The sequence below is a fragment of the Streptomyces sp. NPDC002888 genome, assembly GCF_042888465.1.
Taxonomy (GTDB): domain Bacteria; phylum Actinomycetota; class Actinomycetes; order Streptomycetales; family Streptomycetaceae; genus Streptomyces.
In genome coordinates this window covers 1-44,268 of sequence record NZ_JBIAPU010000051.1, presented here as the reverse complement: position 1 = coordinate 44,268, position 44,268 = coordinate 1, and the positions used below count along the sequence as shown (strand labels likewise).

General features: G+C 71.6%; 41 protein-coding genes. 22 read left to right on the top strand and 19 right to left on the bottom strand.

Going from position 1 to position 44,268, the window contains the following annotated elements:
• Positions 1–331: 331 nt before the first annotated feature.
• The 7 genes from ACFYWX_RS46445 to ACFYWX_RS46415 all read left to right on the top strand — a co-directional run bounded on the left by ACFYWX_RS46445 (position 332) and on the right by ACFYWX_RS46415 (position 5,621).
• Positions 332–1,477 (top strand): SchA/CurD-like domain-containing protein, encoded by a 1,146-nt coding sequence (locus ACFYWX_RS46445; RefSeq protein ID WP_389431581.1) that lies wholly within the window; start codon positions 332–334, stop codon positions 1,475–1,477.
• Positions 1,478–1,545: 68 nt separating this feature from the next.
• On the top strand, positions 1,546–1,983 hold the full coding sequence (locus tag ACFYWX_RS46440) for a cupin domain-containing protein (protein ID WP_389431580.1): 438 nt from the start codon (positions 1,546–1,548) through the stop codon (positions 1,981–1,983).
• Entirely contained in the window at positions 1,980–3,248 is a 1,269-nt protein-coding gene (locus tag ACFYWX_RS46435) for a beta-ketoacyl-[acyl-carrier-protein] synthase family protein (RefSeq protein WP_389431579.1), read from the top strand. Before ACFYWX_RS46440 ends, ACFYWX_RS46435 begins: the two co-directional genes overlap by 4 nt.
• Positions 3,245–4,495, top strand: coding sequence for a ketosynthase chain-length factor (locus ACFYWX_RS46430; RefSeq protein WP_389431578.1), 1,251 nt, complete (start codon positions 3,245–3,247; stop codon positions 4,493–4,495). The genes ACFYWX_RS46435 and ACFYWX_RS46430 overlap by 4 nt, the downstream gene beginning before the upstream one ends.
• 33 nt (positions 4,496–4,528) lie before the next feature.
• Positions 4,529–4,786, top strand: coding sequence for an acyl carrier protein (locus ACFYWX_RS46425; RefSeq protein WP_389431577.1), 258 nt, complete (start codon positions 4,529–4,531; stop codon positions 4,784–4,786).
• A 1-nt stretch (position 4,787) separates the two neighbouring features.
• Complete coding sequence (locus ACFYWX_RS46420) at positions 4,788–5,267, top strand: SRPBCC family protein (protein WP_389431576.1); 480 nt, start codon at positions 4,788–4,790, stop codon at positions 5,265–5,267.
• Positions 5,268–5,288: 21 nt separating this feature from the next.
• The gene (locus tag ACFYWX_RS46415) at positions 5,289–5,621 is read left to right on the top strand and encodes a TcmI family type II polyketide cyclase (protein WP_389431575.1); all 333 of its coding nucleotides are present in this window, start codon (positions 5,289–5,291) and stop codon (positions 5,619–5,621) included.
• Positions 5,622–5,696: 75 nt separating this feature from the next.
• Here ACFYWX_RS46415 and ACFYWX_RS46410 read toward each other — a convergent pair whose 3' ends face one another.
• Together ACFYWX_RS46410 and ACFYWX_RS46405 are read right to left on the bottom strand one after the other, a co-directional pair.
• A complete protein-coding gene (locus tag ACFYWX_RS46410; protein ID WP_389431574.1) occupies positions 5,697–6,746 on the bottom strand; it encodes a methyltransferase in 1,050 nt (349 codons plus the stop codon).
• A gap of 46 nt (positions 6,747–6,792) precedes the next feature.
• Complete coding sequence (locus ACFYWX_RS46405) at positions 6,793–7,908, bottom strand: nitrous oxide reductase family maturation protein NosD (RefSeq protein WP_389431573.1); 1,116 nt, start codon at positions 7,906–7,908, stop codon at positions 6,793–6,795.
• Positions 7,909–8,003: 95 nt separating this feature from the next.
• Here ACFYWX_RS46405 and ACFYWX_RS46400 point away from each other — a divergent pair, with 95 nt between their 5' ends.
• Complete coding sequence (locus ACFYWX_RS46400) at positions 8,004–8,483, top strand: DUF4279 domain-containing protein (protein WP_389431572.1); 480 nt, start codon at positions 8,004–8,006, stop codon at positions 8,481–8,483.
• Positions 8,484–8,489: 6 nt separating this feature from the next.
• Here ACFYWX_RS46400 and ACFYWX_RS46395 read toward each other — a convergent pair whose 3' ends face one another.
• A complete protein-coding gene (locus tag ACFYWX_RS46395) occupies positions 8,490–9,164 on the bottom strand; it encodes a response regulator (RefSeq protein ID WP_389431571.1) in 675 nt (224 codons plus the stop codon).
• Positions 9,161–10,270, bottom strand: coding sequence for a sensor histidine kinase (locus tag ACFYWX_RS46390; protein WP_389431570.1), 1,110 nt, complete (start codon positions 10,268–10,270; stop codon positions 9,161–9,163). The genes ACFYWX_RS46395 and ACFYWX_RS46390 overlap by 4 nt, the downstream gene beginning before the upstream one ends.
• 131 nt (positions 10,271–10,401) lie before the next feature.
• Between ACFYWX_RS46390 and ACFYWX_RS46385 the strand changes: the two genes are divergently transcribed.
• Positions 10,402–11,658 (top strand): alpha/beta fold hydrolase, encoded by a 1,257-nt coding sequence (locus ACFYWX_RS46385; RefSeq protein WP_389431569.1) that lies wholly within the window; start codon positions 10,402–10,404, stop codon positions 11,656–11,658.
• A 59-nt stretch (positions 11,659–11,717) separates the two neighbouring features.
• On the opposite strand, the gene ACFYWX_RS46380 is transcribed toward ACFYWX_RS46385, so the two are convergent.
• On the bottom strand, positions 11,718–12,635 hold the full coding sequence (locus tag ACFYWX_RS46380; RefSeq protein WP_389431568.1) for an SMP-30/gluconolactonase/LRE family protein: 918 nt from the start codon (positions 12,633–12,635) through the stop codon (positions 11,718–11,720).
• A gap of 86 nt (positions 12,636–12,721) precedes the next feature.
• Between ACFYWX_RS46380 and ACFYWX_RS46375 the strand changes: the two genes are divergently transcribed.
• Positions 12,722–13,168: an Lrp/AsnC family transcriptional regulator gene (locus ACFYWX_RS46375; protein WP_389431585.1), complete on the top strand. Its 447-nt coding sequence runs from the start codon at positions 12,722–12,724 to the stop codon at positions 13,166–13,168.
• 64 nt (positions 13,169–13,232) lie between these two features.
• On the opposite strand, the gene ACFYWX_RS46370 is transcribed toward ACFYWX_RS46375, so the two are convergent.
• Both ACFYWX_RS46370 and ACFYWX_RS46365 read right to left on the bottom strand, forming a co-directional pair.
• Positions 13,233–13,742: a GNAT family N-acetyltransferase gene (locus ACFYWX_RS46370; protein ID WP_389431584.1), complete on the bottom strand. Its 510-nt coding sequence runs from the start codon at positions 13,740–13,742 to the stop codon at positions 13,233–13,235.
• Positions 13,743–13,959: 217 nt separating this feature from the next.
• On the bottom strand, positions 13,960–14,946 hold the full coding sequence (locus tag ACFYWX_RS46365) for a helix-turn-helix transcriptional regulator (RefSeq protein WP_389431567.1): 987 nt from the start codon (positions 14,944–14,946) through the stop codon (positions 13,960–13,962).
• Positions 14,947–15,060: 114 nt separating this feature from the next.
• On the opposite strand from ACFYWX_RS46365, the gene ACFYWX_RS46360 reads away from it, so the two are divergent.
• On the top strand, positions 15,061–15,468 hold the full coding sequence (locus ACFYWX_RS46360) for a DUF3224 domain-containing protein (protein ID WP_389431566.1): 408 nt from the start codon (positions 15,061–15,063) through the stop codon (positions 15,466–15,468).
• Between the two features lie 7 nt (positions 15,469–15,475).
• Here ACFYWX_RS46360 and ACFYWX_RS46355 read toward each other — a convergent pair whose 3' ends face one another.
• Positions 15,476–15,982, bottom strand: a complete 507-nt coding sequence (locus ACFYWX_RS46355) for a hypothetical protein (protein ID WP_389431565.1) — start codon at positions 15,980–15,982, stop codon at positions 15,476–15,478.
• Positions 15,979–16,341 (bottom strand): signal peptidase I, encoded by a 363-nt coding sequence (locus ACFYWX_RS46350; protein WP_389431564.1) that lies wholly within the window; start codon positions 16,339–16,341, stop codon positions 15,979–15,981. Before ACFYWX_RS46350 ends, ACFYWX_RS46355 begins: the two co-directional genes overlap by 4 nt.
• A gap of 100 nt (positions 16,342–16,441) precedes the next feature.
• Here ACFYWX_RS46350 and ACFYWX_RS46345 point away from each other — a divergent pair, with 100 nt between their 5' ends.
• Both ACFYWX_RS46345 and ACFYWX_RS46340 read left to right on the top strand, forming a co-directional pair.
• Positions 16,442–17,347, top strand: coding sequence for a hypothetical protein (locus tag ACFYWX_RS46345; protein ID WP_389431563.1), 906 nt, complete (start codon positions 16,442–16,444; stop codon positions 17,345–17,347).
• A 48-nt stretch (positions 17,348–17,395) separates the two neighbouring features.
• Positions 17,396–17,881, top strand: a complete 486-nt coding sequence (locus tag ACFYWX_RS46340) for a carboxymuconolactone decarboxylase family protein (protein ID WP_389431562.1) — start codon at positions 17,396–17,398, stop codon at positions 17,879–17,881.
• Between the two features lie 82 nt (positions 17,882–17,963).
• On the opposite strand, the gene ACFYWX_RS46335 is transcribed toward ACFYWX_RS46340, so the two are convergent.
• Genes ACFYWX_RS46335 through ACFYWX_RS46310 form a run of 6 tightly spaced genes read right to left on the bottom strand, consistent with a single transcriptional unit; the run spans position 17,964 to position 25,812 of the window.
• Positions 17,964–18,764, bottom strand: a complete 801-nt coding sequence (locus tag ACFYWX_RS46335) for an aminotransferase class IV (RefSeq protein ID WP_389431561.1) — start codon at positions 18,762–18,764, stop codon at positions 17,964–17,966.
• A gap of 12 nt (positions 18,765–18,776) precedes the next feature.
• Positions 18,777–19,955, bottom strand: coding sequence for an FAD-dependent monooxygenase (locus ACFYWX_RS46330; protein ID WP_389431560.1), 1,179 nt, complete (start codon positions 19,953–19,955; stop codon positions 18,777–18,779).
• Complete coding sequence (locus tag ACFYWX_RS46325) at positions 19,952–21,520, bottom strand: class I adenylate-forming enzyme family protein (RefSeq protein ID WP_389431559.1); 1,569 nt, start codon at positions 21,518–21,520, stop codon at positions 19,952–19,954. The genes ACFYWX_RS46330 and ACFYWX_RS46325 overlap by 4 nt, the downstream gene beginning before the upstream one ends.
• A gap of 30 nt (positions 21,521–21,550) precedes the next feature.
• Complete coding sequence (locus ACFYWX_RS46320; RefSeq protein WP_389431558.1) at positions 21,551–23,077, bottom strand: AMP-binding protein; 1,527 nt, start codon at positions 23,075–23,077, stop codon at positions 21,551–21,553.
• Positions 23,074–25,194 carry an aminodeoxychorismate synthase component I gene (gene pabB / locus ACFYWX_RS46315; protein ID WP_389431557.1) on the bottom strand — a complete coding sequence of 707 codons (2,121 nt, stop codon included), beginning with the start codon at positions 25,192–25,194 and terminating at the stop codon, positions 23,074–23,076. Before pabB ends, ACFYWX_RS46320 begins: the two co-directional genes overlap by 4 nt.
• 30 nt (positions 25,195–25,224) lie before the next feature.
• Entirely contained in the window at positions 25,225–25,812 is a 588-nt protein-coding gene (locus ACFYWX_RS46310; RefSeq protein ID WP_389431556.1) for an antibiotic biosynthesis monooxygenase, read from the bottom strand.
• Between the two features lie 274 nt (positions 25,813–26,086).
• Here ACFYWX_RS46310 and ACFYWX_RS46305 point away from each other — a divergent pair, with 274 nt between their 5' ends.
• Positions 26,087–26,671, top strand: coding sequence for a 1,4-alpha-glucan branching protein (locus ACFYWX_RS46305; RefSeq protein ID WP_389431555.1), 585 nt, complete (start codon positions 26,087–26,089; stop codon positions 26,669–26,671).
• 129 nt (positions 26,672–26,800) lie between these two features.
• Positions 26,801–28,897, top strand: a complete 2,097-nt coding sequence (locus ACFYWX_RS46300) for an NACHT domain-containing protein (protein ID WP_389431554.1) — start codon at positions 26,801–26,803, stop codon at positions 28,895–28,897.
• 184 nt (positions 28,898–29,081) lie between these two features.
• Here the strand turns inward: ACFYWX_RS46300 and ACFYWX_RS46295 are convergent, their stop codons facing one another.
• Positions 29,082–29,507: a hypothetical protein gene (locus ACFYWX_RS46295; protein WP_389431553.1), complete on the bottom strand. Its 426-nt coding sequence runs from the start codon at positions 29,505–29,507 to the stop codon at positions 29,082–29,084.
• A gap of 175 nt (positions 29,508–29,682) precedes the next feature.
• Between ACFYWX_RS46295 and ACFYWX_RS46290 the strand changes: the two genes are divergently transcribed.
• Positions 29,683–30,903 (top strand): MFS transporter, encoded by a 1,221-nt coding sequence (locus ACFYWX_RS46290; RefSeq protein WP_389431552.1) that lies wholly within the window; start codon positions 29,683–29,685, stop codon positions 30,901–30,903.
• A 225-nt stretch (positions 30,904–31,128) separates the two neighbouring features.
• Positions 31,129–34,047, top strand: a complete 2,919-nt coding sequence (locus ACFYWX_RS46285; RefSeq protein WP_389431583.1) for a glycosyl hydrolase 115 family protein — start codon at positions 31,129–31,131, stop codon at positions 34,045–34,047.
• A 382-nt stretch (positions 34,048–34,429) separates the two neighbouring features.
• Here the strand turns inward: ACFYWX_RS46285 and ACFYWX_RS46280 are convergent, their stop codons facing one another.
• Positions 34,430–35,401, bottom strand: coding sequence for an XRE family transcriptional regulator (locus tag ACFYWX_RS46280; protein WP_389431551.1), 972 nt, complete (start codon positions 35,399–35,401; stop codon positions 34,430–34,432).
• A 259-nt stretch (positions 35,402–35,660) separates the two neighbouring features.
• Here ACFYWX_RS46280 and ACFYWX_RS46275 point away from each other — a divergent pair, with 259 nt between their 5' ends.
• The 5 genes from ACFYWX_RS46275 (at position 35,661) to ACFYWX_RS46255 (ending at position 42,361) form a co-directional block, all read left to right on the top strand.
• Complete coding sequence (locus ACFYWX_RS46275; RefSeq protein ID WP_389431550.1) at positions 35,661–36,731, top strand: LacI family DNA-binding transcriptional regulator; 1,071 nt, start codon at positions 35,661–35,663, stop codon at positions 36,729–36,731.
• Positions 36,732–37,034: 303 nt separating this feature from the next.
• Entirely contained in the window at positions 37,035–38,426 is a 1,392-nt protein-coding gene (locus tag ACFYWX_RS46270; protein ID WP_389431549.1) for an ABC transporter substrate-binding protein, read from the top strand.
• 1 nt (position 38,427) lies between these two features.
• Positions 38,428–39,309, top strand: a complete 882-nt coding sequence (locus ACFYWX_RS46265; RefSeq protein ID WP_389431548.1) for a carbohydrate ABC transporter permease — start codon at positions 38,428–38,430, stop codon at positions 39,307–39,309.
• A 47-nt stretch (positions 39,310–39,356) separates the two neighbouring features.
• Positions 39,357–40,175, top strand: a complete 819-nt coding sequence (locus ACFYWX_RS46260; protein WP_389431582.1) for a carbohydrate ABC transporter permease — start codon at positions 39,357–39,359, stop codon at positions 40,173–40,175.
• Positions 40,176–40,222: 47 nt separating this feature from the next.
• The gene (locus ACFYWX_RS46255) at positions 40,223–42,361 is read left to right on the top strand and encodes a beta-galactosidase (protein ID WP_389431547.1); all 2,139 of its coding nucleotides are present in this window, start codon (positions 40,223–40,225) and stop codon (positions 42,359–42,361) included.
• A 5-nt stretch (positions 42,362–42,366) separates the two neighbouring features.
• Here ACFYWX_RS46255 and ACFYWX_RS46250 read toward each other — a convergent pair whose 3' ends face one another.
• Both ACFYWX_RS46250 and ACFYWX_RS46245 read right to left on the bottom strand, forming a co-directional pair.
• Positions 42,367–43,767 (bottom strand): NAD(P)/FAD-dependent oxidoreductase, encoded by a 1,401-nt coding sequence (locus ACFYWX_RS46250; RefSeq protein ID WP_389431546.1) that lies wholly within the window; start codon positions 43,765–43,767, stop codon positions 42,367–42,369.
• Positions 43,768–43,872: 105 nt separating this feature from the next.
• Positions 43,873–44,109 carry a hypothetical protein gene (locus tag ACFYWX_RS46245; RefSeq protein WP_389431545.1) on the bottom strand — a complete coding sequence of 79 codons (237 nt, stop codon included), beginning with the start codon at positions 44,107–44,109 and terminating at the stop codon, positions 43,873–43,875.
• Between the last annotated feature and the right edge of the window lie 159 nt (positions 44,110–44,268).

The following is a 44,268-nucleotide window of genomic DNA, read 5'->3' as shown; positions in this document are numbered from 1 at the left end:
CGGCGGCGCCTACACCCTGCGCCGCAAGAAGAACGCCACCACCCTGGCCTGATCCATGCCCCCCGCAATACCCCGCTGCGGCCGCCACCCGTGACCCACCGGCACGGCGTGGCGGCCCAGCCATGCCCCCCACCCCTTCGAACCCACCCCCTGATTGTCATGCACGCGCCACTTCGGGGATCTCAGCAGAACGCTCGGATCCGCACCCGCGATCACCCGCGTAGTTCATACGAGTCGCGCGCTTCCGGGGACGGACCCAGGATCGAGGCACGCTGACGTCGCCTCACGCGGTCGGCGTTCACCTCTGCCCCGCGAAGGAGTTGTGCGCAGGATGACCACCACGTCCGCACGTGTTTCACCGCCCACCCGCCAGGCGTCGCAACGGGTCTCCCAGTCCGTGTTCGACGGCTCCAGACTCCGGGTCGTCCTGCTGGTCGACGTCTACGACGGAGCCCAGCAGCAGTTCCTGGAGGCCTACGAGCAACTCTGCAACCAGGTCGCCTCCGTTCCCGGGCACGTCAGCGACCAGCTCTGCCAGTCGATCGAGAACCCGTCCCAGTGGCTCATCACCAGCGAGTGGGAGAGCGCCCCGCCGTTCCTCGCCTGGGTGAACAGCGAGGAGCACGTGCGGATGGTGGAGCCGCTGCACAGCTGCGTCCGGGACACCCGGTCGCTGCGCTTCCACGTCGTCCGCGAGACCGGCGGCCCGGCGGCGGACGCCCGCGAGGCCGGGAAGCGCCGGCTCCAGACGTCTCCCCGGATCGGTGACGGTGTGATCCGGCACGCGCTGACCTTCACGGTCAAGCCCGGCAGCGAGGAGGCCGTCGCCAAGATCCTCGCCGACTACGCCTCGCCCGAGCCGCGGGTCGACGACACCACCCGGCTGTGCCGCACCTCGCTGTTCATGCACGGCAACCGGGTGGTCCGGGCCATCGAGGTGCGCGGCGACCTGCTCGCGGCGCTGCGTCACGTCTCCCGGCAGCCCGAGGTGCGGGCCGTGGAGGAGGCCATCAACCCCTATCTGGAGCAGGACCGGGACCTCAACGACCCCGAGTCCGCCCGGGTCTTCTTCACGCGGGCGGCGCTGCCCGCCGTCCACCACGTGACGGCGGACCAGCAGGACCCGGAGGCCGAGCGGCACGCCCTGTACTACCCGGCCCGGCCCGGGCTCGGCTTGCGTCTGGCTGAGTTGCTCGCCCAGCGGGACGAGGTGGCGGCGGACGATCCGCGCAGCCCGGTCCTGCGCAGCACGATCTTCCAGCGCGACGACGTCGTGGTCCGGCTGATCGACGTACGCGGTGGCCTCGACGCCGCCGACCCCGTCCTGGCCCTCGGCCTTCCCGAAGCCGGGCGGGCCGCGGAGCTGGCGGAGCTCCTCGACACGGACGCCTCCGCGTTGAGGGACGGCGACTTCTCGCGCTTCCTCGAACTCACCCGTATGGAACTCGTCACCGACCGCCGGTCGCCGGACGCCTGACCCACCAGCACGTGGGCCACGGCGGCCACGCCCCTCATGTCGACGCAGCACACCATCGGAGGAACGTCGTGATCAAAACCCGTCCACGCATCGTGGACTTCAGCGAGGTCGAGCCCAACACCCGGCGCGGCGGCGACCTGCGCGCCATGCTCACCCCCACCACGGTCGGCTCCACCAGCGGCTTCATGGGCGTGGCCGTCGTGCAGCCCGGCGACCGCATCGGCGAGCACTACCACCCGTACTCCGAGGAGTTCGTGTACGTGGTCTGCGGACAACTGGAGGTGGACCTGGACGGTGAGCCCCACCCGCTGCTGCCGGAGCAGGGGCTCATGATCCCCGCCCACCTGCGGCACCGGTTCCGCAACGTCGGCAACGTGGAGGCGCGGATCGTCTTCCACCTCGGTCCGCTGGCACCCGAGCCACGGCTGGGGCATGTCGACACCGAGGAGTCGCAAGCCGGCACGGGCGAGGACCGTGCCGCCGCACGACGTGAGGTGCGTTCATGACCAGACGCGTGGCGGTCACCGGCATAGGTGTTGTCGCCCCGGGCGGTATCGGCGTACCGGCGTTCTGGGATCTGCTCTCCCAGGGGCGCACGGCTACCCGGGGCATCACCTTCTTCGATCCGACCGGTCTGCGGTCACGGATCGCCGCCGAGTGCGACTTCGATCCGGCGGCGCACGGGCTGGACGCGCAGGACGTCGCCCGGGGCGACCGGTACATCCAGTTCGCCCTGGCCGCCGGGGCGGAGGCGGTCCGTGACTCCGGTCTCGAGCTGGCCCGGGAGGATCCCTGGCGGGTCGGGGTCTCCCTGGGCACGGCGGTCGGCGGCACCACCCGCCTCGAGCACGACTACGTCCTGGTCAGCCACAGCGGCGAGCGCTGGGACGTGGACCACGCCGAGGCGGAGCCGCATCTGCACCGCGCGTTCTCGCCCAGCACGCTGGCCTCGACGGTGGCGGAGCGCTTCGGGGCGTGCGGGCCGGTGCAGACCGTCTCCACGGGCTGCACCTCCGGGCTCGACGCGGTCGGGTACGCCTTCCACACCGTGGAGGAGGGCCGGGCCGACATCTGCATCGCGGGTGCCTCGGACTCGCCGATCTCGCCGATCACCATGGCCTGCTTCGACGCCATCAAGGCCACGTCCCCGAACAACGACGATCCGGCCCACGCCTCCCGGCCGTTCGACAACAACCGGGACGGGTTCGTGATGGGCGAGGGCGGGGCGGTGCTGGTCCTGGAGGAGCTGGAGCACGCCCGGGCCCGCGGTGCCCATGTGTACTGCGAGCTCAGCGGCTACGCCACCTTCGGCAACGCCTATCACATGACCGGTCTGACCAGTGAGGGCCTGGAGATGGCCCGGGCCATCGAGGTGGCCCTGGACCACGCCCGCCTCGACGGCTCGGCGATCGACTACGTCAACGCGCACGGCTCGGGCACCCGGCAGAACGACCGCCACGAGACCGCCGCGGTGAAGCGGGCCCTGGGCCATCACGCCTACGACACGCCCATGAGTTCCATCAAGTCCATGGTGGGTCACTCCCTCGGAGCGATCGGGGCGATCGAGGTCGTGGCCTGTGTGCTGGCCCTGGCCCGCCAGGTGGTACCGCCCACCGCGAACTACGAGACACCGGACCCCGAGTGCGACCTGGACTACGTGCCGCGCGTCGCCCGCGAACGCAGGCTGAACAGCGTGCTCTCCGTGGGCAGTGGGTTCGGCGGTTTCCAGTCCGCGGTGATCCTGACCCGGTCGAGGGAGAGGACACGATGAGCAAATCCCGTCCACGGCGCGCCGCCGTCACCGGAATCGGCGTGATCGCGCCCAACGGAACGAGCACCGAGACCTTCTGGAAGTCCACCCAGGAGGGCCTCAGCGTCCTCGACCGGATCACCCGCGAGGGCTGTGAGCACCTCCCGCTGCGGGTGGCAGGCGAGGTCCGCGCGTTCGAGCCGTCGGCGGCGGTCGAGGAGCGTTTCCTCGTCCAGACCGACCGGTTCACACACTTCGCGATGGCCGCGGCCGACCTCGCGCTGGAGGACGCCCGCCTCGGCCAGGCCGACACGGACGAGGCGCCGTTCTCGGTGGGCGTGGTCACCGCGGCCGGATCCGGCGGCGGTGAGTTCGGGCAGCGGGAGCTCCAGCAACTGTGGGGCAAGGGGAGCCGGTTCGTCGGCCCGTACCAGTCCATCGCCTGGTTCTACGCCGCCAGCACCGGCCAGATCTCCATCCGCCGCGGCTTCAAGGGCCCCTGCTCGGTGGTCGCCGCCGACGAGGCCGGCGGTCTCGACGCCCTCGCGCACGCCGCGCGGGCGGTGCGGCGCGGCACCGACGTGATCGTGGCCGGGTCGACCGAGGCGCCGCTCGCGCCGTACTCGATGGTCTGCCAGCTCGGTTACGAGGAGCTGAGCACCGTCGAGGACCCGGAGCGCGCCTACCGGCCGTTCACCGACGGCGCCTGCGGGTTCGTACCGGCCGAGGGCGGCGCCATGGTCGTCGTGGAGGAAGAGTCCTCGGCCAGGGAGCGGGGCGCGCGGGTGCGGGCCACGCTCGCCGGGCACGCGGCGACGTTCACCGGAGCCTCCCGCTGGGACAGGTCCCGGGAGGGGCTCGCGCAGGCCATCCGGGGTGCCCTGGACGAGGCCGGCTGCGCCCCCGAGGAGATCGACGTGGTCTTCGCCGACGCCCTCGGTGTGCCGGAGGCGGACCGGGCCGAGGCGCTGGCGATCGCCGACGCCCTGGGCTCGCACGGCAGGCGGGTGCCCGTCACCGCGCCGAAGACGGGTACCGGGCGGGGCTACTGCGCGGCGCCGGTCATGGACGCGTCGGCGGCGGTGCTCGCGATGGAGCACGGCCTGATCCCGCCCACCCCCAACGTCTTCGACGTCTGCCATGACCTCGAGGTGGTGACCGTCCGCGCCCGTGCCGCCGAGCTGCGCACGGCGCTGGTCCTGAGTCGGGGACTCATGGGTTCGAACTCGGCGCTCGTGCTCAGGCGCGGCGCCGCCCACGCCTCGTAGCGAGGCGGCACGGAGCACAAGGAGAGGATCCGCATGAGTGACCGCATCACCGTGGAAGAGCTGGCCGAGCTCATGAAGAAGGCCGCCGGGGTCACCGTCGCCCCGCAGCAGCTTCAGGAGCAGTACGACGCCGGCTTCAACGCTCTGGGCATCGACTCGCTCGGTCTGCTCGGCATCGTCGGCGAGCTGGAGAATCGTTACAGCACGCCGATGCCGCCCGACGCGGAGCGCAGCAAGACACCCCGTCAGTTCCTGGAGCTCGTCAACAGCGCCTTCATGGCAGGAGCGTGACATGGCCGGACACACGAAGAACGAGATCACCATCGCCGCGCCGCTGGACCTCGTCTGGGACATCACCAACGACCTGGCGAACTGGCCGCGGCTGTTCAGCGAGTACGCCTCCGTCGAGATCCTGAAGCAGGAGGGGAAGAAGACCACCTTCCGGCTGACCATGCACCCGGACGAGAACGGCACCGTGTGGAGCTGGGTCTCGGAGCGGGAGCCCGACCGCGACACGCTCACCGTGCAGGCCCGCCGGGTCGAGACGGGGCCGTTCGCCCACATGGACATCCGGTGGCAGTACGAGGAGGTTCCTCAGGGCACCCGGATGATCTGGACGCAGGACTTCGCCATGAAGCCCGACGCCCCGGTCGACGACGCCTGGATGACGGACAACATCAACCGCAATTCCAAGATCCAGATGGCCCTGATCCGGGACCGGATCGAGAAGGCCGCCGCCGAGCACGGGTCCACACCGGGCCTGACCGACTGAGCCGTACGGAGGACAGTCCCCATGCACCAAGCCCTGATCGTCGCCCGTATGGCGCCCGGCTCCGCCCCGGACATCGCCAAGATCTTCGACGAGTCCGACCGGGGAGAACTCCCCCACCTCGTGGGGGTCGCCCGACGCGGCCTCTTCCAGTTCGGTGACGTGTACCTGCACCTCATCGAGTCCGATCAGGACCCGGGCCCCGCCATCGCCAAGGTGGCCGGGCACCCCGAGTTCCGGAACATCAGCGAGCGTCTGTCGGCGTACGTGACCGCGTACGACCCGGCGACCTGGCGGTCCCCCAAGGACGCGATGGCGCACTGCTTCTACCGCTGGGAGCGGGACTCCTCCGCCTGAGCGTCTTTGACGGCCTCCGGTCGCCGGGTCCGCGGTGTCGCGGACCCGGCGACCGGAGGTCTTTCAGCGGGTGCTCTACGCGGGGACCACGCAGTCGAACGCGTGCAGGTACGGGTTGACCGGACTGATGTCGTCGATGGCCAGGCCCGCATCGGTCAGCCGGGAGACCATGCTCCGGGTGGTGTGCTTCGCCCCGCCGACGTTGAGGAGCAGCAGCAGGTCCATCGCGGTGCTGAACCGCATCGACGGCGTGTCGTCGACGAGGTTCTCGATGACCACGACCCTCGTCCCGGGTCCGCCCGCCTCGATGACGTTGCGCAGGGTCCGGGCGGTGCTGTCGTCGTCCCACTCCAGGATGTTCTTGATGACGTACACGTCCGCCTCGACCGGGACGGCCTCTCGGACGTCGCCGGGCACGATGCGCACCCGGTCCGCGAGGGCGCCGCCCTCGCGCAGCCGGGGGTCGGCGTTCTCCACCACGCGCGGCAGGTCGAGGAGGCTGCCGGTCATCGACGGGTACTTCTCCAGCAGGCTCGCCACCACGTGCCCCTGGCCGCCGCCGATGTCGGCCACCGACCTGCTGCCCGACAGGTCGAGAAGCCGGGCGACGTCCCGCGCGGACTGCATGCTCGAGGTCGTCATGGCCCGGTTGAAGATGTCGGCCGACGCCGGGGCGTCCTCGTTGAGGTACTGGAAGAACTCCTTGCCGTAGAGGTTCTCCACGACGTTCCCGCCGGTGCGTACCGCCTCGTCGAGGTGCGGCCACGCGTCCCAGGTCCAGGGCTCGGTGCACCACAGCGTGATGTAGCGCAGGCTGTTCGGGTCGTCCTCGCGCAGCAGCCGGGACATGTCGGAGTGCGCGAACGTCCCGTCCTCGCGTTCGGCGAAGACGCCGTAGCAGGACAGGGCGCGCAGGAGCCGTCGCAGCGGCTTCGGCTCGGTCTTCACCGCGGCGGCGAGGTCCGTCACGCTCATGGGGCTCTCCCCCAGCGCGTCGGCGACCCCCAGCCGGGCGGCCGCGCGCAGGGCGGCGGCACAGGCCGCCCCGAACGCGAGTTCCCTCATCCGCATGGACGGCGGGGGTGCCGTCCCTGCGGACTGGTCGGCGGTGTGTGCGGTCGTCATGTGCCGCCTTTCCTCTTGCTGGTTGCGGATGGGTGGACGGGGTGCGTCAGCACAGGCCCGTCGGTGAGGAGCTGCCGCAGGCGTTGTCCTGGAAGGTGTTGTTCCGCGCGGCGGTGCCGGTGTCGGTGTCGACGAGGTCCGCCGGGGCGTTGCGTTCCAGCCTGTTGTCGCTGATCCGGTTCCGCTCGTTCGTGGTGCCGACCAGGCTCTTGAAGAGCACGACGCCGCCGGACAGCGGGGAGGTACCGGCGTTGTCCGTGATCAGGTTCCGGGTGACCAGGGTGTCCTCGGCGCCGGTGAGGACGATGCCGGAACCCTGCAGGAAGGGCAGCCGCGCGGTCTTCGCGCAGTACTTGTTGTTGTCCACGACGCGGTTCTCGCGCACGGTGAGTGCGCCGGCCCGCGGGGGCGTCTCGTCGCCGACGACGAACACCCCCGCGCAGTTCTCGGTGATGTCGTTGTGCGCGACGGTGAGGTTCCTCAGGCGCCGCACGGTGACACCGATCCGGTTGCCCTCCAGACGGTTGCGTGCGATCACCGCGCCTCCGGTGTCGGTGGCTCCGCCCTCGCTCGCGACCGAGTTGGCGAGGAACAGGCCCGCGTCGCCGTTGTCCCGGGCGGTGTTGTGCACGAAGACCCCGCGGGTGGAGTGCTGCTGGGCGATGCCCCACTGCCCGTTCTTCTCGGCGGTCACCCTGCGCACGGTGAGCCGGTCGGTCTCCGACGCCCACAGGCCGTTCTTGGCGAAGCCGGACAGGGTCAGTGAGGCGACCGTGGTGCCCTCCACGGGGTTGCCGTCCGCGCCTTCCACGCAGATGCCGTTGCCGGCCCGGGCACAGCTGTCGGCGGCCTTCGCGGCAGCCTTCGGCCGGGTGTGGGCGGTGGCGTCCGCCGTGGCGTTCGTGGTGCCCGGCTGGAGGACCGTGCTGCGGCCCACGCCGCGCAGGGTCAGCCCGGAGGTGGTCACCCGGACGCTCTCCCGGTAGGTGCCGGGGGTCAGCAGGACCGTGTCGCCGGGCTGCGCGGCGTCCACCGCCTCCTGGATCGACTCCCCCGGGTACACCACGTGGACCGTGGGGACGGAGGCGGGCGGGGCCGCGCCGAGTGCCGAGCCGACGAGGGCCGCGGTGCAGGCGAGATAGGCGAAATGATGTTTCGTCATATTCTGTACGCTATGACCCGATAAGCCGAAGTGCGGCTCGATGGGCCGTCCGGCGGCGTGTCACACCGCCCCGCCCGTGCCGGTACGCTCCCCCGGTGCCTCTGCGTCAGTACGTCTACTTCGCCCTGTCCAGCGAGAACACCACCGCCGACGAGATGACCGCGTTCCTGGGCGTCGAGCCGGACGAGACGACCGTGCGCGGCAGTCGTGGCACCGCGCCCGTCGTACGGCCGGCCGTGCACCGCTGGAAGGTCGCGTGCCGGGACGGCGGGCTGGGTGTCGACGAACAGGTGGAGAAGGTTCTCGACAGGCTCCGCCCGCACACGCACCGCGTCGCGGAACTCGCGGCCCGGCTGGGCGCGCAGGACGGGCCGGGCGCGGCCGCGGTGCTGCAGGTCGTGCGCTGCTTCAACGACTCCGACGAGCCCGGCGAGGGCGACCGGCCGACACCCCCCGGCCGGACCGACCGCTTCGGCTGGCACCTGGACCGTGACGTACTCGACTTCCTCGCGGCCACCGGAGCCGTCCTGGATGTCGACGAGTACGACATGACACCCGACACCCCGCAGGACTGAGGCGGCTCACCCTCCCCCGGAGGGGCGGACGAGTCCGTGGTCGAAGGCGAAGACCACCGCATGGACGCGGTCGCGCAGGGCGAGCTTGTCGAGGACGCGGCCGACGTGGGTCTTGACGGTGGCTTCGCCGACGTGGAGGCGCGCGGCGATCTCCGCGTTGGACAGGCCCCGGCCGAGCAGGAGCAGGACCTCGCGCTCCCGTTCCGTCAGCCGGGCGAGACGGCCCGCGACCTGCGGCGACGGGGCGGCGGGTGTGGAGCGGGCGAACTCGGCGAGCAGGCGACGGGTCACCGAGGGGCCGAGGAGGGCCTCGCCCGCGGCGAGGACGCGGATGCCCTCGATCAGGGTCTCGGGCGGGCTGCGCTTCAGCAGGAAGCCGGCCGCGCCCGCGCGGACGGCCGCGAAGACGTAGGCGTCGAGTTCGAAGGTGGTCAGGATCAGCACGCGGGGGCGGCCGGTCGTGGCCGCGGCGACGATGGCCTCGGTCGCCGCGACACCGTCCAGCACCGGCATCCGGATGTCCATGAGGACGACATCGGGTGCGAGGACGGTCGCCAGCCGTACCGCCTCCCGGCCGTCGGCCGCCTCGCCGACCACGGTGAGGTCCGGCTGGGTCTGAAGCATCATGCGCAGCCCGGCCCGCATCAGGTCCTCGTCGTCGGCGAGCAGGACGCGGATCACGACGGCTCCCCCAGCGGGAGTACGGCGTTCACTCGCCACCCCTTCTTTTCCACCGGCCCCGCCTCGAACGTGCCGCCCATGGCCGCCACCCGCTCCCGCATTCCCGTCAGCCCCCGCCCCCCGGAGAACAGTCCGCGACCGCCTGCCGCGCCGTCGTCGGTCACCGTGACGCGTAGCCCCTCGGTGGCCTCCTCCAGCCGTACGACCGCGTGCGCCGGACCGGCATGCCGTACGACGTTGGTCAGCGACTCCTGCACCACGCGGCGCAGCGCGTCCACGACCGCGGGCGACGGCTGCGGGAAGCGGTCCGGGAGGCGCAGTTCGGCCGTGACGCCCGGTGGCAGGGTGGTGATCAGGGCGCGGAGCGTGGTCTCGCAGTCGTAGGTCTGGGTGAGCAGCCCCAGCACCCGGTCCAGGTCCGTCATGGCGCCGCGGCCGACCTCCTCGATGCGGGTGAGCGCTTCGCGTACGGGGGACGACGGGTCGCTGCCGAGCGCGAGCCGTGCCGCTCCGGCGTGGGTCACCATCACGGTCACAGCGTGGCCGACGGCATCGTGCAACTCCCGTGCCATCCAGGTGCGTTCGGCGGTCACGGCGCGTTCTCTGTCGTGGGCGCGCAGTGCCTCCTCGGTCTCCCGGCGGGAGCGTCCGGCCCGTCCGACGAGCCAGGCCACGGTGTGCGCGGCGACGGCCGGGACGAACGCGTCCGAGTCGGCGACGAGGACGGCGAGGACCGCCGCGAGCGGCAACGCGACGCATTCGAGGGCCCGTCGGGGCGGGCGGCTCTGCACGGTCAGGGTGAGGGCGAGCGCACTGGCCAGGGAGACGTTGGTGACCTCGGCGCCGGACAGGGCGGCCGTCACCGTGGCCAGGGACGCTGCCCACAGGGCGCGGCCGGGCGCGTACCGGCGCAGGGCGATCGAGGCGAACCACACCACCGCGCACCCGCGTTCGAGGACCGGGCCGTCGAAGGCCGAGGCGGTGTGGTCGGACGGCCCGACCGCGACGACCGCCGAGAGATAGGCGACCACTGCGTCCAACAGCACCCACAGTGGTCCGCGTTCGACCTCGCGGTCGGGCTCCCATCGCGTCCGCCGATCCCCCACACCGGCCACGTTACGGGGTTCCGGGTGCCCCCGCCTCCCCCTCGGGGCGGACCTCATGTCCACCTGGACGGGGACCGCTTCGCCCGCCCCGGTGGACGCGCGGGCGTCGGTGGCCGGTCGAGCATCGGCTTATGACGACCACTCAACTTCCTTACACGACCGCCGAGATGAAGAAGCGCAAGCGGCATGTCGTGCGCGCGTTCCTGCTCGTCCCGGTCGGCGTCGTACTGGGCCCGGTGGCCGCGGTGGCTGCCTTCCTGGGCACCGCCACGGTCACCGCTCACCTCTCGCTGCTCGTCGCCGCCGCACTGACGGCGCTGGTGGCGGGCTGCGGACTGCCCGTGCACGCCGGTGTGCGACGCAGGGGGGTCACCGCCGCGGTTACCGCCGCTGTCACCCTTGCCACCTCGCTGGCCGCCTACTTGACGGTGTTTCAGCCGCTCGGCGGGACGGCGCCGTCGCCCCGGTCCCGGCCGACCGGTTACTGGAACCTGGACACGGGTTCGCGTCTCGCCTACACGCGGCTGCCGGCGCACGGCACGCCGCGCCCCACGCCGGTCGTCATGCTGCACGGCGGCCCCGGCACTCCCGGCGACGGCCCCGACCCGCTCGAACACACCCTGGCCGCCCGCGGCTACGACGTGTACTCCTACGACCAGGTCGGCTCCGGGCGTTCCGACCGGCTGGCCGATCCGAGCGGCTACACGGTGGCCCGTCAGGTCGCCGACCTGGAGGCCGTACGCCGGCGGATCGGCGCCGAGCAAGTGGTGCTCCTCGGTTCGTCCTGGGGGGCGACGCTCGCCGCCGCGTACCTCGCCGACCACCCCGACCGGGTGGCCAGGATGGTGCTGACCTCGCCCGGCGTCCTGTGGGCCCCGGCCTGGCGCGACCGTGCGGAGGGCGACATCTGGGACCGGCTGACGCCCGCGCAGCAGCGCCGGATCGACGAGTTGGAGGCGAGCCCGCGGCTGGCCGCCTGGTCGCTGCTGATGGAGGCGAACCCGCGGGCCGCGCACGCGCTGGTCGGCGACGCCGAGCTGGACCCGGTCTTCGCCCGGCTGCTGAACATCGCGGCGCCCGCCGCGACCTGCCACCCCGACCGACCGCTGAAGGACCTCCCGGCGTCCCTGCCGGGCTTCTACGCCAACCAGCTCACCAGCGCCGACCAGTTGAAGGCCCCCGACCCGCGCCCGGCCCTGCGCCGGATCCACGTCCCGGTCCTGGTCCTGCGGGGCGCGTGCGACTACAAGAACCCCGGGATCGCCCGCGAGTACACGGAGGTGCTGCCGGAGGCCACCTTGCGGACCGTGGCCGGGGCGGGCCATCTGATCGACGTGGAGCAGCCCGCCGTGTACCGCGAGGCGGTCACCGGGTTCGTCGGCCCGTGAGCGCGGCGTGCTGCGAGAGGGCCGGTGAACAGGCCCCCGAGCAGCGCGCCCCGCGCCGTTCAGACGCGGGGCGCCCCCGTCACCGACATCATCAGCGAGTACAGGGAGGTGGTGGCCGTGATGAACAGGCGGTTGTTCTTCGGTCCGCCGAAGGCGATGTTGGAGACCGGCTCGGGCACCCGGAGCCGGCCGATGAGGGTGCCGTCGGGGTCGTAGCAGTGGATGCCGTCGTGCAGGGCGGCGGCCCACAGGCGGCCCTCGTCGTCGAAGCGGATGTTGTCGAAGTGGACGCCCTCCGGGGCCTCGGCGAACAGCCTGCCGTCGGCGAGCGAGCCGTCGTCGCGGATGTCGTGGACGTGGATGCGGGCGGCCCGCGAGTCGGAGACGTACAGCCGCTTCTCGTCCGGGGACAGGATGACGCCGTTGGGTCCGTCGAACCCGTCGGCGGCGAGGTGGACCTCTCCGGTCGCCGGGTCGATCCGGTAGACGTTGCACGCGCCGATCTCGGACACGGCGCGGTGGCCCTCGTAGTCGCTGGTGATGCCGAAGTCCGGGTCGGAGAACCAGATCGTGCCGTCGGAGCGTACGACGGCGTCGTTCGGGCTGTTGAGGCGCTTGCCGGCGTAGCGGTCGGCGAGGACGGTGACCGTCCCGTCGGGCTCGGTGCGGGTGACGCGGCGGTTGCCCTGTTCGCAGGTGACCAGCCGCCCCTGCCGGTCGAGGGCGTTGCCGTTGCTGTGGCCGGCCGGGGTACGGAGGACGCCGACCGCGCCGGTGACCTCGTCCCAGCGCAGGATGCGGTCGTTGGGGATGTCGCTCCAGATCACCTGGCGCCAGGCGGGGAGGTACAGCGGGCCCTCGCTCCAGCGGCAGCCGTCGTACAGCACCTCCAGCCTGCTGTCGCCGTTCGTACAGCGTCCGGTGCGGAAACGGTCGTCCAGGATCTCGTACAGCTCGTCGACGATATGGCCGGACATGACTTCCCCTCGGAGCGGTCTGATCAGGATTTCATTCAACCTAACACGCTCTCGACCGAACCGGATATGGTTTTCCCATGAAGCGAGTGGATGACATCGACCGGCGACTGATCGCACTGCTCCAGCACGACGCCACCCGGTCCTACGCCACGCTGGGCAGGGCGGTCGGCCTGTCGGCGGGCGCCGCGCACGAGCGCGTGCGCAAGCTGCGCGAACAGGGGGTCATCCGGGCCACGGTCGTCGACGTCGATCCCGCGGCACTCGGCCGCGGTGTCCTCTCCTTCGTCCTGGTCGACGCGACGGCCTGGATGGGCGACCGCGCCGACTCCTTCGCCGCCATACCCGAGATCCAGGAGGCCCACGTCATCGCGGGCAGCTCGTCCGTCCTGGTGAAGGTCCGCACCGCGACCACGGAGCAACTCCAGGACGTGTTGCGCCGCTTGTACGCGATCGACGGGGTGAGTGGGACACAGGCGACGGTGGTGCTGGAGACGTTCTTCGAGCGGGCGCTGGACGTCGACCAGCGCCTGTGACGTGGCGGGCAAAGCCGTGCGGGAGCGGGATGCTCCCGCACGGCGGGTTCGGCCAGGACGGGTCCTAGATACCGAAGGGTGCCGCGTAGCGGACGGTGCCGCGGGGCAGGGGGTGGTCGGCGTCGAGGGTGAGGGCCATCATGGCCTCGTCCGGGACGTCGATGGTGAGGCCGATGCCGTGGGTGGAGGCGCGGGTGAAGCCGAACCGCGGGTAGTAGTCCGGGTGCCCGAGGACGGTGACGAAGTGCTCGCCCGCCTCCCCTGCGGCCTTCAGCGCGGCGCGGACGGCCGCGGATCCGGCGCCGGTGCTCTGGTGCTCGGGAAACACGGCGACGGGGCCCAGGCACAGGGCCAGGGTGTCGTCGATGTGACAGCGCGTCAGCAGCGCGTGGCCGACGAGCCTGCCGTCCTGGTCGGTGGTGACGAGGGACAGCCCGTCGATCCAGGAGGCGTCGGTGCGCAGGGCGTCGACGAGATCGGCCTCGAGCGGGGTCTCGAAGGCCGCCAGGTCGATCTCGCGGATGGTGGGGATGTCGGCGCCGGCCTCGGCGCGGGTGATCCAGTCGGTGCGCATGCTCATGACGGGATGCGGATCCGTTTCGTGGTGGTGTTCGTGAACAGGTCACCTCGCGAGCTCACGCTCCGGCGAGGGTGATTCCGGATGAGGTCAGGCCGTCGCCCGGGACGTGAGGGTGATCCGGGCGCTGCGCACGGCAGTGGCCTTCAGCGCGGTCATCGACCTCGCCCCCCCCTCTGTCCCTCGACTCGGGTGCACACGAACGTCCCAGACCCTACCCGTCCGTGCGCACCGGGTCGACCGCGTAGCGGTCCGCCAGCACGGTCACGGCATCGGCGACGGCCCGGCGCAGCGCGGGAGGACCGAGGATCTCTGCCTCCGTGCCGAGTCTGAGGAGGTCGCTGACCGCGACGGACAGTGCCTCGACGGCCATCTCCACCGTCACCCAGCCTTCGGCGTCCGGCGGGCCGGCGCTTTCCAGGGCTCGTGCGCCCGGCGCGCCGAACTGCATGGGGAGCAGGCGCTGAGCGCGGGGCGAGATGCGCAGGTGTGCGGTCTCCTGCCGCAGGGCGGCCTCCAGGCGCCGGGAGCTCGCCTCCCAGTAGGCGGCCAGGTCGAACCCGGCCGGGCGTTCGAAGCGCGCGTCCGTCGTGTCCACGGTCAGGAACCGGGAGATCCGATATGTCCGTACCGCCTCGTCCACCGCTGCCACCAGGTACCAGATGCCGCTCTTGAGGACGATGCCGAGCGGGTGCAGTTCCCGGTGGACCTCGCCACGCCACCGCCGGTAGTGCGCCCGCAGCGGCCGTTGATCCCACACCGCCCGCGCGATCGTCTCCAGATGCGGTACCGGGTCGGCGTCCCTGAACCAGGCCGGCGCGTCCAGATGGAAGCAGTCCTGAACGCGCCGGGCCTGTTGGGCGAGTTCGGCCGGGAGGGCGGCCTGGAGCTTGAGCTGGGCGGTCGTCAGTACCGCGCCCAGGCCCAGTTCGCGGGCCGGTCCCGGCGCTCCGGCGAGGAAGAGCGAGGTGGCCTCGGCGTCGGTGAGTCCGGTCAGCCGGGTGCGGTACCCGTCCATGAGGCGGTAGCCGCCCGCGGGCCCGCGGTCGGTGAGGACCGGGACACCGGAAGCGCCGAGCGCCTCGATGTCCCGGTAGACCGTGCGGACCGACACCTCCAGCTGCGCGGCGAGTTCGGGGGCGGTCATCCGCCCACGGTTCTGGAGCAGCAGGAGCAGGGCGAGGAGCCGGTCGGCGCGCATGGGGACATTGTCCGCCGCACCTTCCGCCGTACCTGACAGAAGGTGTCAGGTACGGCAGACAGACTGGTCCGGCACCGAAGGAAAGGCCCCCGCGGCCCGTTCGAGAGGACCTCCATGCCCACGCAGACCAGCGGCCACTTCACCTTCGCCAACTGGGAGGAGCGCACGGTCGGCCGGAGCGACGCCCACCCGAGAATGGCGCACGCCTCCGTCACCAACAGCTTCTCCGGCGGTGTCGAGGCCGCCGACACGGCGTGCGAGTACACCATCGTCTACGTCACGGAGAAGACCGGCACGTTCACCGGCATGGAGCTGTTCCACGGGACCGTCGACGGACGCGAGGGCACCTTCGCCGTCGAGGAACGCGGCTCGTTCGAGGCCGACGGCAGCGTGCGCTGCTCCTTCGAGGTCGTCTCGGGATCGGCCACCGGGCAACTGGCGGGGCTGCGCGGAACCGGTGACTTCACGGCCAGGCACGGCGAGCCCTCCGTGCCGTACACGTTCGTCTACGACCTGGACTGACGGCCTGTCACCGGGCCCCTCGGACCGTGCGGCGGCGACGCTTGGTCTTCGTGGCCGCGCGTTCGCGGAGCAACGCGTCGTAGAAGTCCGCGTCCTGGCCGCCGAGCCCGAAGCACGCGCAGATGTCGGCCACCGTTTCGGCGTCCTGCGCGTCGCCGGTGAGCCCGAGGTGCAGAAGGGTCCGAAAGCCCTCCTGCGCCCGGGCACCGCACTCGTCGTCGCCCCCCGCGGCCACGAACTCCAGCGTCTGCAGAAGGACACCACGGGCCAGCGGCGAGATCTCGCCCGCCAGCGCGGACATGATCACGCCGACGGCGGGCGCGCTGCACGCAACGATGTTCGACTCGGCCTCGACGTGGCCTTCGAGGGTGTACCCGATCATCTCCCTCGGGCTCTCGGCCGTGAGGATCACCTCGAACATCAGGGGCAGATGCTCGGCGGAGTCACCACAGCCGCACTCCAGCGAAGCCCAGTCGGTCCGGCTCAGTTCCGCACGCACGAGGTCGCTGATCATGGCACCTTGTAACCGGGGACGGACGGCCAGCGGACCGTCAGGACGACGGACTCCTCCTCCGCGTACCACGAGTGGTCGACGCCGTGGCCCCACACCACGTAGTCGCCCTGCTCGGCGAGGACGACGTCACGTCCGGGCAGCTCCACCCGGAAGCGGCCGCTGATGAGGACCAGCAGGGCCGTGCGCTCCTCGCCGGTCACCCACTGGGCGCGCTCGTCGCCCTGCGGATGGACGCCCCACTTGATCTCGACGTCCTCGCTGTGGCGGGGGTCGTCTGCGTCCTTGAAGTGCCCGAGCAACCAGCCCCGGTCCAGTGCCGCGTCCTTGCCCGCGTTGCCCACGTACACGCTGTCGTTCATGACCCGGGAAGCTAGCAGCCGACCGGGCCTGACCTGTGCCGCCCCCCGGGTCGGCCGACCCGGCGTGCGCGACCGTCCGGACCGGTGGAGGCTGAGGGTCATGCAGCGCAAGGGTGCGAGGCGCAAGGCCGACGGCGGCCCCGACGTGGAAGCGGTGCTGGACGAGCTGTACGCCACACCGCCCGCCGACTTCGTCTCGCGCCGCGAGGTGCGGGCCGCCGCAGCCCGTACGGCGGGCCGGGCCGAGGACGCCCGCCGGATCCATGCCGCCCGCCGGCCCACGTTGGCGGCCTGGGCGGCGAACCGGCTGCTGCGCTCCCGGCCGGAGGAGAGCCGGCAGTTCCTGGAACTCGGCCAGGCTCTGCGCGAGGCCTACCGCACCCTGGACGCGCCCGAGCTGAAGGAGCTGTCGGCGCAGCGACGCCGTGTCGTCTCCGCGCTGTCCCGGCAGGCCGCCGAACTGGCCCGCGAGGCCGGGCACCGGCTCTCCGACACCGTGCAGCAGGATGTCGAGTCCACCCTGCGTGCCGTCCTCACCGATCCGGACGCGGCAGAACAATGGGCCACCGGCCGTCTGGAGAGCGCCCTCACCCCGCCGTCGGCGTTCCCCTCCGACACGCCCGCGCCGACCCGCGCCGCGCCACAGACGCCGCCGGCGGCGCCCCGCGCCCGGGAGAAGGACGAAGTCGCCGAACGACGCCGCCAACGCCAGGAAGAACTCTCCCGCGCCCGCAGGGCGGCCGCCGCGGCGGAACGGCGCCTACGGGACCGACGCACCCGGCAGGCCAAGGCGGAGGCATCCCTCCGACAGGCCCGCGACCACCACGCCCGAGCCGAGGAGCGGCTGCGGCAGGCCCGCGAGGACCTCCAGCGCGCGGCCCGGGAACAACAACAGGCCGAGGAGCAGTACCGAGAGGCCACCGACTCACTCGCACGGACCGAGCGGGAAGCCCGCGACGCGACCGAGGAAGTGGACCGGCTGCGCCCATCTCGCGAGCGAAAATAATTCCGAAATCCTGCATAGATTTCCCTCGCGCCGGGATAGAGTCACCCCATGGTCAAGAACGATTCCCCTTCCCGCGTTTCCCTGAAGAGCATTACTCCCGATGTGTCCACAGCGATGGGCGCGCTGCACCGCGCCGCCGTTTCCGCGGCCCAGGACGCCAAGGTCGAGGACGAGATTCTGGAGCTCGTCCGTATTCGCGCCTCGCAGATCAACGGCTGCGCGTTCTGCCTCGACATGCACACCAAGGACGCCCGGGCCAAGGGTGAGCAGGAGCAGCGGCTCCATGTGCTGAACGCCTGGCGGGAGACCCCGTTCTTCTCCGAACGGGAGCGCGCCGCACTGGCGTTGACCGAGGCAGTGACCCTGGTGCACGACGGGCGGGTCCCGGACGACGTGTACGCGGAGGCCGCCGAGGTCTTCGACGACGCGCAGATCGCGGCGCTCATCTGGGCTGCCACCGTCATCAACGCGTACAACCGGATCGCGATAGCAACGCGCATGGTTCCGGGCGCCTATCAGCCTGCCCAGAAGTGAATTGATTTCCCTTTACGGGAATGCATTCCAAGCGCCGGGTCGGAGTTTTCTCCGACCCGGCGCTCTTGTGTAGGAAATGCGATCAGAGACCGGTTCCCGGCAGTGGCGTCGTAATCCCCTCCAGCCATGTCCGCCATTCCTCGGCCCGCGTCGCCGGTCCCGCGTTCAGGGAGTTCCCAGTCCACGCGGTGACCGGCCGGATTCCGTGCAGGGCGTTCACAAGCCACACCTCGCGGCCGTCCAGCTCCGCGAGGGTGCGGTCGCGGTGGGCGACGCGGATGCCGGAGCGGGCGGCGCGTTCCTGGATGAGGCCGGTGGTGACGCCGGGCAGGACGGGCAGGTGCGGGGAGGGCAGGCACAGGGTGTCGTCCTCCCACCACACGAGGCTGGAGTGGATTCCCTCCAGGACCAGCCCGGAGGGAGCGACCAGCACGGCCTCCCCGGCTCCGTAGGAGGAGGCCCGGCTGCGGACGCGGGCCAGGGCGGCGAGGTCCGGTCCCTTGCGGCGGGGCACACTGCGGGGGTCGGGCTGGCCCTCGGCCCAGACGCGCACGCCGGCGGCCAGAGGTGGGGCCGGGCGCAGCAGGAGGCGCAACTGGTGGGAGTCGGCGGCCAGTTCGACGCGGGGGAACCACTCCCCCGTGCGGGGCAGCGCCGCTGTCACGTCCTGCCAGAACTCGATCAGCCGACGCAGCGGCGGCCCCTCGCACTCGCCGCAGGCGCGCAGGAAGCGCTCGCGGTGCCGTTCGTGGCCGCGCATGCGTCCCTCGCGCACCAGCCACGAGTCGGCGGCCAGCAGCCGCCCGCCGTCCTCGGCGGCGGGAGTGAGTCCGCTGCCGGGACTCCAGGCCAACAGCCCTTCCAGGACGGCCGATCGGTTCATCGAAGTCTCCGTTCAGTACTTGCGGCCGGCGCTCGCCGGCGAACCGTTGCGGGGACCGTAGGGCGCGTGCTCCAGCCAGGCACCGCACCACGGCAGGACGGGGGAGAGCGCCGCGGCGGCGCGCTGCTTGGCCCGTACGATCCGGCGCGCGGGCCGCAGGTGTTCCAGAGCCGTGCCGGCGGCCTCGCTGTTGAACAGGGCCGCCGCCCGGCGCAGGGCGGCGACCTCCGCGACCGCCCCGGGCGTGCCCGTGGCGATGGCGTCGGCGGACGCCGCGGCGTCCGCGATCCCGCTGTTCATGCCGCGCGCCCCGAACGGCGGGAAGAGGTGCGCCGCCTCCCCGGCGAGCAGCACCCGGTGGTACGGGTCGCTGAACTCCGACGCCACCTTGCGCAGGAAGCGGTACGTCGACACCCACAGGACCTGGTCCTCGTACCCCTCCCCCACGACCCGGGGCAGCCACGCCCGTACGGCTTCCTCGGTGCCGTACGCCTCCTGCGTGTCGTCGTCGCGGCACTGCAGGTCGAGCTGGAAGCCGCCCGTGAAGGGGACCCGCATGACGCTGCGGCCGTCGAGGCCGGGATGCTCGTAGTGGAAGACGCGCTCCAGCGGGAGCTCGGCGCCCGGCAGGTCGGCGACGTCGGCCACGACGTGGAAGCCGGCGGAGTGGCTGCCCTCCAGTGCGATGCCCAGTTCGCGGCGTACGGCCGAGCGGGCGCCGTCGGCGGCGATCACGTGGCTGCCCGTCCAGGTGCGGCCGTCCTCGCCGGTGAGGACCACGGCGTCCGGGCCGGACCGTACGCCCGCCACCCGGGCGTCCCACACGAACTCCACCCCGGCGTCGCGGCAGGCGGCGAGCAGGAAGCGCTCGGTGTCGACCTGGCGCAGGCTGGTGAAGGGCGGGGTTCCGGACGGGGGCGGGAAGGTGCGGGCGTACACCTCGCGGCCGCGGTAGAGGGTGCGCTTGGTGTGCCAGGTCTGGCCGTAGGAGGTGATCTCGGCGGCCAGTCCCGGGCGCATGCCGTCCAGGAGTTGGAGGGTCTCCCGGTGGACGAACAGGGCGCGGCTGCCCGGCCGTACGCGGTCCTCGGGGTCGGCCTCCAGGAGGAGGACGGGGAGTCCGTGGGAGCGCAGGGCGAGCGCGGCCGCGAGGCCCACCGGGCCGGCGCCCACCACGACGACCTGGCTCATGTGCGGGCGCCCTCGGCCAGCATGCGGGTGATCTCCACGCGTTTCACCTTCCAGGTGGCCGTCATCGGCAGGTCCTCGAACCGCCACTGCCGGGGCTGCGCCATCGCGGGGAGGTCGGCGGTCGCCTCCCGCCAGCGGTCCAGGTCGAGGGCCCGTTCGCCGCGTACGCAGACGACGGGGACCGGCTCGCGGTCCGCTCCCGGCACGATGACGACCTCGCGCAGTTCCTCCAGGCGGGACATCAGCGTGTCCTCGACCTCGAGGTTGCTGTGCACGGAGTCGATCTGGTCGATCTCGCGGTCGATCAGGTACAGGGCGCCCCAGCGGCTGCGGTAGCCCATGTCGCCCATCTGCCACCAACCGCCGTCGAGTTGGCGCAGGTACTGCTCGCGGGCGCCGAGGTAGGTGAGGATGCGGCCGCGGGTGCGGGCCTCGATGCGGCCGGGCGAGCCGGGTTTGACGCTGCGGCCGAAGTCGTCGGCGACGCGTACGCGGGTGAAGCCGGGGATGCCGATGCCGACCCGGCGGCCGTCCATGCGGGACGCGCCGCGCCGGGTGAACCACTGGAAGGCCACCGGGCCGGTCTCGCTCTGCCCGTAGAGCTGGATCAGCCACGGGGCGCGCCGTTCGGACGCGTCGAGCAGCCGCTGCACGGTGCGCGGGTGGATCGCGTCGAACGTGGAACCGTAGGAACGCACGCGGGACAGCGGTGCTCCGGGCGCGTCCGCCAACTCCTCCCACAGGACGAAGGTGTTGGGGTGCGTCTCCACGATGCCGGGGCGGTGGCGGGTCAGGATCGGGGCGACGTTCGCGGGGTCCGGGTCGGTGATCAGCACCAGGGGGCTGCCGAAGCTCAGCAGGACGCCGAGCAGGTGGTAGAAGCGCGAGTGCACGAACGACATGTGCAGCGCCGCGGTCTCGCCGCGGGTGGGCCAGCCCATCGCCTTCTGCGGTACGAGCCGGTTCCACATGGTGTTCGCGCAGTGCACGGCGAGTTTGGGCAGGCCGGTGGTGCCCGAGCTGTGGGTGATCAGGGCGGGTTCCCGGGAGTGCAGCCGCACCGCACGGCGGGGCGGTGACCCGGCGTACTTCTCCAGCGGCACGGCGCCCGGCGCGTCGTCCACCGAGAGGGTGCCGCGGACGAGCCCGGCCACGCCGACGTCCTTCAGCGGGCCCTCCAGCTTGGCCCTGTCGGTGATCAGCCAGGGGGTGTGGAGGCGTTCGAGGAGCCGGCCGACGACCGGTCCGGCCAGGCCGGGCGAGAGCAGGGCGGGGACGGCGCCGATCCGGGAGAGGGCACAGGTCAGCAGCACGATGTCGACGTTGTCCGTCTTGTGGACGGCCACTTCCTCGGCGGGGCGGATTCCCGCCTCCCACAGCTGTGCGGACAGCTCGTCGACGAGGTCGGCGAGGACCGTGTAGGTGAGGTCGACGCCCAGGCCGGGGTTGACGTCGAGCGGTCGGTCGAGGGTGACGAAGACCGGGCCGTGGCGTTCCGCCGCCTGCCGGAACATCGGCCCGAGGTAGAAGCCGCGGTCGGTGAGCAGGGGCTGTTGCGGTCGCATGAGCCCGGTCCTTTCGGTGACGGTCATGACTCACCACGCGCCTTGGCGGACGAGATGGCGGCGGAGCTTTCCGGTGGGGGTGCGGGGCAGAGACGTGACGAAGCTGACGCTACGGGGGACCTTGAAGGCGGCGAGGTGGTCGCGGGCCAGGCGGACGAGTTCCTCTTCCAGGCCCGTCGGCACCGGCGTGGCGGGGACGACGAAGGCGCGCAGCCGGCTCGCGCCCAGCCGGTCGGTGACGGCGACGACGGCGACCTCGGCGACCGCCGGGTGGGTCCGCAGTACGGACTCCACCTCCAGCGGGGAGACGGTGATGCCGCCGACCATCTCCATGTCGTCCGCCCGGCCCAGGTGGGTGAACGTGCCGTCGGGTTCGCGGCGCGCCAGGTCCCGGGTGTTCAGCCAGCCGCCGACCAGGGCGCGCCCCGTCTCCTCGGGGCGGTTCAGGTAGCCGGGCGTCAGCGTCGGTCCACGCGTCCAGAGTTCGCCCTCCTCGCCGTCGGGCACGGGGTGGCCCGCGCGGTCGCGCAGCTCCACCTCGAAGCCGGGTACGGGACGGCCGACGGTTCCGGGGCGGTTGTGCAGGAAGCTGTTGGCGCAGAAGGCGTGTCCGGCCTCCGTGGAGCCGATCTGCTCCAGCACGGGCGCGCCGAGCAGTTCGGTGAGCTGTGCCCCGACGCCGGCGGGCATGCCCTCGCCGGCCGAGATCGCGGCCCGTACGCTCGCGAAGCAGGCGGTGTGCCCGCCGGCCCGGTCGGCCACCAGGGCGGCGTACGCGGACGGCACCGAGTAGAGCAGGGTGACCCGGTGCCGTACGACGAGTTCGTCCACGGCGGCGGGGTTGGGGCGCCGGTCGACCAGGACGGCGGAGGAGCCGGAGAAGAGCGGGAAGGCGAAGGCGTTGCCGAAGCCGTAGGCGAAGAACAGCTTGGACACCGACAGGGTGACGTCGTCCGGTGTGATGCGCAGCAGCCGTCGGCCGATGAGGTCGTGGTACGTCTTCGGGTCGCCGTGACCGTGTACGACGCCCTTGGGGCGGCCCGTGGTGCCGGAGGTGTACTGGATGTACAGCGGGGTGTGGGCGTCGACCTGGTGGGCGGTGGTCGTGGGCGCGGCGGTCCGGGTGAGCGCGACCAGCTGGTCGGCGCCGAGGCGGGTGCGGTGCGGGAAGCGGTCGTCGAGGCCCGGGCCGGTGACGCACAGGGCGGCCCCGGTGTCCTCGGCCATGAACGCGTGGTCGTCCGCGGGGAGTTCGGGGTTGACGAGCACCGCGACGGCGCCGAGGCGGGCGGTGGCGAGGAAGGCGGTCACCCAGGTGACGGAGTCGGGCAGGGCGAGCAGTACCCGGTGGCCGGGGCGAACCCCGTGGTCGGCGAGGACGGTGGCGGCGCGGGCCGCGAGGTCGTGCACCTCGCCGTGGGTGAAGGAGCTGTGGCCCTGGTGGAAGGCCGGCCGGTCCGTCCAGCCGCGCCGCTCGACGAGTGTGGCGAGTTGGGCGGCCAGGTTGCCGGGTGCCTCGGTGTGTGCGGGCGGCAGCGTCGTCTGGGGCGTGGTCATCGGGCCGGCTCCTGTTCGGCGGCGGGCGCGGCGGTGTGGGCCCGGTAGGCGCGCATCGGGGCGGCGGTCTTGAGCAGCATCTCGTCGTACTCGGCGGCCGGGTCGGAGTCGAGGACGATCGCGCCGCCGGCGCCCAGGTGGAGCGAGCCGTCGGCGATCACGGCCGTACGGATGACGATGTTCAGGTCGGCGCCGCCGCTGCACCCGAAGTAGCCGAGGGCGCCGGAGTACACGCCGCGGGCCTCGGTCTCGAGTCCTTCGATGATCTCCATGGTGCGCAGCTTGGGCGCGCCGGTCATGGAGCCGCCGGGGAAGCAGGCGCGGACGCAGTCCACGGCGTCCGTGCCCTCGCGCAGCCGTCCCTCGACGGTGGAGACGAGCTGGTGGACGGTCGCGTAGGTCTCGGTGGCCATGAGCCGGGAGACGCGTACCGTGCCGGTCTCGCAGACCCGGCCCAGGTCGTTGCGGAGCAGGTCGACGATCATCAGGTTCTCGGCGCGTGTCTTGTCGTCCGCGGCCAGCTCGGCTCTCAGACGCGCGTCGTGCGCCGGGTTGTCGCCCCTGGGCGCGGTGCCCTTGATGGGCTTGGCCTCGGCGATGCCGTCCCGGGTGATGCGCAGGAAGCGCTCGGGGGACGAGCCGGCCACGTCGAGGTCGCCGAAGCGCAGGAAGGCGGCGTAGGGGGCCGGGTTGACGCGGCGCAGCTCCCGGTAGAAGTCGTACGCGTCGCGCGGTGCGGGCAGCCGGGCGGCGTTGGTCAGGCAGATCTCGTAGCTGGTGCCCGCGTTGAGCTCCCGCATGCAGGCCTCGATGTCGGCGAGGTAACCGGCGCGGTCGCGGACCAGCCACGGTTCGGCGGTGCCGGGGGCGGGCTGGGCCGCGGGGGGTGCGGCCGGCGGGGTCTGTTCCGACACGAAGGTGAGCCGGGCCGTCGTGGCGTCGAGCCAGTCGGTCGCCTCCTGCGCGGCCTGCGGGGTGTCGTCGGCGAGGCAGACGGCGTAGGTGGCGCCCTCCTCGTGGTCCACGGCGATCAGGCGGTCGGCGAACAGCCAGCAGGCGTCGGGGGTTTGGGCCCGGTGGCGGTTCGGTGAGCCGCAGTCGGCCTTCGTCTCGTAGCCGAGGTAGCCGACGTAGCCGCCGGTGAAGTCGAAGGGCAGGCCGGTGGCGTCGACGTGGCGGGTGGCCAACTGCCGCTTGAGGTAGTCGAAGACGCTGGAGCGGACCTTGCGCGGGGGCCGGCCGGGCCGCTCGATCTCGCACACGCCCGCCTCGACGTCGTAGCGCACGAACTCGGCGAGCGGGCCGCTGCCGTCCCCGAGGAACGAGAAACGGGACTGGCCCTTCTCGACACGGGAGCTGTCCAGCCAGAACGCGCGGGGCGAGTCGGCGTACAGCGACGTGAAGGCGGCCTCGGTGTCCACGGCGGTGGCCATGCGGCGGTAGTGCAGCCGGTGGACGGGCGTGGCGGCCCGGCGCTGGCGCGGGATGGACACCGTGCCGGGGGGCAGCGAGGTGTTCTTCGTACGGGGCCGTCGGGCGCGCTCCGCCGTCAGGTTGCGGAAGTTCACCAGCATCCGGTGGCCGTAGTCGGTGAGCACGGACTCGGGGTGGAACTGCACGCCCCACAGCGGCCGGGTGCGGTGCCGCAAGCCCATGACGACGCCGTCCTCGGCCCAGGCGGTGGCCTCCAGGGTCTCGGGCAGCGGCTCGGCGACGGACAGCGAGTGGTAGCGCACCACGGCGAAGTTCTGCGGCAGCCCCTGGAACAGGTCCCGGCCGTCGTGCCGGACGGTGGACAGGTGCCCGTGGCGGGGTCGCGGCGCGGGCCCCACCCGGCCCCGCTCCCCCAGCGCGATCCCCTGGTGGCCGAGGCAGACCCCGAGGACGGGTACCTCCGCGTCGGCGATGATCCGGGCGGCGATGCCGAAGTCGCGCGGCTCGGCCGGGTGCCCCGGCCCCGGCGACACCACCACGTTGTCGAACCCCCGGAGATCCGGAATCTCGTCGACCGGGGTGTCATTGAGGACCACCGTCGGCTCCTCGCCGTTCACCTCGGCGATGAGCTGGTACAGGTTGTACGTGTACGAGTCGTAATTGTCGATGAGCAGGGTCTTCACCCGCCCACCTCCCTTGCGTCGTTCTCGGCCCTACGCCGTCCGCCGTTTGTGCCGTCCACGGAGTGCCTGAAGCGGCGGATACAGCCATTTCTTGAAGAAACGCTGGAGCCGCGGCATAAGAATCCAGGTGACAAGCGCTGTCACGCACAGGCACAACAGCAGAGTCCGGATGAGGGGATTGAGGGTTCCGAGATAGGGGAGCACTAATAGATTGAATAAAAGCACGGGCGGGAATACCGCGCTCATGTTTATGAACCACAGCTTCCACTTCGGGGGCGGCCGGGGCGCGGCCGGTGTGGCGGGCTGTGGGGCCTGGGCGTCGAACCAGCTGCGGGAGCCGGCCACCGTCCGGCGCCCGACCTCTTTGGCCAGTCCTTCGAGCCGTCCCGCCATCCGCACCCAGTCGGTGGAGTTCTCCCAGGTCCGAGCGGCCTCTTCCGTGCGGAAGCGGTACACCACGTGCCACTCCGCCTCTCCGTCGACGAGCACGCCACCCCCGAGAAAACCCGGCTGCTGCGCGCCTGCACGCAGCACGGCCCACCCCCAGTTGTGGAAGTGGTCCTCGCGGCCCGGCACCACCGCGTACGCGACGGTGACGGTAACGGGATTCCTGGTCACGTCATCGGATACGGGAGGCCTCCACAGCGCGTTCAAATATTCAACGAAGTTTTTTCACCCTGTCCGAATCGCAACTCTTTGACGCCTTTTGGGGCGCCTTGTTGTCGTCTGCCGAACAGATACCGGAGGTAACTTTCCATTAATTTTCGAAACCGCTTGCCGCGTCCGGGAACGAAAACAAGAGGTCTGTCGATCGGGAAGCACGGCAGGTTCCTATAGGTTCGATCACATCCCGTCGGAGGACGGGCCCGGACCTACGCATGAGGGAGCTCGCATGGCCACTGTCCACCGCACCACCATGACGCCCACCAAGCTGGAGTTGCTCACCGGCTGGCTGCCGAAGCAGAGCTGGTACGTGGGCGACGCAGAAACAGAAACGCCGGAACTGGTCAAGGCCGGTGGGTTCCGTCTGGACGATCCAAAGGGCGCGGTCGGGATCGAGTTCATGGTCGTGGTGGACGCCACCGCGCAGGAGCCGGTGGCGTATCTGGTGCCGATGGGTTACCGCGGTGCGGCGCTGGAGGGCGTCCCCGGCGAGGCGTTGATCGGCACCTCCGAGCATGGGGTGCTCGGCACCCGGTGGATCTACGACGGCGTCCACGACCCGGTGGTGAGGGAGCAGTTGCACGCCCTCCTGCGCGGGGAGGCGACGCCCCAGCACCAGAGTGAGAGCGACACGCCTGACCCGACCGTCACCGTGCACGGAACTGCTCTTGGCGACGGACTTGACGTTCAGGTCAACCGCGTCCTGCGGCCGACGGAGGCCGCACAGGGGTCGTCCGGACGCCTCGTCGCCGGGTGGATTTGGCCCAACGGAACGGCTGCACGGGGAGTCCTCGCGGCGGTCGCGCCGCGGTAAGAGGCGCCCGGTACAGCCAGACGGTGATAGGCGTCTGCCACGAAACGCCATAATCCATGGGGAGGTGCGGCAGGATGGCCCGTTATGAGAACTGGGGGGCCGCGACGGCGGCTACGGGTTCAGGGGATCGTGTACCTGCTGCTGTTCATGGTCGGTGCGGGTGGCGTGGTGCTGTGGGCCTTGTACGGGAAGCCAGAAGTTGCCGCCATCGTGGCGACGGCACTGATCACCCTGGCACCGGCCTACCTCTCGTGGATGCAGTTCCGCACTGGTCACGAGGACGCGGCGGCGGTTGATCTGGACACGGTGGTCGGACAGTTGGCGGTGGCGGTCAGAAACCAGTGGAACGACGAGGCGGACGTACGCAAGGTCAACAACCCGTACCCGCTGCCGGTGGCCTGGCGGCCCGCCGATGACGATCTGACCGAACCGTGGTCGCACCTGACCGACATGGCACGCGCGTGGCCGGGCGGGCCCCCCGGCGACTCCGGCCTGTGGCCACCGGATTGCTCCGGACTGGCTGGGGCCGATGCCCAGATCGGCGAGGTGTTCAGCGACCGGGTGCCCACCCGCCGCCTGGTGATCCTGGGCGAGCCGGGCGCCGGAAAGAGCGTGCTGCTGATCCGCCTGTTGCTGGACCTCGTCGAACGCCGCACCGACACCTCCCCGGTGCCTGTGCTGTTCTCCCTTGCTTCCTGGGATCCTCACGAGCCGTTGAAGGCCTGGCTGGCCGAACAACTGCGACGCACTCACCCGGGCCTGACCACCGCCGCACCCATGGCCCATGCCGTGGCGGCCACCGCCGCGGACGGGCCCGGCGACCTGGCCCGGGCGCTGCTGGAGGCCGGCCGCATCCTGCCCCTGCTCGACGGTTTCGACGAACTGCCTCCCGAGTCGCACTCCGTGGCGCTGGACGCCATCAACCGCGCCCTCTCAGCTCGTCAGCCCTTGGTGTTGGCCAGCCGTGCCGCCGCGTACCGGGACGCCACGGTCCGCCTCAACGGCGCCGCCGCCATCCATCTGCTTCCTCTGACGTCGGATGCCGCGGCCGCCTACCTGAGACGCGACGCGGGCGGCCCGCACAGCCCGACCTCCCGCCGATGGGATGTGGTGGCCACCCACTTGGGAACAGCCACTCCGGTCGGCGAGGCTCTGAGCACCCCGCTGGGACTGTTCCTGGCCCGCACCATCTACAACCCCCGTCCTCAGATCGCCGCGGTGCCCGCGGCCCCGCACCCGGACGAGCTGTGCGACACCAGCGTCTACGGCGACCGAGCCGCCATCGACAGGCACCTGTTCCGGGCCTACATCCCGGCCGCCTACACGCCTGATCATCCGCTCCCGCCCAACTGGAGCGCCGCACAAGCCCATCGTGCCTTCGTCTACTTGGCCCACTTCCTCCACAACCATCGCGCGGGCAGCCCCGACCTCGCCTGGTGGCAGCTCTCCCAGGCCGTCGCTCCACGAACGCTCCGCCTGTGGGCCGGGCTCGTGTTCGGGCTCGTGTGCGGGGCCGTCCTGGGAATCGCGGCCGGACTGACCGCCGGGCTCACGGCCGGAATCGCCGCCGGGGGGTCCGCCCTGCTCGCGCTCGGACTCACGACCGGTATGGCTGCCGCGTTGTGGTCGGGGATGACAGCCGTGCACAGTGCGCGCTCCACCGCCCCGCGTGTCCGACTGCGCTGGTCGCCCGGCGAGAACGTGACCGGGGTCGTCCTCGGAAGTGCGATCGGGATCATGGCCATGATCGCCATCTGCCTCACGATCGGGCTCAGGTCCGGTGTCATGGTCGGTGGTGCACTCGGGGTCTCTACGGTGTTCCTGGCCGGGGTGAAGACGGAGGAACCCGAGTTGACCTCCATCACGGGGCCCGTCATTCAGTTCTCGTTGGACCGCCGTGCCTTCGTGTACCGGACGATCGCGAACGGGGTCGCGATCGGGATCGCCCTCGGGATCGCAAGGCCGATCGTGCGAGGGATCACCTCCGGGCTCCCGACCGGGCTCGCGTTCGGAGCCGGGATCACGATGGCGGCCGGGGCGCAGACGGCATGGCCGTACTTCGTGATGGCCCGGTCCTACTTGGCCATGCGCCGCGAAGTTCCGCGGGATCTGATGGCGTTCTGCAAAGACGCGCACGAACACCGCGGCGTGCTGCGACAGGTCGGACCGGTGTACCAGTTCCGGCACATCGACCTGCAACGCCATCTCGCTCAACAGGACGCCTGACAGCAGACACCAAAAAGCCCCACCCCGGCAACCGGGGTGGGGTCTCTCATGGAGCGCCGGGCAGGCCTTGCACCTGCATTTCCCCGCAGGAAGCGGGGCGTCTTTCCTTGGACCACCGACGCGCGGCAGGCTGTGGGCCGTTCGGCGACCTGCTCAAGATCAACGATAGCACAGGCGTCGCACCCTAGATCTGATGTTCGACCACATCACGCGCCGTACCGACAAGACGGGCCCAGCGAAGGCACGAGGCAGAGGTGACACCGACAGAGGCGAGACGCAGGGCCTGGATCTGGCGCCGGGTATCAGCGTCGAGGTCTTCGGGGAGACCGGCGAAGAGCTCCTCCGAAGCCGCGTCCGGGGCGAGGGCCCGGAGCTCGGTGTGCCAGAACGCCGTGCTCGCCTCGGGATCCGGCGGGCCGCCACGATCGCGCTGAACTCGCCACATGGCGAGGGCGAGTACGACGCCGGTGGTCTCGAGGAACTCGTCGAACGGCTCGTTCCAGGCGGCGAGACGATGTTCCGTACGGCGCCGGTGAGCGGGGATGTCCAGAAGGTCGGCGATCAGTCGGCGGGCTTGCACGATCAGGCTGCGCAGGTCGGAGCAGGTCACGGGAGCCTCCATCCTCGCCTCGTCGCGGGGCCACGGGCCGGGGTGCGCACCGGGGCGCAGGCCGGGCACCCACCGCGATACCCGAAACCCTTCAAGGGCAACCCTGTTGCCCTTGCGAGTAATATGCAACAAGCTGACGCAGCCCTTACCTCACCTCTGGGATGCGGAGTCGCCGATGCCCCACCTGATGCCGGACACCGGGCCCCAACGGGTCATCGCGGCCTCGAACTTCGTCTACACGGTCGGCAGCGGCCTCTATCTGACCGCGGGGGTCCTGTACTTCACGCAGGCGGTTCACCTTCCGGCGGGGCAGGTCGGGCTGGGCCTCGGGATCGCGGGGGTCGTGTCACTGGTCATGGGGATCACGGTGGGGCATCTCGCGGACCGGCGCGGAGCGCGTGGCGTGTACGCGGGGACGCTCGTCGTCCAGGCGCTGGCCACCGCCGGGTTCGTACTGGCGGACGGGTTCTGGCCGTTCGTGTTCGCGGTGTGTGTCGCCACCGGCGCGAAGGCGGCGGGGCTGGCCGCTCGGAGTCCGCTCATCAGGCATTACGGAGGCGACCGCCCGCAGGAGTTCCGTGCCTATCTCCGCGCGGTGACCAACGTCGGCATCTCGCTGGGTGCCGTGCTGGCCGGCTGGGTCGTCCAGGTGGGCACCCTCACCGCGTATCAGCTCATGGTCGCCGGAAACGCGATCGCCTTCGCGCTCTCCGCGGCTACCTTGGTGCTGCTGCCTCCGGTCGCTCCGGGGCCGGCGGTCGGCGGCCCGCGCTGGATGGCCCTGCGGGACCGGCCCTACCTGTTGATCACCGCCGTCGACGGCATCATGGCCATCCAGTTCAAGGTCCTCACCGTGGCCATCCCGCTCTGGCTGGTGGAGGCCACCACCGCCCCGCACTGGCTCATCTCCGGCACGATGCTCACGAGCACCGTCATCGTCGTCGCCTTCCAGGTACGGGCCAGCCGCTCCATCGACACGCCGGCAGCCGGCGGGAACGCCTACCGCCGAGCGGGCGTGGCCTTCCTCGTGTCCTGTTCGCTCGTCTCACTGGCCGCGGGGGTACCGGCGTGGGTCGCCGCCGCGCTGTTCATGACGGCGGCGGTGGTCCACACGATCGGCGAACTGTGGCACTCCGCCGCGGGCTTCGAGGTGTCCTTCGCCCTCTCCCCGCAGCACGCCACCGGCCAGTACCTGGGCGTGTTCGGACTCGGCGCCGCGCTGGCCGAGGCCCTCGGACCCGGGCTGCTCATCGGACTCTGCATCACCTGGGGCCGCCCCGGCTGGTACGTCGTGGGGGCACTGTTCGCCCTCACAGGTCTGGCGGCGCCCTTCGCCGTGCGGCGGGCGCAGCAGCCTCGGCCCGCCACCCGGCAGGAGCTTCTCGAGGCCGCGTAGCACGACCGAGGCGCGCCTCCAGCGCCCCCTGCACGACTCTGGACTCCCCCGCACGAGCTGACCTAGGGTGCGACAGCAAGCGCTTTCTAGCCTGTCCATGCCAATGTCCTTCAGAGGTTGGCCCGAGCCGCCGCGAGCCGCGTGCGGAAAGGAAGCGTCCCCGTGCAGCAGAGCCAGTCGCAGGGCCCCTGGCGGCCGTTCACCCGCAAGGCGTTCCTGCGGGGGATGACGGCCGTGGGGGTCGCCCCCTTGCTCCCGGCGGCGTTACCCACGGCCCAGGCCCGGGCCGCCGAGGACGGCCGGCCCGACTTCCCCCTGGTGGCGGGCGGCGCCGCGGTCGAGGTGTACGTGGACGCGCGGGACGACCCCGCCGTGGTCCGCGCGGCCGGCGACCTCCAGGCGGACGTCGAGCGGGTCACCGGGGTCCGGCCCGCGCTGCGGCACACCCTGCCGGCACGGGCCGCGCGGCTGGTGCTGGTGGGCACCCTCGGCGCGAGCCCCGTCATCGACCGGCTCGTCGCGCAGGGACGCCTGGACGTCTCGCGGGTGAAGGGCCGCTGGGAGGCCTCGGTGACCCAGGTGGTCGACCGTCCGGCACCCGGCGTGGACCGCGCCCTCGTGATCGCGGGCAGCGACCGGCGCGGCACGGTCTACGGCGTCTACGACACCTCGGAGCGCATCGGTGTCTCCCCCTGGTACTGGTGGGCCGACGTCCCGGTCGAACGCCGCGAGACCCTGACCCTTCCCTCGGCGACCTTCAAGCGGTACGAGCCGTCCGTCCGGTACCGGGGCATCTTCATCAACGACGAACAGAACCTGACCACCTGGTCCCACCGCACGCAGGAACCGGACAAGAACATCGGCCCCGAGACGTACCGGCGCGTCTTCGAGCTGTTGCTCCGCCTCAAGGCCAACTACCTGTGGCCGGCGATGCATCCGTACTCCGACTTCTTCAACAAGTACCGCGAGAACCCCGAACTGGCCGACCACTACGGCATCGTCGTCGGCTCCAGCCACCCCGAGGCCCTGCTGCGCAACGGCGTGCACGAGTGGGCGCCGTGGGCCGAGGAGCACCGCGGCGCGGACGGCGGCCTGCCGGTGTACGACTACACGGTGAACCCCGGCGTCATCTCCGACTACTGGAGAGCCCGGGCCCGTGAGAACGCCGCGTACGAGAGCAGTTGGACCATCGGCATGCGCGGGCTGCACGACAGCGCGCTGGAGACCAAGTACGCCAAGACCGTTCCGGAGAAGGTCGCGGTGATGAACGACATCATCGCCGACCAGCGCCGCATCCTGGCCGAGGAGGTCGGCGCGGCGGCCGAGCCGCAGATCTTCATCCCGTACAAGGAGGTCCTGGAGCTGTACAACGCGGGCGTCCAGGTGCCCGCGGACATCACGCTGATCTGGCCGGACGACAACCACGGCAACATGCGTCAGCTGCCGAACGAGGCGGAGCGCGCCCGCCCGGGCGGGAACGGCATTTACTACCACCTCTCCTACTGGGGCCGCCCCAAGAGCTACCTGTGGCTGGACACCACCCAACCGGCCAAGGTCTGGCAGGAGTTGCGCCGGGTGTACGAGCACGGCGTGGACCGGATGTGGATCTTCAACGTGGGGGACGTCAAGTCGATCGAGACCGGGCTGTCCTTCTCGATGGACATGGCCTGGGACGTGGGCCGTCGGGGCGCGGACGAGGTCGAGGGCTTCCTGGCGGAGTGGGCCGGGCGGCAGTTCGGGCGGCGGCACGGCCGGGAGATCGCCGCGATCCGGGCGGAGTACTACCGCCTCGCGGCGGAGAAGCGCCCGGAGTTCATCGATCGCGGTGTCTTCTCCCCGGTGCACCACGGGGACGAGGGCGGTCGTCGCATGGCCGCGTACGACCGGCTCCTCGGGCGGGCCCGGGCCGTGGGCGCCAAGCTGCCCGAGGCCTACCGGGACGCGTTCTACGAGCTGGTCGAGTACCCGGTGCACGGCGCGTACCTGATGAACCTGAAGTACTACTGGGCGGACCGCAACGCACTCGCGGTCCGTCAGGGCCGCGGGGCCGGGACCAACCGCTTCGCCGACCTCGCGGAGGCCGCCCACGCCGAGGAGGCGGCGATCACCAAGCGGTACAACGCCGAGGTGGCGGGCGGTAAATGGGACGGGATCGTCAACCCGTACCCTTCGCAGATCCCGAAGGCGCCCGGCCGTCCCACCGTCACGCGAGTCGCCCGGCAGGAGACCTCCGGCCTCGGCGTGGCGGCCGAGGGGAACGAGACCGGAGCGAGCCGGCCGCTGTCCTTCTCTTCCTGCACCCGCGACCGGCGCTTCGTGGACGTCTTCAACACCGGCTTCCTGACGGTCGATTGGGCGGCGGAGGTCAGCCACCCCTGGGTGCGGCTGAGTTCGGCGGCCGGTTCCCTCACCGAGCAGACCCGGGTGTGGGTGGAGGTGGACTGGGAGCGGGTGCCCGAGGGCACGCACGACACAACGGTCACCGTCACCGGGGCCGGGCAGCGCGTCGAGGTGCCGTTGCGGGTGGTGAACGACGGGGAGCGGGCGCGCAGGCGGGCCCGCGGGTTCGTCGAGGCCCATGGCTACGTCTCCATCGACGCCGTGCACGTCGACCGGCGGGTGGCGCGCGGCGGGGCGCGCTGGCGGGTCGTGCGCGGGCTGGGCCGCCGTACGGGCGCGGTGGAGGCGGTGCCGTCGACGGCGGCGCCGATCACCGGGGACTTCGCCGGCCGTGCGCCCGAGTTGCGGTACCGGGTGCGCTTCACCAGTACCGGTACGTTTCCCGTCACCGTCTTCCGGCTGCCCTCCCTCGACGAGCGCGGGCACCGGCGGGTGGCCGTCGCCCTCGACGACCAGCCCGTCACCGTGCTGTCCGGGCAGGCCGTCGCCACCGGCAACCGCGGCGACGCCTGGGCGCGCAACGTCGAGGACGGCGTGGAGAAGCTCACCGCCGAGCTGGTCGTCGCCGAACCCGGCGAACACGTCCTGCGGCTGTTCATGGTCGACCCGGCCATCGCCGTCGACCAGATCGTCATCGACACCGGCGGGCTGCCGGTGACCTATCTGGCCCCGCCGGAGAGCTACCACCCGGTGTTCAACCCCGACCCGGTTTCCGGGGCGGCCCTGAACGCGCCGGAGCAGTAGCCGGACGTACACGTGACCGCGGGGGGGGGGGGGGGGGGGGGGGGGGGGGGCGGGCGCGGCCCCCCCCCCCCCCCCCCCCCCCCGCCCCGCCCCCCCCCCCCCCCCCCCCCCCCCCCCCCCCCCCCCCTTCCCCCGGATACCGTTCGGCCGACTCACCCCCGCGGGGCCGGCCGTCGGCGGGTCGATGAAGCTGATGGGGTCTCCCCGACTGACGGGTGCGGGCACCGGTCCGGCACCACCGATACTGCTGGTGCGTTCGGGGCCCGGCCAAGGGGGTTCGGCTGTCCCGGACGGCGGGACGGCTGTCCGGGCTGGTCGGCGGCTTGTCCGAAAACCGTCCGTGCTGCCCCGGACGCCGCTGGGCGCACGTCAGGGCACGCGGTCAGTCCGCCTTGACGACGAACCGTTGGTCGACACCGCCCGTGCACCGTTCCTCGACCGCCTCGGCCCCTACGGCGGTGTCCTCGCCGGCGATTCCGACGCACCGGCCGTTGACGGGACGGAGCGAGTACTTCTCGGCGTTCCTCGCGCCGACCGGGAGCAGTCGGAACAGGGTGGCGTGGGCGCAGTCGTCCCGGGGTTCGAGCATGTCCTTGACCGGGCCGGAGCTCATGACCGTGAGGCACCCCTTCCCCAGCTGGGGGTGGTGCCACTGGATGCGGTACAGATTCTCGCCCGCCGGTTCGAGGTAGGTGCGCGGCACGGTGGCCTGCGCGCAGGGGAGTTGCACCGCGACGGCACTGTCGTACGCGCCGGCGCGGTCGCGTCCGTCGGTCAGGCAGAGCTCGGGCGTACGGGCGGGGCGGATCGTGACCCACCCGTCGGCGGGGGCCCGGGAGGCGGTGCCCGCGGCGGTCGGGGTGGTCGGGGTACCCGAGGTGCCCGAGCCGCCCTCGGAGCTGTCGGGGAGCAGCCCCCAGGCGACCACGGCGAGCAGCGGGATGAGGAAGGCGCCCGCGAGGACGGATGGGCGGAACCACGTCGGGCGTGCACGTGACGCGCCGGTCGCCTCGGGCGCGCGCCCGTCGTCCCCGGTCTCGCACCCGTCGTCGGGCCGGTCGGGCGACGTGACCTGCACGGCGGCGACGCGCTCTCTCACCGCCAGCCAGTCGTCGACGTACCGTTCCTCCCCGCAGGCCCGGACGAACGCCGCCACCACCTCCGGCCGGGGCAGGCTGGAGCGCCGCAGGACGTCGGCCAACGTGCTGCGCGCCAGCACGTCACCGCTGCGGGCGGCCTTCTCCTCCAACTCGCGGTACGTCAGTCCCGACCGCTCCTTGAGTCTTTGCATCGCCTCGACGAAACCGGCGGCATCCATGACGTCGTACGGCGGCGGCTCCCCCTGGTTCCCCATGCCTCTCATCCTGCGGCGGCCGTGACGCCAGAGACAACGGCGGATTCCGGACGGGCTCCTTGCGGCGGACCGTCCAAGGGGTCACGACGAGGAGCCCGAACGGAGGGCACCGTTCGGATTCCTCGCACCAGTGGTCACCCCCGAAGTTACCTCCCGAAGTCTTGACGGGCGCCGTATGACTGCGTAGACATGACTGCGTAGTCAGACGAAGGGCGTCTGACATGATGAGGACTCGATTCGTGCGGCCGCGGGAGACACCATGACGCGAGGAACAGGGCGGGGCGGGAGCTCCGCCGCACCGCGCAGCGTGGACGTGGCCCGGCTCGCGGGCGTCTCTCAGAAGACGGTGTCCAGGGTCTTCAACGACGAGCCGTACGTCTCCGCCGACGTGCGCCGACGCGTCCTCGAAGCGGCCGAACAGCTCGGCTACCGAAGGAACAACGCGGCCCGCGCGCTGGCCTCCGGGCGGACCCGCTCCATCGGCGTCGTGACGCTGGGGACCGCTTTGTACGGTCCCGCCTCCCTGCTCATGGGTGTCGAGCGGGTGGTGCGGGACACCGGGTACGCGCTCCGCGTGGTCAACACGGTGGAGGGCGACCCGGCGGGCATCGCCGGTGCCGTCGACTCACTCCTCGACCAGGGTGTGGACGGCATCGTCATCTCCGAGCCGATCGACGAGGAGACGGACGGCGGCGAGGGCTCCATCCCGGTCGCCGTGCCCGTCCTGGTCCTCGGCGCGCCGCCGCCGGTCGACGCTCCCACGGTGCTGGCCGCGGGCCGCGGCGCCGACGCGATGGCGCGGGCCGCCGTGGAACACCTCCTGGACCTCGGTCACACGACGGTCCATCACCTCGCCGGCCCCCAGCGCTGGTACGCCGCCAAGGACCGCCTGGAGGGCTGGCGGGCTGCGCTCGTCGCGCACGGCAGACCGGTGCCGCCGGTCGCCGAGGGCGACTGGTCGGCCGCCTCCGGCTACACGGCGGGCCGCGAGCTGGCCGGCGACGGCGACCTGACCGCGGTCTTCGCCGCCAACGACGACATGGCCATCGGCCTGATCCGCGCGCTGGCGGAAGCCGGTCGGCGGGTGCCGGAGGACGTGAGCGTCGTCGGCTTCGACGACGTCCCGGTCGCCGCCTATGTGACTCCTCCCCTGACCACCGTGCGTCAGCCGTTCGACGCCGTGGCGCAGGAGGGGCTGAAGCGGCTCGTGCACGCCATCGAGAACCCGGGAACGGACCCCTTGCCGGCGACCGACCCACCGGTCGATCTCGTCGTCCGTGCGTCGACCGGTCCCGCGCCTTCGAAGGGAGGTCGTGCCGCACACTCCTGACCCGTCGTACTCCGTGGCAGGGCTCGGGGCCGGACACATGGCCCGCAGGCGAGCCGCCTCAGTGATCCCTGCCGAACACCCTCGCTCCCCCACCGCGCCCACGCCGCTCCGGACGATCCCGTGACGCCGGCGACGCGCGCCGCCTTCCCCTCGCCGACGGCCCCCTGAGCCGGGTGGCCGCCGCACACAGCCCGGACCCCTGACGTCTGCACGTCACGTCCCGGTTCCTTCCTCCCCTCCACCCCTGTTTCCGCACGCCCTCGCCCGGCGTGCCGTCACCTTCGCCATCGGCGGGAGTTCACCATGCCCACACCCGGATCCTTCCCCAGCTCCTCCCCCCTGAGCCGCAGGCTCTTCCTCACCGCGACGGGAGCCCTGTCGCTCGGCGCCGCCCTCTCCGCGTGCGGCGGCGGAGACTCGGGCGGCGCCTCCGGCTCCGCGAAGCCGGTCAGCCAGGCCGACATCGACAAGGCGATGAAGACGCCGACCGAGCTGACGTTCTGGACCTGGGTCCCGAACATCCAGCAGGAGATCGCGCTCTTCGAGAAGAAGTACCCGGCCATCAAGGTCAAGGTCGTCAACGCCGGCCAGGGAACGCCCCAATACACGAAGCTGCGTACGGCGCTGAAGGCCGGCAGCGGCGCTCCGGACATGGTCCAGATCGAGTACCAGGCCATCCCCACCTTCACCATCACCAACAGCCTGCTGGACCTCGGGCCGTACGGCGCCTCTGCGCTCAAGAACACGTTCATCGACTGGACCTGGGGCCAGGTCAGCGGCAGCGGCGGCGAGGTCTGGGCGATACCGCAGGACACCGGCCCGATGGGCATGCTGTACCGCAAGGACATCTTCGACAAGCACGGCATCGAAGTCCCGCAGACCTGGGACGACTTCGCCGCCGCCGCGCGCAAGCTGCACAAGGCCGACCCGGACGTCTACCTGACCAACCTAGCCGCCAACCAGGTCGCCGCCTGGCACGGCCTGCTCTGGCAGGCGGGCGCCAAGCCCTACGCGACCAGCGGCAAGAGCGACATCACCATCAGCGTCGACGACGCGGTCTCCCAGAAGCTCGGCGCGTACTGGGGCGCCCTCGCCAAGGAGGGGGTCATCGGGGTCGAGCCGGACTTCACCGACTCCTGGTACGCCGCGCTGAACAAGGGCAAGTACGCCACCTGGCTGACCGCGGCCTGGGGGCCGGTCTTCCTCTCCGGTTCCGCCAAGGCGACCGCGGGCAAGTGGCGGGCGGCGCCGCTGCCGCAGTGGGACGCCGCCAAGCCGAGCTCCGGCAACTGGGGCGGCTCGACGACCGCGGTCATCCGGTCCACCAAGAACCCCGTCGCGGCCGCTCAGTTCGCGCAGTTCCTCAACAGCGACCCGGCCAGCGCGAAGATGTTCGCCACCCAGCAGTTCTTCTTCCCTGCGACGAAGGCGCTGCTCACGGACGCTTCCTTCGTCGGGGACGCGCCGTCCTTCTACGGCGGCCAGAAGGTCAACCAGCTCTTCGCCGACGTCAGCTCCACCGTCAACTCCTCCTTCCAGTGGCCGCCGTTCCTCGACCAGGCGGCGACCGACTGGACGGAGACCGTCGGCAAGTCCCTCGCGGACCGCACCGACACCGTCCGTGCGCTGGGCACCTGGCAGTCGCGCCTCACGACGTACGCCAAGGACCAGGGCTTCACGGTCAAGGGGAGCTGAGATGATCTCCGCCAAGGGGACGCGCAGGGCGGCGGGACCGCTGTTCGTCGCCCCGTTCCTGGTGCTGTTCCTGCTGCTCTTCCTCGCCCCGCTCGGCTACGCCGCCTACCTCAGCCTGTTCCAGCAACGCCTCATCGGCGGAACGGTGTTCGTCGGCCTCGACAACTACGTCAAGGCCCTGAAGGACCCGCTCCTCCTGCACGGCCTCGGGCGCGTCGCGCTGTTCTTCGTGATCCAGGTCCCGGTGATGCTGCTGCTGGCGCTGCTGTTCGCCCTCGCGCTGGACAGCGGTCTGCTGCGCCTGGCGCGGGTGATCCGGCTGGGCATCTTCGTCCCGTACGCGGTGCCGAGCGTGGTCGCCGCGCTCATGTGGGGCTATCTGTACGGACCGGACTTCGGCCCGTTCGCCCAGCTCAGCCGGAAGCTGGACCTGCCGGCCCCGCACTTCCTGAGCGAAGGCTGGATGCTCGGCAGCCTGGCGAACATCGTGACCTGGGAGTTCGTCGGCTACAACATGATCATCCTGTACGCCGCCCTGCGCACGATCCCGCAGGAGCTGTACGAGGCGGCCGCGGTGGACGGCGCCGGCGCCTGGCGGATCGCCTGGTCGATCAAACTGCCGGCGCTCAAGCCCGCCCTCCTGCTCACCCTGCTGTTCTCCGTGATCGGCAGTTTCCAGCTGTTCAACGAGCCGAACCTGCTGATGAAGATCGCACCGGACGTCATCAGCAGCTCCTACACCGCCAACCTGTACGCCTACTCCCTCGCCTTCACCGGCCAGCAGCTCAACTACGCGGCCACCGTGTCCTTCCTGCTGGGCCTCGTCATCGTGATCGCCTCCTACGGCGTGCTGCTGACCGCGAACCGCAGGAGGACGCCGTGAGCTCCCCGTCCGTCTCCCGTCGCCGCAGCACCCCGCTGACGATCGCCATGCTGGCCGCCCTGGCCTACTTCCTCCTCCCCCTGTTCTGGCTGCTGGTCGCCTCGACGAAGAGCACCCAGGATCTGTTCGACAGCTTCGGCCTGTGGTTCTCCGACACCCCGCGCCTGCTGACGAACATCAGGGAGACGTTCACACAGAACGACGGCGTCTTCCTGCACTGGCTGCTCAACACGGTCCTGTACGCCGTCGTCAGCTCGCTCGGCGCCGCCCTGCTCGCGGCCGCCGGCGGGTACGGCTTCGCCAAGTTCCGCTTCCGCGGCGACCGTCTCGCCTTCAACCTGATCCTGGGCGCCGTCATGGTCCCCACCACCGCGCTGGCCATCCCGACCTATCTGCTCTTCGCGAAGGCCGGTCTGGTCAACACCCCGTGGGCGGTGATCCTGCCCTCGCTGGTGAACCCGTTCGGCCTGTACCTGATGCGCATCTACGCCCAGGACGCGGTACCCGACAGCCTCCTGGAGGCCGCCCGCATCGACGGTGCCGGGGAGGCCCGGATCTTCTTCCGGATCGCCCTCAGGCTGCTGGGCCCCGGCCTGGTGACCGTCCTGCTGTTCACGCTGGTGGCGACCTGGAACAACTACTTCCTGCCGCTGATCATGCTCAACGACCCGAACCTGTACCCGATCACGGTGGGCCTGGCGTCCTGGGCCGCGCAGGCGCAGAACGGCGGGGCCGGCGCCAGCAGCGACATGCTCGCGCTGGTGGTGACCGGCTCACTGCTCTCGATCGTGCCGCTGGTCGTGGCGTTCCTGATGCTCCAGCGGTACTGGCAGAGCGGCCTGGCCGCCGGCGGCGTCAAGCAGTAGCGCACGCGGTCCCCCGTCCCCCACTTCTCTCTCCGGAGGTTTCCTTCATGGCGGCTCTGCCTGCCCGCGTCCTCTTCGGCGCCGCGTACTACCACGAATACCAGCCGTACGAACGGCTCAAGGACGACCTGGACCTGATGGCCGGGGCCGGTTTCTCGGTGATCCGGGTCGGCGAGTCGGTGTGGTCGACGTGGGAACCGGAGAACGGCACGTTCGACCTGGACTGGCTCCAGCCGGTCCTCGACGGCGCCCACGAGCGGGGCATCTCCGTCGTCCTCGGCACTCCGACGTACGCGGTCCCGCCGTGGCTGGCCCGCCAGTACCCGGAGATCACGGGTGAGTACGCCACCGGCCGGCGCCACGGCTGGGGCGCCCGCCAGGAGGTCGACTTCACCCATCCCGCGTTCCGCTTCCACGCCGAGCGGGTCATACGGAAGATCGTGGCCCGGTACGCCGGCCACCCGGCGGTCATCGGCTTCCAGGTCGACAACGAACCGGGGCTGCACCTCTTCCACAACCACGGCGTCTTCCAGCGCTTCGTGGACCACCTGCGCGAAACGTACGGCGACGTCGAGACCCTCAACCGCGAGTGGGGCCTCGTCTACTGGTCGCACCGCCTGTCCACCTGGGCCGACCTGTGGACCCCGGACGGCAACGCGCAACCGCAGTACGACGTCGCCTGGCGCGCGTTCCAGGCCCGGCAGGTCACCGAGTTCATCGGCTGGCAGGCGGACATCGTCCGCGAGTACGCCCGCCCCGAGCAGTTCGTCACCACCTGCATCTCCTACACCCGCGCCGCGGTGGAGGACGACGAGCTGACCGACCGTCTCGACATCGCGTCGGGCAACCCGTACTACGACATGCAGGACGGCCTCGCCCTGCCCGACCCCACCCCCGACGGCCACGAGCAGATCTGGAAGACCACCGGGGTGTGGGCGCTGTACCAGACCGCCGACTGGATGTTCTCCTCACGTCAGGCGCCGTTCCTGGTCACCGAGACCAACGCGGCCTCCATCGGCTTCCCCTGGGACAACCGGCCCGCCTACGACGGGCAGTGGCGGCAGGCCGCGTGGGCGCTCGTCGCGCGCGGGGCCCGGATGATCGAGTACTGGCACTGGCACACCCTGCACTTCGGCGCGGAGACGTACTGGGGCGGGATCCTCCCGCACAGCGGCCGACCCGGCCGTGCGTACGCCGAACTCGCCCGACTCGGCGCCGAGTTCGAGACGGCGGGCTCGCTCGTGGCCGGGCTCGAACCGGACGCCGACATCACGCTGGTGTACTCGACGCCGAGCAAGTGGCTGATGCAGAAGTACCCGCCGCTCGCCCGGCCGGACGGCGAACCCGACCCGGCGGCCTACCACCGCGTCCTCGACCCGTTCTACCGCGGCGCCTTCGACGCCGGCCGCCAGGTCCGCATCGTCCACGCCCGCCAGCTGCACGACCCGAGCGGGGAACGGGAGGGCCTGACGCCCGAGGAGGCCGTGCGCCGTCACCCGGTCCTCGTCGTCCCCGCGTTGTACGTCGCCGCCGACGCGACGCTCGACTGGCTGGCCGCCTACGCCCACGCCGGCGGCCACCTGGTCCTGGGCCCGCGCACCGGCTACGCCGACCACGAGGCCCGGGCCCGGCAGGAACCGGCTCCGGGACGCCTCACGGAAGCCGCGGGCGTCACGTACGACGAGTTCAGCAACCTGCTGCGGGAGATCCCCGTACGGTCGGCTCCTGACGGACCGTTCGCCCTGCCCGAGGGCGCGACGGCGACCCGCTGGGCGGACGGCCTGACGGTCACCGACGCCGACGTGCTCGTCACCTACGACCACCCGCACTTCGGCCGCTGGCCCGCGGTCACCACCCGTCGCCACGGCGCGGGCCGCGTCACGTACGTCGGTACGGTGCCCGGCCGCGACCTCGCCCGGGCGCTCGCCGAGTGGCTGTCGCCGTCCGTCCGCCACACCTGGCGCGACCTCCCGGCGTCCGTCACCGCGACGACCGGCACCTCACCCGACGGACGCCGCGTCCACGTCGTGCACAACTGGAACTGGGAGCCCGCCCGTGTGGAGGCGCCGGTGGAGCTGACCGATGCCCTGGACGGCACGTCCGTCCCCGCGGGCTCAGGGGTGGACCTCGGCCCCTGGGACGTGCGCGTCTTCGCGACCGCGCGGACGGGGCGGTCGCCGCACTGACGGATTCAGCGCATCGCGCTCTTGCGTTCCGCCTCTGTCAGCGGCGGGCCGTCCAGGTGCGGTTTCTTCGGGCCGAAGAGCATCGGGACGAGCATGTCGGGTGAGAAGAGGCGGGTCGGCGGCTTCTCCAGGCTCATCACGTCGAGCAGGGCGCCGAGGGCGCGCGGGCTGCGGGCGCCGGTGGCCACGGCCCGGTCGACGAAGCGGGCCAGGAACCGCTCCGCCGCGGTGGGCGGCGTCGCACTGGCGCCGGGATAGAAGGCGTCCTGCCCCACCGCCAGGTCCCAGGCGGCGGCGACGGGGCGGGACGCGGCACGTTGGAGGCGGCGGGCGGTGCCCGGTGCGGTGAGGTCCGTGCGGCGCAGGGCGTCCCGGACGATGACGGCACTCTGGGCGGCGACGGTGAGTCCGTGACCGTAGACGGGGTTGTAGCCGGCCACGGCGTCGCCGAGGACGAGGAGGCCGTCCGGCCACTGCCGGATCTTCTCGTAGTAGCGGCGGCGGTTGGCGGTGGCGTGGGTGGTGGCGACGTCGCCGAGGGGGGTGGCGTCCTTCAGGAGTTCGCCGATGACGGGGTCGCCGAGGCCGAGGGCGAAGTCGACGAACGCGTCGGGGTCGGCGGTGGGTTCGCCGCCGCGGGTGCCGGCGAGGGTGACGATCCAGCGGCCGCCCTCGACGGGCAGGAGGATGCCACCCCGGCCGGGGGCCTTGGCGGGGTTGGCCTGCACGTTCACCAGCGGGAAGGAGCCGTCGCCGGTCGTGCCCGGGGCGCGGTGGAGACGGGTGGCGTAGGTGACCCCGGCGTCGACCTCGCGTTCGGCCACCTCGGGCAGCCCGAGGTCCGCCAGCCAGCGCGGGGTGCGCGAGCCGCGGCCGGAGGCGTCGACGACCAGGTCGGCTCTCAGGGTGGCTTCCTCGTCGCCGGTGCGGACGCGCACGCCGGTGACGCGCCCGGCGTCGCCCTGCAGGGCGAGCGCGGCGGTGTTCTGGCGCACGGTGATGCGTGCGTCGGCCAGGGCACGGCGGCGCAGGACGTGGTCGAGCAGCTCGCGCGAGCACACCAGGTTGCGGTGGTGCGTGGCCAGAAACCGGCGGAACCAGATCTCGTTGGGGGCCCGGGAGACCATGTCGCCCATGATGTGGACCAGGCGGCCGCCCTCGGCGACGACCTCGTCGACGACACCGGGCAGCAGCTCGTCGAAGGCCTTCACTCCGCCGCTCCACACCAGGTGGGCGTGGCGGGCCTGGGGAACGCCGCGGCGGGGTTCGGGTCCGTCGGGGAGAGTGTCGCGTTCGACGACGGTGACGTCGGCGACGGCGGTGAGCGCGGTCGCGGCGAAGAGGCCTGCGGCGCTCGCGCCGATGACGACTGCGGTAGGCCGGGGGTCAAGTGCTCTGTCAGGCATCGGTGTTGACGTTATCAGCCAGATCTCGTTCTCACCTTTGCCAGGTACGGGAAAGGCCCGGACACCCTGTCTCCACGGTGTCCGGGCCCTGGGGGCGTACCGGGGTCAGCCGCCGTCGAGGCGGGCGCGCAGGAGTCCCTTGCCCAGCTCGGCGCCCTTGCGGCTGTCGGCCTGGGCCTTGCGGAACAGGTCCGCGATCTCGGTGTCCTTCTCGCGTTCCGCGTCCTGGATGTAGGTCTCCAGCCGCAGCGCGTTGCTCAGGCACGCCTCCACGTACCAGATCAGGTTGTAGTCCTTGTCCTGTGTGCCGGTCACGCCGCCGGTCTCCGTTCCACTGGTCATGCGGACCTCCTCCGTCGGTTCGTGGTCTGTCGGGGGGGGGGGGGGGGGGCGGGGCCCCCCCCCCCCCCCCCCGCCGCCCCGGGCCCCCCCGGGCCCCCCCCGGGGGGGGGGTGCACGAGGCCGGCGCGCCGGCGGGGGGCCCCCCCCCCCCCCCCCCCC

What these genes read in the sequence shown, in the direction of transcription:
- ACFYWX_RS46415 (WP_389431575.1), top strand. Translation starts at nt 5,289, where the DNA reads ATGCACCAAGCCCTGATCGTCGCCCGTATGGCGCCCGGCTCCGCCCCG.
- ACFYWX_RS46410 (WP_389431574.1), bottom strand. Translation starts at nt 6,746, where the DNA reads ATGACGACCGCACACACCGCCGACCAGTCCGCAGGGACGGCACCCCCG.
- ACFYWX_RS46290 (WP_389431552.1), top strand. Translation starts at nt 29,683, where the DNA reads ATGCCCCACCTGATGCCGGACACCGGGCCCCAACGGGTCATCGCGGCC.
- ACFYWX_RS46280 (WP_389431551.1), bottom strand. Translation starts at nt 35,401, where the DNA reads ATGGGGAACCAGGGGGAGCCGCCGCCGTACGACGTCATGGATGCCGCC.
- ACFYWX_RS46275 (WP_389431550.1), top strand. Translation starts at nt 35,661, where the DNA reads ATGACGCGAGGAACAGGGCGGGGCGGGAGCTCCGCCGCACCGCGCAGC.
- ACFYWX_RS46340 (WP_389431562.1), top strand. Translation starts at nt 17,396, where the DNA reads ATGGTCAAGAACGATTCCCCTTCCCGCGTTTCCCTGAAGAGCATTACT.
- ACFYWX_RS46270 (WP_389431549.1), top strand. Translation starts at nt 37,035, where the DNA reads ATGCCCACACCCGGATCCTTCCCCAGCTCCTCCCCCCTGAGCCGCAGG.
- ACFYWX_RS46360 (WP_389431566.1), top strand. Translation starts at nt 15,061, where the DNA reads ATGCCCACGCAGACCAGCGGCCACTTCACCTTCGCCAACTGGGAGGAG.
- ACFYWX_RS46330 (WP_389431560.1), bottom strand. Translation starts at nt 19,955, where the DNA reads ATGAGCCAGGTCGTCGTGGTGGGCGCCGGCCCGGTGGGCCTCGCGGCC.
- ACFYWX_RS46425 (WP_389431577.1), top strand. Translation starts at nt 4,529, where the DNA reads ATGAGTGACCGCATCACCGTGGAAGAGCTGGCCGAGCTCATGAAGAAG.
- ACFYWX_RS46430 (WP_389431578.1), top strand. Translation starts at nt 3,245, where the DNA reads ATGAGCAAATCCCGTCCACGGCGCGCCGCCGTCACCGGAATCGGCGTG.
- ACFYWX_RS46355 (WP_389431565.1), bottom strand. Translation starts at nt 15,982, where the DNA reads ATGATCAGCGACCTCGTGCGTGCGGAACTGAGCCGGACCGACTGGGCT.
- ACFYWX_RS46350 (WP_389431564.1), bottom strand. Translation starts at nt 16,341, where the DNA reads ATGAACGACAGCGTGTACGTGGGCAACGCGGGCAAGGACGCGGCACTG.
- ACFYWX_RS46285 (WP_389431583.1), top strand. Translation starts at nt 31,129, where the DNA reads ATGACGGCCGTGGGGGTCGCCCCCTTGCTCCCGGCGGCGTTACCCACG.
- ACFYWX_RS46335 (WP_389431561.1), bottom strand. Translation starts at nt 18,764, where the DNA reads ATGAACCGATCGGCCGTCCTGGAAGGGCTGTTGGCCTGGAGTCCCGGC.
- ACFYWX_RS46255 (WP_389431547.1), top strand. Translation starts at nt 40,223, where the DNA reads ATGGCGGCTCTGCCTGCCCGCGTCCTCTTCGGCGCCGCGTACTACCAC.
- ACFYWX_RS46380 (WP_389431568.1), bottom strand. Translation starts at nt 12,635, where the DNA reads ATGTCCGGCCATATCGTCGACGAGCTGTACGAGATCCTGGACGACCGT.
- ACFYWX_RS46325 (WP_389431559.1), bottom strand. Translation starts at nt 21,520, where the DNA reads ATGCGACCGCAACAGCCCCTGCTCACCGACCGCGGCTTCTACCTCGGG.
- ACFYWX_RS46265 (WP_389431548.1), top strand. Translation starts at nt 38,428, where the DNA reads ATGATCTCCGCCAAGGGGACGCGCAGGGCGGCGGGACCGCTGTTCGTC.
- ACFYWX_RS46365 (WP_389431567.1), bottom strand. Translation starts at nt 14,946, where the DNA reads ATGCGCGCCGACCGGCTCCTCGCCCTGCTCCTGCTGCTCCAGAACCGT.
- ACFYWX_RS46385 (WP_389431569.1), top strand. Translation starts at nt 10,402, where the DNA reads ATGACGACCACTCAACTTCCTTACACGACCGCCGAGATGAAGAAGCGC.
- ACFYWX_RS46260 (WP_389431582.1), top strand. Translation starts at nt 39,357, where the DNA reads ATGCTGGCCGCCCTGGCCTACTTCCTCCTCCCCCTGTTCTGGCTGCTG.
- ACFYWX_RS46345 (WP_389431563.1), top strand. Translation starts at nt 16,442, where the DNA reads ATGCAGCGCAAGGGTGCGAGGCGCAAGGCCGACGGCGGCCCCGACGTG.
- ACFYWX_RS46370 (WP_389431584.1), bottom strand. Translation starts at nt 13,742, where the DNA reads ATGCGCACCGACTGGATCACCCGCGCCGAGGCCGGCGCCGACATCCCC.
- ACFYWX_RS46420 (WP_389431576.1), top strand. Translation starts at nt 4,788, where the DNA reads ATGGCCGGACACACGAAGAACGAGATCACCATCGCCGCGCCGCTGGAC.
- ACFYWX_RS46320 (WP_389431558.1), bottom strand. Translation starts at nt 23,077, where the DNA reads ATGACCACGCCCCAGACGACGCTGCCGCCCGCACACACCGAGGCACCC.
- ACFYWX_RS46405 (WP_389431573.1), bottom strand. Translation starts at nt 7,908, where the DNA reads ATGACGAAACATCATTTCGCCTATCTCGCCTGCACCGCGGCCCTCGTC.
- ACFYWX_RS46305 (WP_389431555.1), top strand. Translation starts at nt 26,087, where the DNA reads ATGGCCACTGTCCACCGCACCACCATGACGCCCACCAAGCTGGAGTTG.
- ACFYWX_RS46245 (WP_389431545.1), bottom strand. Translation starts at nt 44,109, where the DNA reads ATGACCAGTGGAACGGAGACCGGCGGCGTGACCGGCACACAGGACAAG.
- ACFYWX_RS46250 (WP_389431546.1), bottom strand. Translation starts at nt 43,767, where the DNA reads ATGCCTGACAGAGCACTTGACCCCCGGCCTACCGCAGTCGTCATCGGC.
- ACFYWX_RS46445 (WP_389431581.1), top strand. Translation starts at nt 332, where the DNA reads ATGACCACCACGTCCGCACGTGTTTCACCGCCCACCCGCCAGGCGTCG.
- ACFYWX_RS46435 (WP_389431579.1), top strand. Translation starts at nt 1,980, where the DNA reads ATGACCAGACGCGTGGCGGTCACCGGCATAGGTGTTGTCGCCCCGGGC.